Here is a 57,671-nt window from a genome sequence, read left to right as displayed (position 1 = left end):
ACGACACCGTCGAATACACCAAACAGCGCCAGCAGTTCGGCGTCGCGATCAGCAGTTTCCAAGCGCTGCAACACCGCATGGTCGATATGCTGATCGAACTCGAGCAAAGTGTCGCCGCCGCCTATCTGGCGGCCTACTCCCTCGAAGCCGAACCCGCCGAACGGGCCCGCGCCATTTCCGCGGCCAAGGTTACGATCGGCCGCGCCACCCGTTTCATCGGCCAGAATTCGGTGCAATTGCACGGCGCCATGGGCATGACCGAGGAATTGGCCATCGGCCACTATTTCAAACGGCTCACCGCCATCGAATACGAATTCGGCAACAGCTCCGATCACCTCGCCCGCTATATAGCGTTGACGAATTGATCGGCCCGCACCCCACTCACCCTGTGCCCGAGTGGGGTGCGGAAACCCGTGCCGGGCCGTGCGGTGGCTCGACAGAGGGGGATCACCGCGCGGTCCGTGCCGGTGCGTCAGTACTCGAGCTCGGTCCACGGAATGGTGATCGGGAACGGGAAATCGATGTGGATGCCGTCCTCATTCGCTGAGGTCCATTCGCCTGCAATGAGGTAATTTGCGGACCGCAAGGGACGGACGCCAGGCGGAAGTCGTCCGGGTTCGGTCTCCAGCGCATAGGCGCGGACAGTGCTGATTGCGCTCACATTCCGCGCCAAGGTCACCTCCCAGTACCAGGGAATTCCAGCACCCGCGTACCGGGCTTTCTTCGCTTCGATATCGCTCTCGGTGTTGCCCGGTGACAGCACTTCACCGACGAGGAGAGCGTCGGCTGCTCGTACATCCTGAAAAGGCGACTCCAAGCACCGGAAAACCATGAAATCAGGTGTGAGGAAGTCGGACTTCCCGCTGGTGCCGAGGAAAACATTGGTCTCGACATCCACCTGCCAGCACGTTTCCGGCTGTTCTGTCATGCCTTTACGAGCGCATCGCTCGACCGCGTTGCGCATGCGCACCGTGAATCGCTGATGCTCGCTGGGGCCGCGGCGAAGCCACACGACGCGCCCGTCCCATAGCTCGATCTGTTCGGCGATCTCGTCGGGTAGCCGTTCGAGTTCCTCCCACGTCATGAACTCGGGGAGGTCGGGACGCTCGACCTTCGACAGGGACATAGCGCAATGGTATGCCCCGTTGGGTGTGTTATCGACCTGTTATCTGTGTCTACAGGTAGCCGACCGCCGCGTGTCGGACGTGCAGGCTACCGGCGGGTCGCGCGCAGGACGGCAGACTCGACCGGATAGGCCGAGCCCGGCTCGGTTGCCCGGGCGCCGCCGGCGGGGCTGAGGTTCGGCTGGGCGAGGAAACGAGGTTCGGTGCCGCGATGGGGTTGGCCGGCGTGGACGAGGAACGGGTGGCACAGGTACACGTCACCCGCCCGGCCGGTGGCGAAGGCGAGCGGGCGATGCACCGTGGCCGGTTCGGCGCGGCGGGCGAGTTCCCGGGCGTCGAGGCCGGCGTCGCCCGCTGGTTCGAGGATCCGGGCAACGTCCAGGTGGGAACCGGCACGTATCCGGGTGGGGGCGTCGGACTCGCCGGTGTCGGAGAAAAGGAACAGCATCAGCAGGGCGCGGTTCTTCGAATGGATATTGACCCGCCAGCTGAGATAGTCGGTGGGGCTGGATTCCGGGCCCGGAAAACTCGCGTCGACATGCCAGCCGTCGAGTACGGCGGGTTCGTTGCCGGGGAATCGGATCACGAAGCCGCCCAGGCTGGTTCGGGGTGCCCAGCGCTTCGCCCCGACCAGCCGGTCGTAGGCGGCGTGCAATCGCGGTGTATTGGCGGCGGCCACGAAGGGCGGGGAGGCGTAGTCGGGGCGGGTGGCCACCGGGGTGGACCAGGTTTCGGGTTCATCCGGCGAGGCATCCAGATCGCGCCAGATGACGGCGCGGCACTCCTCGGCCAGGGAACGGGGAAACGCCTCGGGTAGGTGCACGAACCCGTTGTCGATGAACGAGGCCACCTGTTCGTCGTCCAGCATGGTCCTATTCGAACCATTACCTCGGTGGCTGCGCCAATGATTTTCCCGGGGCGGTGCGTTGCGCCTATCCGGGCCGGCGGCCGCCCGAGCCATCCCCAGGAATAGCGGCGGTTGTCCACGACTTGGAATCGGATATGACGGACCCACAGTTCGATCCGCGCACCCTGCTCGCCGAAAGCCGGCTGGGCGTGTTGGCCACCATCAAGGCCGACGGTCTACCGCAGCTCTCGCCGGTGACTCCCTTCTACGACCGCGCCGCCGATATCGTGTACGTGTCGATGACCGAAGGGCGGGCCAAAACAGTGAACCTGCGCCGTGATCCGCGCGCGGCGCTGGAGGTGACCCGCGCAGACGGATGGGCCTGGGCGACCGCCGAGGGCACGGTCACGCTCACCGGTCCGGGCACCGATCCGCACGGCCCCGAGGTCGCGGCCCTCGTCGACTACTACCGAGCCGCCGCCGGCGAGCATCCGGACTGGGACGAGTACCGATCGGTCATGGTCTCCGACCGCCGGGTGCTGATGAAGCTCTCGGTCCAGCACGTATATGGAGCAGTCCTGCGCTGAACCCGGAGGGCCATGTCCGGCCGGAAGCCGGGTGCACGAGCTGGGCCGCCGAGGACGTGTCCGCGGCCCGCCGAATAACCGCCGGATCACACCTCGAGGTCTTCTTCGATACCGCGCAGCTTGTGCCGGGCCAGAGCCAGATTCGCACGTCCGCGGTCGAGCGCGAGGTAGAGGAACAAGCCCTTCGACTTCCGGCCGGTCATCGGGCGGATGAGATGGTACTGGGAGCTCAGCGTGATCAGGATGTCCTCGATATCCTCCTGCAAGCCGAGCTGTTCGATGGTCCGCAGTTTCGCGCGGACCACCTCGGTGTTGCCGGCGGCGGCGACGTGGAGGTCGAGGGCTTTCGAGCTGCCGAGCATACCCAGCGCCATACCGCTGTTGTAGTCGACAACGGCCGCACCGACGGCACCGTCGATCGACATCATTTCCTTCAGCGCCAAATCCATATCGGACACAGGTGTTTCCTTTCGAGGGGTTATCCGGGTCTTCCGTTGGTTCTGCCGGGTTCGCGGGCGGCGCCCGCCAGATGTTCGGCGATATTGCGCGCCACCGGACGCGATTCGAGATGCAACCGGCCGATATTCACGTCCGGCTCCGCGAGGACGGTCAGCGACGCCCAGCCGGCCGCGTAGATGACGACGTGCCCGCGCGTCCCGTCCACCACGACCTCCTGGAATCCGCCGCCGTGCGCGACACCCGCCAGCCTGTCCGACAGTGACAGTTGCGCCGCCGCGAGCGCCGCCATTCCGGTGGGTTCGATATGCCCGGGTAGATCGTGGGTGACCAGTAGGCCGTCGCTGGACGCCACCAGCGCCCCGATCAGGCCGGGCACCCGATCCCGGAGCCCCGTGAGCTCCGCCTGTACCGCCGGATTCGGATCGGATTCGGGCATCGGCACCTTCGTCAACCTCCCCATCAGATCGCCGAGCAGTTTCCTGCGCGCCGTCACGCGAGTTCCTCCAGTGCCGAGCGCAACCGCAAGAGCAGTGCCTGATCCACCGGCTCCCAATCGCCGTCATCGGGTACCGGCACGGGCTGCCGCACCCGCCGGCGCAGGACCGGCTCGGCGCCCGGCCGTGGCGCGGCCGGCGGCCGCCGGTCCCCCGGCGGCTGGATCAACCCCGCCGCGGTGAGATCGCGGACCGCCTCCAGGCAGCCGTACGCGGTGCGCCCGAGGTCGCGCGCGATAACGGTGACGCTGCGGCGGGTATCCGCCGCGGCCAGCACCTCGGCTTGACCCCCCGTGAGTACGACCCGGCTCCGGCGTACCCGGCGCACCGGCACCACGGGCGCCCGATCCACCAGCTGCGCCGGCCACGGCCCGGAATCCGGGGCGCCGCGCCGCGCACATTCGCGCACCAGTACCCGCGGCCGGATACGGCAGACCGGGGCCAGCCAATGCGGCGGCGCGGGCCGGAATTCGGGGACGGCCGGGGCGGACAGCAGGAAATAGGCGGCGTCGAAAGCCGAAAGCAGCGCCAAAGTTTCGAGCAAGGGCCGACGCAGGACAGGGTCGGGATCGCCCTCGGCAGCGCGCTGCCAATCCTCGGCGTCGGCGACCCCGGCCGCCGCGGCCAGCCGATCGAGCCCGGTGGTGCGGCGGCATTCGGCGGAGGCGATGGCGCCGTCCGCGAGATGGAAGGCGCCGTCGCCCGTGTGCAGCACGCCGGTGCTTCCCTCGTCTTCCAGACGCCGCAGCTCGTCCGCGAGCTCAGTTCCCATGACCGTCCTCGGCCGGTCTCACCGCATGACGGCCTGAGGTCGATCCCGCTTCCTGGCCGTTTCCGGCCGGTCCGGCTTCCTGGCCGTTTCCGGTCAGGTCCGCGAGGATGCCGCGTAACCGGAACCGGGCCATCGCGAGGTTGCCGGAATCCTCGTCGAACAGCGCGTGCACGAACAGGCGGCCCTCGAAATCGCCGCGGACCAGGTCGATCAGGTGGTATCCCCCGTTGCCGCACACGATGATCTCGGTGATGTCGTCATCGTCCGCACCGGTCGCGAGCGCCGGACAGCCGAGTACGGCGCGCACGACATCGGTTGTGGTGGCCGCGTCCTCGTGCTGGTCGACCAGGTCATGACGCCCGGCCCCGGCGATCGCCAGTCCACTCGCCCCGTCGACCAAGGTCACACTGCGCGCCCCCGGGATGCCCATGATGCGTTCCAGACATCCATCGATACCGATCACTGCGCCTCTAAACCTTGTTCACGACTGTTTCAGATTGAAGAGACACTACACAGACCTTGCGAACTATGTCATGCGGACGCAGTAGTGCGTCTCGGTTGCGCCACCGGTCGCCGGATCAGGCTTGGAAAGGACAGTTCGGGGCGCCAGGAAAGGTAGCGCCCGGCGGCTCCGGGCACTGCGGAATCGGGAAATTCGGCGAACACAGCCGAACTCGAACACCGTGCGGAAATGCTCGTGCCGGCCAATCGCCGATCCGCGCCGCCGGCAGCGGTAGCCCCGGGGTCGGCGAGTTCACTGGTGCTGCCGTGCCGTTCACCCAGCGGGCTTACCGATGATGGGCGGAGTCGGGCGAGGACTCTCGGTCGAGTATCTGAGCGGGCGACTCGGCGCCGGTCATGGATCGGGTTGAGCCGATCGCTCGTCGGCTGCCGCTTCTCGGGATGCCAAGCCGGTGCGAAATAACGTGACCAAGCGGTGCGTATGGTCGGCGTCGGCGCCGACGGCGAGGGCCACGCCGGTGGCCAGTGTCAGCACGTCGGTCGTGGTGATGTCCGGTCGCAGCGCCGCCCGGGCGCGGTCCACCAGAACGTCGGCGGCGGTGGTGATCGAGGTGTGCCATTCCTCGAACAGAGGCGTCCGGCGGTTGCTGGGCTCCTCGGTCGCGGCCAGAGCAAGGGGGCGCTTCGTCGCCAAGTGGACGATGAACTTTTCGAGCCAGGTGAAAAGCGCATCGAGCGGTTGTTCCGCCTTGGCCAGTTCTGCACCATCACGACACAGGTCCGCGATCTCGTCGCTGTAGACGGCGACAAGTAGATCGGCGCGGGTCGGGAAATGGCGGTATAGCGTGGCGTTTCCGACACCGGCGTGGCGCGCGATCTCGTCGAGTGCGACTCCGGGGCCCGCGTCGGTGATGAGCTCCCGAGCAGCCTGGAGCAGGCGGGCCATACTGCGGGAGGCGTCGGATCGAGGGCTGCGGTTGCTATTCGGGGGCATCCCCGTTTACGGTACCGGTAGATAAAATGGGGACTTCCCCGTTTCGACGGCTGGAGGATATGAGCCATGCTGACCGCCGAGGACCGGTTCGCCATCACGGAACTGATCAACTCACACGGGCATCTGACCGACCGGGGCGACTTCGCAGGGATGTGGGCTTTGTTCACCGAGGATGTCGTCTACGACGTGAGCGCCTTGGGCGGCGGTGTCCTGGTGGGACCGGAGTCGATCCGAGAGGCTGCCCTTTCGTTGGGCGAGGCGAATCCCGTAGCCCATCACGTCACGAACATCGTGTTCACCGAAGCGTACGAGGGAAGAGCGCGCACGGAATCCAAGGGTCTCGGAATCATGACGGACGGGTCTGTCGGCAGCGTCACATACCAAGACACCTTCGAACGGACCGCAGCGGGCTGGCGAATCACGCACCGGATCGTTCGTCCGCGCCGCGTGCCACTGCGTCCATGATCGCCACAGCACGCCTATCTCGGCGGCACGAGTCCATCCAGACGGGCCGATAGCCGCATGCCGGCGCGGATCCGGAATGAGCGACGGATCCGGCGCTGAAAGCGCCGGATCCGTCGCCGTGTTCTGTTGTGTTCTGCGGTCAGCCCTTGCGGCCGGGTGCCTTCGCGCCCGACTTGAAGCCGAGAGCGCCCGGTTTGGCGGCCGGTGGGGTCGCGCTGGACCCGTTACCCGCTGTTCCGTTGCCGGATTCGGAGGTTTCGGCTGCCGCTTCCGCGGTGGACTCGGCCGGAGCCGATTCCACGGTTTCGGCTGCAGGAGCCTTGGCGCCGGGCGCTTTCGGACCCGGGCGCTTGAAGCCGGACTTCATCGCCAGACCCTTGGCCGGTTTCGAGGGCTTGCTCTCGGCCGGTGCCGCCGTGGTGGACTGCTCGGTCTCCGTGGTTTCGGCCGCTGCCGGTGACGCGGATTGCGCGGGGGCGGATTCTGCTGCCGCCGAGTCCGCTGATGGTGCAGCGGTTTTGGCGCCCGGCGCCTTCGGGCCGGGGCGTTTGAAGCCGGATTTCATCGCGAGGCCCTTGGCGGCGACCGTGGGTTTGGTTTCGGTCGCAGCCGAGTTCGCGGTGGCCTCCGCCTCGGTGGTGGACTCAGCCGGTTCCGCCGCGGGCGTTTTTCCGCTGGGTGCCTTGGCTCCGGGTGCCTTGGCGGGGCCCTTCATGGCGAGACCCTTGCCGCCGGGCGCTTTGGCGGCGCCCTTCATACCCAGACCCTTCACCGGCGGAGCCGCTTTGGTTTCACCGGCTTCGGCCGGAGCGGTTTCCGTGGGCGGGGTTTCGGCTTTGGCTCCGGGCGCCTTGGCCGCGCCCTTCATGGCGAGACCCTTGCCGCCGGGTGCCTTGGCGGCGCCCTTCATACCCAGACCCTTGGCAGGCGCGGCCGGAGCCGCTTCACCGGCTTCGGCTTCCGCGGGGGCTTTCGCACCAGGCGCCTTCGCGGCGCCCTTCATACCGAGACCCTTGCCGGGTGCCTTCGCCGGGCCCTTCATTGCCAGGCCGCCACCCTTCGGGGCGGCCTTTTCGGCAGCCGGAGCCGCGGCTTCGGCGACCGGTTCGGGCTCGGGTTCCGGTTCGGCCTTGGGTTCCTGGATGACCGTGAGATTGGCGGTCAGCTGCTGCGGCTGCTGCCGCTCGACGGATTCGAGCATGAGCTGCGCGACGTCGACGACCTCGACGCCCTCGCCCTGACCCGACTCCTGGCGTGCGGTGACACCGTCGGTGAGCATGACCCGGCAGAACGGGCAGCCGGTCGCGATCTTCGCGGGGGAGGTGGTGAGCGCCTCGTCCACGCGGTCGATATTGATGCGCTTGCCCAGCTGCTCTTCCATCCACATCCGGGCACCACCGGCACCACAGCACATGGACCGCTCGCCGTGGCGGGGCATTTCCACCAGGTTCGAACCCGACGCCGCCATCAACTCACGCGGCGCGTCGTAGACCTTGTTGTGCCGGCCCAGGTAGCAGGGATCGTGGTAGGTGACGTTCTGCGATACCGGGCTCACCGGAACGAGCTGCTTACCGCGTACCAGCCGGTTCAGCAGCTGGGTGTGGTGCACGACCTCGTACGTGCCGCCGACCTGCGGGTACTCGTTGTTGAGCGCGTTGAAGCAGTGCGCGCAGGTGACGACGATCTTCTTCTTTTTCTGCTCCACACCGTCGAACACCGAGTTCAGCAGTTCGATGTTCTGCATGGCGAGCTGCTGGAACAGGAATTCGTTACCCGCGCGCCGGGCCGAATCGCCGGTGCAGGTTTCTTCCTGACCCAGCACCATGAACTTCACACCGGCGGTCGCGAGGAGTTCTGCGACGGCCTTGGTGGTCTTCTTGGCGCGGTCCTCGTAGGCGCCGGCGCAGCCGACCCAGAACAGGTATTCGTACCCGTCGAAGCTGTCGGCGTCCTTACCGAATACCGGGATATCGAAATCGAGTTCGTTGATCCAGTTGAGCCGGTCCTTGGCGTTCTGGCCCCACGGGTTGCCCTTGTTCTCCAGGTTCTTGAACAGACCCGCGAGCTCGGACGGGAACTCCGATTCGATCAGCACCTGGTAGCGGCGCATATCGATGATGTGGTCGACATGCTCGATATCCACCGGGCACTGCTCCACGCAGGCACCGCAAGTGGTGCACGACCACAGCACCTCGGGGTCGATGATGCCGCGAACATCCTCGGCCCCCACCAGCGGACGCTCGGCCTCGGCGCGCGCGGCCTCGGAGATCTTGGCCAGCGCGGCCTCGTCCGGTTTACCGTCGGCGTCGACCAGGCCGACCTCGTCGCCGCCCATATCCGTGCGGCCACCGGCCAGCAGGTACGGCGCCTTGGCGTAACCGTGGTCGCGCAGCGACATGATCAGCAGCTTGGGAGAGAGCGGCTTTCCGGTGTTCCAGGCCGGGCACTGTGACTGGCAGCGACCGCATTCGGTGCAGGTGGTGAAGTCCAGCCAGCCCTTCCAGGAGAAGTCCTCGATCCGGCCGGCCCCGAGGGTGTCGGTGTCGGGGTCGACGTTCTCCATGTCCAGGGCGCGGCCCTTCGACATCATCGGCTTGGCGGCACCGAGGGCGACGCCGCCGTCGTCCTCACGCTTGAAGTAGATGTTCGGGAAGGCCGACAGCCGGTGCCACGCCACACCCCAGGTGATGTTGCGGCCGACCATGTACAGCCAGATCATGCCGGACATCAGCTTGACGAAGGCGAAGATCGAGATCAGCGTGACGTCGGCCGGGATCACCTTGGCGATCTGCCCGGTGATCGGGTCGGTCCAGCTGGAGTGGCCGTGCAGCGACAGCACGCCCGCCTTCACCAGCACCATGCCGAGCCCCTCGGCGAGTACGACCCATTCGACGAAGTAGGCGGGGCCGAACTTCGATCCGCTGAACCGGGAGAGGCGGTCGGGCACCCGCGGGTGATTCAGCTGGCGGATGATCATCAGCGCCACGATGCCGACGACGGTGCCGACGCCGAGGATCTCGTCGCCGAGGTGGAACCACCAGGTTTCCCCGATCAGCGGCCAGGACCAGGTGGGCTTGAAGGTCTGCCCATAGGCCATGAACCAGAACTGTGCTCCCGCGATGAAGCCGACCATGACCAGCCAGTGCGCCCAGCCGACGGTACGGAATTTGTTCATCCGGGTGTGCGCGATGAACTCCACGAGCATCTGCTTGAAGCGCGGAAAGAACGGCCGCCACCGGTCCGGCGCGGACTGGCCGACCATGATGGTCCGCACGATGCTTCCGGCGCCGCCGAGAAACGACACCCAACACAGCAGGCTGAGCGCCGCTCCCAAGGTGCCCAGCGTCACTGTCAGGGCATTCATGTCGCGACCTTTCTTTCGAGGCAACACGAGGTGCGAGGAACGATGAGTAACCTCGTCCGGCTCGTATCGTAACCGCCAGTAAGTTACTCGTCAGTAACTATTGGTGTCCAGTGTACGATCGCCGATGCACCGGAGCGGTATCTACCTGGGCTTTCCCGTGCAGATCACGGCGTGATCAATGTCACCTTATTCAGTTGGCTGGCCATAACTGTTCCTGCTGATGAACACCGTAAAGGGCCCCTTGTCCGCGGCTGCGATAAGGCCAGGCTTACCCGTCGGTTTCTCACGTTTGGGACACGAATCTCGCCTTTCGCCAACGCATTCGACTACGCTCAGCCCGATCTATCAGGAAGCGTGACTTCTCATAACGCTCGGGGAGGAAAACGGGTCCGATCTACATCGGCCCTCTCGCGGAGAGATGTCACGCCGCACACCCGATTGGAATTGGATGAAACTCGCTAGATCCACTGTGGTCGCAACACTGGCCGCCAGTTCGCTCGCCGTGGGCTTCGGTACGGCCCACGCCGACCCGGCACCCGCTGCCCCGACTGCGATCAATTACTCCGTCCAGATGGTGGAGAAAACAGTCGTCACGACGCTGCAGGGCGGCACCTTCGCTATCGCGGAGGAAGAGGTGCAACCCATCTCGGCCGAGCCGGGCGCGGCCCCCGAAAAAGAACAGTTTGTCCAGGTCAAGGACAAGAGTGGTGCGGTCGTCATCTCCTGGCCCGTCAACCTGGGCGTGGAAGGCGGCACCGAGATTCCGGTGAAGCCGGTGCTGAAGAACGACGACACGGTCCTGGAGCTGACTCCGGAGAAGACCGATATCCAGACCCAGCAGCCGATGCAGGCGGTGAACCTGACCGCCAAGCCCATCGCTTCGCCGGCGGAGAACCAGATGGCGATGAATGAATTCGCCACCCAGTTCTCCATCGCGACCGCGGTCGGTGGCTTCGTGGGCACTGCCGCGGGTGTGGTCGTCGGCGGTCTCCTCGGCTGCATCCTCGGCCTGCCGCTGCTGGCCATCGGCTGCATTCCGGCTGCCATCGCCGGCGCCGGTATCGGCGGCATTCTCGGCACCATCGCGCTGGGCGGTCCGGCACTCGGTATTGCGGCCATGGACCTGGTCCAGACCCTGCAGGCCGACCCGGGACAGAGCAAGTGGGCCAACGGTGGCAAACCGCCGGGACAGCCCTGATACGTAATCCACTCACAAGCGAGGGGCCGGCAGCACGTGCTGCCGGCCCCTCGCTTGTTTTGTCTCCGGTGCCGTGGGCCCGTACCCGGCGGCTCGGTGCGGCGAACCGGCACCGAGCGTGACCGGCGCGCAGCCCAGAGCGGCTGGGTCCGGTGCCGACCCACGCAGGCCGCACCTTCGCCGGCTCAGGCGGCGACCACCCAGTTGGGTACCCCGGACATACGATGAGGCCGACAGCATCTCTGCTGCCGGCCTCATCGTGCTCTGCCAGGTGCTGAACTCGGCGGAGTTCTAGCTGGTGCGGATACGCAGACCCGGGTTGTCGGAGAGCACCACGCTCACCGGCTGGGCGAACAACTGCGGGGCGTTACCCGTGAGCACGCCCAGGATGTTCGGGATTTCGCAGATCGGGTAGTCGGCGACCGAGGAGGCGCTGGAGATACCCAGGGCGAGCCGTCCGGTGACGATCGGGCCGCCGCTGTCACCCGGCAGGGCACAGATATTGGCGGAGAAGCTCTGGGTGAGCTGACGATCGCCGACCTGGACTGTCTGATCGACGGCGTTCACCACACCGCAGCTGAAACCGGTCCGCGAACCCGACTTGCAGACGGGCGCGCCGACGACCGGGGTGGCCACTCCTTCGATCGGCACCGGCGCGGCCCCGGGGACCTTGACCTGATTGTTCTCGAAGCGGCCCGCGGCGCCGTCCGCGATACCGAGGATGGAGTAGTCCTGGTTACCGAGCACCGACTTCTGGAAGGTGGCGATCTGCGGGCCCACGCGGTTACCGCCGAGCGATTCGTGCACCGTGGCGGCGCCGACATTGTCCAGATCCGGGTTGCAGTGTCCGGCAGTGATGTTCACGGTGTTGCCGGCGGGGCCGACACCGTTGAACCCGAAGGAGCAGCGCAGGGAGCCGTCACCGGCGACCGAGGCGAACCCGTCGCCGCCACCGATCGGTGCCGCGGCGCTGCCTTCGGCGATATCCGCGGCCGGCAGCGTCTCCGCCGCCACCGGCGGCGCCATAACGATGACCCGGGCCGGATCGACGAAGTTCGGCATCGGCAGACCGGCCTGGTCGACGCGCACGGCGATGCTGTTGTTGACCGTATCGATCACGACACCGCGCACGAGCGCGGAGACGGCGGGCGGCTGGCCGTCGAGCCAGCGTTCGAAGGCGCTCTTCTCACCGCGCAGGGTCTGTTCGCTCTTGGCGACGTTGCGCACGACGAATCCGGTCGACTCCGCGGTTCCGCGCGCTTCCTCGGCGCCGGGCCCGGGAGCCAGGGCGACCACGCCCTGGCCGTGTTCGTCGAGCCACGCGCCCGCGAACACCTGCGGGAACTGCCGCTGCGCGGTGGTGGCGAAGGCGGCCACCTGCTGCGCCGTATCGGCGCGCTGCAGGTACTCCTCGGGGGAGATGTGCAGATCGCGGTTCAGCGCCGCGACGAGGTCGGCGGGCAGGCCGAGACCGGGGTCGGGGACGGCGGAGGAGACCGCGGTGGGGCCGAACAACAGCACCGCTGCCGAGGCGGCCACCGCGGCCCGGTAGGTGCGGCTTCTGGACGGCGCCGTTCGCCGTTTACCTATGCGTGGCATGAGCATGCAGAGACTATATCGGTCTCATCCGGCGTTCGGCCTGGTTCGTACGCTGACACCGCTACCGAGGCCGCCACCGGAGGTCGCATCGATATCGGCGAGGATCGCGCGGATCGGAATGCCCAGGGTGGCGGTGCCGCCGTATTGGGCCAGCGCGATGTTGGCCTCGCCGCAGTCCGGGGCGTCGGCGGCATTGGAACCGCTGGTGATGCCGAGGGCCAGGGTGCCGGTGACGATGGCGCCGCCGCTGTCACCGCCCAGGGTGCAGGCGGTGCTGGCGAAACCCCGGATTGTCTTGGCCGCGCCCTCGGTGGTGAACAGCTGGGTCTCCACCCGGTCGGCGACGACGAAGCCGCAGGTGAAGGTGGACGACTGGCCGGACTTGCAGACCGGCGCGCCGACCACGGGATCGGCGGTTCCGGTGACATTCAGGGTGGTGCCGTTGGCGCCGCGCACGGACGGCTGATCCATTCCCGAGCTCACCGCGCGTTCGTTCAGCTGGATCACCGAGTAGTCGAGGTTGCTCGCGCCGCCCAGTTCCGATTTCACGAATGTGCCGAGCTGCGGGCTCGCCGGGATATTCCGGACATTCGGTCCGTACACGGCGGCGCGTTCATCGCCTTTGTCGAGATTCGGATTGCAGTGCCCGGCACTGATATTCAGTGCGTTCCCGGCGGAGTCGACACTGTTGAAGCCGAACGAGCAGACATCGACGCTGCGCAGTTCGGCATCATCGAGCGGGCCGGGAGCACTGATATAGGTGTCGCCACCCATGGGGTGGCGTTCCACCGGGCCGCCGGCCTCCGGGCCGAGGACGACTTTGATGTTGGCGATCAGGGTCGGCAGATTGAGCACATGCGCCAGCGGCGTATTCGCGACATTCACCACCAGCTGGCTGTTGAGGAAGTCGATGGCGATCGAATTGATCACCTGCGAGATATCCCGGGGCTGTCCGGCGACCCATTGATTCAGTTGTGTCAGCGAGGTTTCCAGTGCGGCGGCCGAAACCGGCGCCAGCCGGGTGTGGTACCCATCGGCGCTGGCCACCTTGGCGGCATCCGGCGAGGTTACGGCGACGATCGGATTACCGTCGGGGGTCATCCACGCACCGGCGAAAACGTCGGGACGCTGGGCGCGGAATTCGGCCGCATAATCCTGCAGCTGCTGGGCGCGGGCCGACCGGTCCAGATATTCGGTCGGGGTCATATGCAGATCGCGGGACAACGCCTGTACGAATTCGGCCGGCAGGTCCTCGGCTCTGAGCTGTTCCGGAGCGGGTGCCGCGGTCGCCGGGACCGCACCGAACAGAGGAGTCAGGAGAACGGCAGAGCTGAGGATGGCAGCTTTGACCGCGGCGCGACGCGCCACCGACTTGCGCATGGAGTCCCTTCGTAGGCACTGTGTGCCGATAATCCGTGGCCACGGGATTGAATCCGTTGGCGCACAGGTTTGGTCGAGCTGACCGGGCTGCCGGGGTGGCCGGGAAAACACCGGTCAGGCGAACACTCTAAGGCACAAAGCGCTATCTGGCTTCCTCTTGACGGCCTTCTTTGGAACCGGTGTCGGGAAGGTCCGGATCTTCGGTACGGAACGGCATGGGGAACGGAAAGAACTCGAACCCGGGCCGCGCCCGAGTTGTCGTGGTTTCGCTGGTGGTGGGCTCGGTGAGCGTCGGACCGGTCGGTTCGGTGCTGGTCGGAACCGAACTCGTGGGCGGCACCGATTGCGTCGTCGTGGTCACCGGGGCCGGGGTGGCGACGGGGGGCGCCGGCGCAGGGGTCGGCTCGGGCTCGTAGGTCGGCTCGGGTTCGTACGTCGGTTCGGGCTCGTAGGTCGGCTCGGCGGGGGGCGCGACCGGCTGCGGCAGCACGGGCGGTGGCGCAGGAGGGGTCTCGGTGACCGTGGTGGCCGCCGGTGCCGGGCCGGGTTCGGCGGCGCCCGGGCGCAGGAAAGCGGTGACCCCCAGTGCGCCGATCAGGAGACCCACTAGTGCGGCCGCCGCTACCAGCACGACCGTGCGCCGGGAGACCTTCGGCTCGGCCGGAGCGGTGGGGCGGGGGGTTCCGCGCGGTGGCGTCGTGGTGGATTCCCGGGCGGGCGGGCCGGCATCCGGGACGCCCGGGTCGGCTGCCGGTAGCACGCCGGCCGCCGAGCTGATCCCCAATCCGGCGGCGAGTACACCCAGGCTGGGTCCGCCGTAAGTGGCCTCGGGGTCCGCGGCTGCCGGATCCACCTCGGAGTACGTGTCGGCGGGGGTAACCACGGGATACGTCGCGGCGGGGGTCACCGCGGAGTACGCCTTGGCCGGGGTGTCGCCCGCGCCGAGTTTCGGCATGACGACCGTGTCGAGGAAGGAATTCTCGGCGGTGGTGGGGTCGGGCGGGGTCGCGCCGGCCGGGGTCTCCAGTACCACGGCCAGGGCGGCGCGGCCGGCGCTCTCGGCGAAATACCGGCCGATGTCCTCCGCGCTGTGGCCGCCGCGTGGCGGCAGTTCGTTCTCGCCGATGAGGGCAACGGATTTGAGACCCAGATAGTCGAGTGCGCCGCGTAGTGCGAAGACCTGCGCGGCGGGCCAGTCGCCCGGATGGGTGGCGTAGAACTCGGCGGGGCCGTTGAGGTATTCGGCGGTCAGGTTGATCAGGCAGAACATCGCGGTGGCGAGCAGGTCTTCACCGCGATAGGCCTCACCGTCGTCCACCGACACCCCGGCCGGATCGCCTACGGCCGAAACGAAACCGGTGATCGTGTGGGTGTATCCGGGTGGGGCCGACAGTCCGCCGAGCGCCGCGTCGCCGTCTTCGGACATATGCAGAATCGGCTCGCGGATGACGAAATGCGGGTCCCCGTCATCGCTGACGATCGCCGCGGTGCACGCATCCTCGGCGATGTGCAGGCCCACCCCAGTGGCCATCCTCGGATCCTCGCTTCGACTACCTCATCCACGCTACGGGTTCGCTCATGACCGCATCCGGCGCGGCGCGCACGGTGACCACGGGCGGAGCATTGACAATAGCTCCGATCGAGGGTCGATGTGGATCCGGGCGCGGCCGGATGGCGGGTCCCGGGCGCGGCACGGCCGGGTCGCGATTGCGCACCGCCCGGGGTTTCCCGAGGTGGGTGCGGTGAAGAGTGGTTCCGGGTAGCGGCGTGCGGGTGGGAATAGATCGCCGGGCCCGGGGGTTGAGCTGATCGGCAATGTTGAGTGGGTCCGACTCAAGTTTGACTTGACGGTCCGCGCGGAGACGGGCAGGATTGAGCCGACCACGCTCAGCATTGCTGGGACCGTGCTCTACGCAGTGCCTGGGGCTGGTCCGGGCGCCGGTCGGCGCCGTGTTCTCGTCGCGCTTCCGGCGCGGGGGGTCCGGTGCGCCTTCGGCGCAGAGGGGTCCGGTGCGCCTCCGGCGCAGTGGGCAACAGCCCGTACAGACACAAGCAGTCGAAAATGAGGAGGAACACAAATGGCTCGTGCGGTCGGAATCGACCTCGGGACCACGAACTCGGTCGTCGCCGTTCTCGAAGGTGGTGAGCCGGTCGTCGTCGCCAACTCCGAGGGTTCGCGCACTACGCCCTCTATCGTCGCGTTCGCGAAGAACGGCGAGGTTCTCGTGGGCCAGCCCGCCAAGAACCAGGCCGTCACCAACGTCGACCGTACGATCCGCTCGGTCAAACGCCATATCGGCACCGACTGGACCGTGGAGATCGACAGCAAGAAGTACACCTCGCAGGAGATCAGCGCGCGCACGCTGATGAAGCTGAAGCGCGACGCCGAGTCCTACCTGGGTGAGGAGATCACCGACGCGGTAATCACCGTCCCGGCGTACTTCGAGGACGCCCAGCGGCAGGCCACCAAGGAAGCCGGCCAGATCGCCGGCCTCAATGTGCTGCGTATCGTCAACGAGCCCACCGCCGCGGCCCTGGCCTACGGCCTGGACAAGGGCGACAAGGAACAGACCATCCTGGTCTTCGACCTCGGTGGCGGCACCTTCGACGTCTCGCTGCTGGAAATCGGCGAGGGCGTCGTCGAGGTCCGCGCCACCTCCGGTGACAACCACCTCGGTGGTGACGACTGGGACGAGCGGGTCGTTTCCTGGCTGGTCGACAAGTTCAAGGCCAGCTCGGGCATCGACCTGACCAAGGACAAGATGGCCATGCAGCGGCTGCGTGAGGCCGCCGAGAAGGCCAAGATCGAGCTGAGCTCCTCGCAGAGCACCTCGATCAACCTGCCCTACATCACCGTCGACGCGGAGAAGAACCCGCTGTTCCTCGACGAGCAGCTGACCCGCGCCGAGTTCCAGAAGATCACCTCGGACCTGCTCGACCGCACTCGTGCGCCGTTCCAGTCCGTGGTCAAGGACGCCGGGATCAAGGTCGCCGATATCGACCATGTCGTGCTCGTCGGTGGCTCCACCCGCATGCCCGCGGTCTCCGAACTGGTCAAGGAACTGACCGGTGGCAAGGAGCCCAACAAGGGCGTGAACCCGGACGAGGTCGTCGCCGTCGGCGCCGCCCTGCAGGCCGGTGTGCTCAAGGGTGAGGTCAAGGACGTCCTGCTGCTCGATGTGACCCCGCTGTCGCTGGGTATCGAGACCAAGGGTGGCGTGATGACCAACCTCATCGAGCGCAACACCACCATTCCGACCAAGCGTTCGGAAACCTTCACCACGGCCAATGACAACCAGCCGTCGGTGCAGATCCAGGTGTTCCAGGGTGAGCGCGAGATCGCCGCGCACAACAAACTGCTCGGCTCCTTCGAGCTGACCGGTATCCCGCCGGCCCCGCGCGGTGTGCCGCAGATCGAGGTCACCTTCGATATCGACGCCAACGGCATCGTGCACGTGACCGCGAAGGACAAGGGCACCGGTAAAGAGAACACGATCAAGATCCAGGACGGCTCCGGCCTGTCCAAGGAAGAGATCGACCGGATGGTCAAGGACGCCGAGGCGCATGCCGCCGAGGACAAGGCGCGTCGCGAGGAGGCGGAGACCCGCAACCAGGCCGAATCGCTGGTCCATCAGACCGAGAAGTTCATCGCCGATAACGAGGACAAGGTCCCGGCGGACGTGAAGTCCAAGGTCGAGGCCGCCATCGCGGAGGCCAACGAGGCGCTGAAGGGCACCGATACCGCCGCGGTGAAGGCCGCGGTGGAGAAGCTGGCCACCGAATCGCAGGCGCTGGGTCAGGCGATCTACGAGTCGTCTCAGGCGTCCGAGGGCGCGGCCGGCGGTGACGGCGCCGCGGGCGCCGGGGCAGCCGGTGACGACCAAGTGGTCGACGCCGAGGTCGTGGACGAGCCGGTCGACACGGAGAAGAAGTGACGAACGCAGCCGACAATTCCGAGGAACCGATCAGCTTCGTCGACAAACGCAAGATCGATCCGGAGACCGGTGAGGTTCGCGAACCCGCCGGGGCGGCCGATGAGACCGCCCCGGCCGGGGTCGAGGAGGCCGGTGAGGCGATCGCCCCGCAGGCTCCGCAGTCCGGTCAGGACGGTGACGGCATCGACGTGGCGGCCGCGGAAACCGCGGCCACGCCCGATGCGGCGGCCGAACTCGCCGAGCGCACCGCCGATCTGCAACGACTGACGGCGGAGTACACCAACTACCGCCGCCGGGTCGAACGCGATCGCAAGACCGCCATCGACACCGCGAAGGCCGGAGTGGTCACCGAACTCCTGGGCGTGCTCGACGACCTGGACCGTGCCAAAGCGCACGGTGATCTGGAATCCGGGCCGTTGCGCTCGGTGGCCGACAAGCTGATCGAGGCATTGCGCAAACAGGGGCTCGACGAATTCGGGTCCGAGGGCGAACCTTTCGACCCGAATCTGCACGAGGCCGTTCAGCACGAAGGTTCCGGGCACGATCCGGTGATCGGTGTGGTGATGCGCAAGGGGTACCGGTTCGGTGAGCGGGTGCTGCGGCACGCGCTGGTCGGGGTGACCGACGGCGTAGGCGATATCGGAGCGGGTCCGGATGCCGCTGCCGCGGCGGAACCCGCCGCAGCGGAGGCATCGGATGCGGATGCCGGATCGAAAAATTAGCGATTCCACCGCGCGGCGTCGCGAAACGAATTCCACAGCGCGGCGTCGCGGAACAACGCGGAAAGGAGGAGATGCCCGGTGAGCCAGCGGGAGTGGATCGAAAAGGACTTCTACAAGGAACTGGGTGTCTCCTCCGACGCCTCCACCGAAGAGATCAAGAAGGCGTATCGCAAACTCGCCCGTGATCTGCACCCGGACGCCAATCCGGGTGACCCCAAGGCCGAGGAACGGTTCAAGGCCGTGAGCGAGGCCCATACCGTGCTGTCGGATTCGGCCAAACGTGCCGAATACGACGAGACCCGCCGCCTTTTCGCCGGCGGCGGGTACGGCCGGGGTGGCGGTTTCTCGCCCGGTGCCGGCGGTGGTTTCACCCAGAGTTTCGACCTGGGCGATATCTTCGGCCAGGCGGGTGCGGCCGACGGTGGTCTGGGCGATCTGTTCGGGGGCCTGTTCAACCGGGGCGGTGGCGGCGGTACCCGCACCAGCCGGCCCCGCCGAGGCTCGGACGTGGAGGCGGAAACGACTCTCGGGTTCCGGGAGGCGGCCCGCGGTGTGACGGTGCCGCTGCACCTGACCAGCCCGTCGCCGTGCACCACCTGCCACGGCAGCGGCGCGAAACCGGGCACCAGCCCGCGGGTGTGCCCGATCTGCAACGGCAGCGGGGTGGTGAGCCGGAATCAGGGCGCGTTCGGATTCAGTGAGCCGTGCGACGACTGCCGGGGCACCGGTTCGATCATCGACGATCCGTGCGTGGACTGCCACGGCAGCGGTATCCAGAATCGCACCCGCACCATCAATGTCCGGATCCCGCCCGGGATCGCCGACGGACAGCGGATCCGGCTGGCCGGTCAGGGCGAGGCCGGGCTGCGCGGGGCGCCCTCGGGTGACCTGTTCGTCACGGTGCGGGTCAGCCAGGACAAGGTCTTCGGCCGGACCGGCGACGACCTCACCCTGGCACTCCCCGTCAGTTACAGTGAACTGGTGCTCGGCACGACCGTATCGGTGCCCACCCTGGAGGGCCGGGTCGGCGTGAAGGTGCCACCGGGTACCGCGGACGGGCGCACCCTCCGGGTGCGTGGTCGTGGGGTTCCCAAACGTGGTGGCGGAGCCGGTGATCTGCTGGTCACCGTGAAGGTCGCCGTGCCGCCGAAGCTGGACGACGATGCCGTGGCCGCGATGCGCGCGCTACAGGAGGCGGAGAAGGCCAGCGGCTTCGATCCGAGAGCTGGATGGGCAGGTGCGTGATGTCCAACGATCCGAAACGGGTGTCGCCCGAGAGTAGCTCGGCGCGTCCGGCGGCCCGAGCGATGGGCCCGGAGGCGGCAGCGCAGCGTAACCACGGAGGGCCCCGGGAGGGCCGCCAATCGAGCACAGAATACTTTGTGATCTCGGTGGCCGCCCAGTTGGCAGGTATGCATGCGCAGACCCTGCGCACCTACGACCGGCTGGGATTGGTGACACCGCAGCGCACGTCGGGTGGCGGTCGGCGCTATTCGGAACGGGACGTGGAGCTGCTGCGTGAGGTGCAGCGGCTCTCCCAGGACGAAGGCGTCAACCTGGCCGGGATCAAACGGATCATCGAACTCACCAACCAGGTGACCGAACTCCAGCAGCGGGTCGTGGAACTGGCCGCGGAGCTGGAACGGGAACGGTCCCGGCCGGACTACCGGCCGGAACTGATCCCCCCGCAACGCAATACCGCCCTGGTCGTCTGGCAGCCCCGCAACCGTCGCCGCTGAGCGAGATATCCGGCGCCGAGTTCGGCGAGGCCCTAGGAGGTGTTGGCCCGGCCCTGTTTCCAGACCCTCGAAGCACCTGTGCCGCCGGCGCGAGTCCCGAGGGCTGAAAGTAGGCCCCAAGGGGCCGGAATCCGCGACACCGAAGCCGCGGCGAGTCGATAGATTCAAGCGCCTTCGAACTGGATCCGTTCCGGCGGAGTTCCCGCGTCGAGCAGACGTTCGACTGTGGACCTGGTCATCGCCGGTGACCCGCATACCAGCACCTGGTGCCGGTTGAAGGAGCCGTAGGACCCGACCACTTCGGCGAGGGTGCCCTGGATCAGGTCATCCTCGTCGAAAGCTATGTTCACCCGGTGGCTTTCGTGCCATTCGTCCGGCCAGGAAGGGTCGTCGAGGCGTTCCACGACCGGGACGACCGTGAGCCACGGCAGGTCGGCCGCCAGCAGGACCAGCATGTCGGCGGCGTACAGGTCCCGGGGCGAGAATCCCCCGAAGAAAAGGTAGGTGGCCGGCGGACATTCGTGGCGCGCGAGTTCGAGGATCTGGGACCGCAGCGGCGCGAGTCCGGTACCGCCCGCGATCATCACCACCTCGTCACCGTTGGGGTCCACATCGAACATTCCCTGTGGCGCAGCCAGTTTCCATTGATCCCCGACCGAGGTATCGGCCACGATCCCGCCGCTGCACCAGCCGCCGGCCACGGTGCGGATATGGAATTCGAGTTTCCCGTCCAGTGAGGGCGGGAGGGCGGGAGAGAAACGGCGCCGCATTCCCGGGAACTGCGGAACCTCCACCTCCACCGACTGTCCCGCAGTGAACGGTACGTATTCGCCGATCAGCCGGACCACCGCCAGATCGTGGCGCAACCGGTGGTGCTCGACCACGTCCGCACGCCACTGCGCGGAACGGTCCGGGTGCACGCGGGGATCCCTGTTCAACAGCACTCCTTCGGAGCAGATCGATGCGGTCGGCGGAGGCCGGAGTGCAGGCGGAGGTATCGCATCAAGAGCACTCCTTCGGGGCATGTTCATACGGTCGTCGGAGACCGCCGAGGCGGAGGTGCCGCATCAGACCGGATCAGTGCTGATGATCTCCTCCGGGGTACCGACCGCGAGCAGCGCGCGCCGGGTGTCGGCGATCATCTTCGCCGAGCCGGCGATCTGGATCTGCCGATCCTCCCACGCGCCGAAACTGGCCACGACGGCGCCGAGATTGCCCACCAGGCGCCGATGCATGCCGTAGGGCGCGTCCTCGGTGGGATGCGGATACCACCAGGGGTTGGTCTTGTGCTCGCAGACCGGGACGATAGTGAGCCACGGGTTGCTCTGCGAGAGCTGCCACATGTTCTCCACGTCGTACAGATCGCAGGGATAGACCCCGCCGATGAAGAAGTGCACCCGCGGGTTGATTCCACGCCGGCCCATTTCGATCAGCTGGGCGCGCAGCGGTGCGATACCGGTGCCCGAGCCGATCATCAGCACATCGCGGCCGCTGTCCGGATCGACCTGCAGGCCGCCGAGCGGACCGCCGATGAGCCAGCGGTCGCCGACCTTGGTTTCGTTGACGATCGAGGGGCTCACCCAGCCGCTACGGACCTTGCGGACATGGAATTCGATCTCGCCGTAGGGGTTGGACGGGATGGCCGGGGAGAGGTACCGCCACATCCGGGGCCGCTGCGGGACCGATACCGGGACATACTGGCCCGCGACGTAGGGGATCGGGTCATCGGACTGCAAACGGACGATCGCGAGGTCGTCGAGGACGTGCCGGTGCCCGACAACGGTCGCTTCCCAATAGGGCGGGGAATCGTCGGAATTGGCGCCTATCGCCATGGCGGCGGAGATGAGCAGGCAGACATCGCGCCATCCTTCGGCGAGTTCTCTGGTCCAGTTCGGACCGTTGTAGGTCTGGAAGGCGGCGTACAGCGCGGGACCGGCCTGGTCGTAGTGCGCGGCCTCGACCCCGTATTTGCGATGGTCGCGCGCGAGTTGCTCGAGAAACTTCTGTGCGCGGTCCCAGTCCTCGAGGTGGTCGAGCATGTACTGGATTGCGGTGGCCAGCCGTTTCGGCTGCATATCCATGGCCGGTGGGAACAACTCCCGCAGCCGCGGATTCACGCCGAACAGGTGACCATAAAATGCGCTGACCAACCGCTCGATTCCCTGCGGTGTGTCCAGCACCGACTGGAAATTGGCGCGGACCAGCGCTGCCGAACGCGCATCCACGGCGTGGAGCTTCCTTTCCCTGATGTCTGCCCGAAGGGACGTAGCCGTTACCGGCCGTCCTTCATCCGACCAGTATCCCCGAAAATTGTGATGATGGTGTATGTGAAATACGAATACGGGGTTTGACCGATCTTGTTCGCGGGTACCGCGGCGGCGGCATCGGCCGGGAGCCAGCACTTTTCCGGCAACCTCGAGCGGAGGACGTCGACCAGAAAAATCTCAAACTTGAGCGGAACAGACTCAACCTTTCGAACGTTGAACCGAGCAGAACGGCACGAGTCCCCGGAACGGGTGCGGTTGCCGGAGGAGATATCGACTAGCAGGAAGGTGCTTCGTGGACTCGTTCAACCCCACCACCAAAACCCAGGCCGCCCTGACCGCCGCATTGCAGGCAGCGTCGGCGGCCGGTAACCCGGAGATCCGGCCGGCTCATCTGCTGGTGGCGCTACTGGACCAGACCGACGGGATCGCCGGGCCGCTGCTGAAAGCGGTCGGCACCGATCCGGCTACGGTGCGCCGCGAAGCCCAGGACATTGTCGACCGGCTGCCGCGAGCCACCGGCGCCACCACCGCTCCACAACTCGGCCGGGAGGCGCTGGCCGCGATCACCTCGGCCCAGCAGTTGGCCACCGAACTCGGCGACGAATACGTCTCCACCGAACATGTGATGGTCGGGCTGGCCGGCGGCGACAGCGATGTGACCATGCTGCTCGAGAAGTACGGCGCCACCGCGGCGGCACTGCGGGAGGCCTTCACCGCGGTCCGGGGCAACACCCGGGTCAGCAGTCCGGACCCCGAGGGCAGCTATCAGGCGCTGGAGAAGTACTCCACCGACCTGACCGACGCCGCGCGCTCCGGCAAACTCGATCCGGTGATCGGCCGCGATACCGAGATCCGGCGGGTGGTGCAGGTGCTGTCACGGCGCACCAAGAACAACCCGGTGCTCATCGGTGAACCGGGCGTCGGCAAAACCGCCATCGTGGAGGGCCTGGCCCAGCGCATTATCGCCGGTGACGTGCCGGAATCGCTGCGCGGCAAGTCCGTGGTCTCCCTCGATCTGGGCGCGATGGTCGCGGGCGCGAAATACCGCGGTGAATTCGAAGAGCGGCTCAAGGCGGTACTCGAGGAGATCAAGTCGAGCGCGGGACAGATCATCACCTTCATCGACGAACTGCATACGATCGTCGGCGCCGGTGCGACCGGCGAATCGGCGATGGACGCCGGGAACATGATCAAGCCGATGCTGGCTCGTGGTGAACTGCGGCTCGTCGGCGCCACCACGCTGGAGGAGTACCGGCAGCACATCGAGAAGGATGCGGCGCTGGAACGCCGGTTCCAACAGGTGCTGGTCGGCGAACCCACGGTGGGTGACACCGTGGGCATTCTGCGCGGGATCAAGGAACGCTACGAGGTACACCACGGTGTGCGGATCACCGATTCCGCTCTGGTCGCCGCGGCCACCCTGTCCGACCGCTACATCACTTCCCGGTTCCTGCCGGACAAGGCGATCGACCTCGTCGACGAATCGGCCTCGCGGCTGCGGATGGAGATCGACTCGCGGCCGGTCGAGATCGACGAAGTGGAACGCGCGGTGCGCCGGCTCGAGATCGAAGAAGTCGCGCTGGCCAAAGAAACCGACGAGGCGTCCAAACAGCGGCTGGAGAAACTGCGCGGCGAACTCGCCGACGACCGGGAGAAGCTCAACCAGCTCACCACCCGCTGGCAGAACGAGAAAACGGCGATCGACCAGGTCCGGGTGCTGAAGGAACAGCTCGAAGGGTTGCGCGGCGAATCCGAACGCGCGGAACGCGACGGTGATCTGGGTAAGGCGGCCGAGCTCCGGTACGGCCGGATCCCGACTCTGGAGAAGGAGCTCGCCGAAGCCGAAGAGGCGTCCGGGGCGGCATCCGACGGTGAGGTGATGCTCAAGGAAGAGGTCGGGCCGGACGATATCGCCGAGGTGATCTCGGCGTGGACCGGTATTCCGGTCGGGCGGCTGCTGGAAGGGGAAACCGAGAAACTGCTGCGGATGGAGTCCGAACTCGGGCGCCGGGTGGTCGGGCAGACCGATGCGGTGCAGGCTGTCTCCGACGCGGTGCGGCGTGCCCGTGCCGGAGTCGCGGATCCGAACCGGCCCACCGGATCGTTCCTGTTCGTCGGACCCACCGGTGTGGGTAAGACCGAGCTGGCCAAAGCCCTCGCCGACTTCCTGTTCGACGACGAACGCGCCATGGTCCGCATCGATATGAGCGAGTACAGCGAGAAGCACGCTGTCGCCCGGCTGGTCGGCGCCCCGCCCGGATACGTCGGGTACGACCAGGGCGGCCAGCTCACCGAGGCCGTGCGGCGCCGGCCGTACACGGTGGTGCTGTTCGACGAGATCGAGAAAGCGCACCCGGATGTCTTCGACATCCTGCTCGCGGTACTCGACGAGGGCCGCCTGACCGATGGTCAAGGTCGTACGGTCGATTTCCGCAATACGATCCTGATCCTCACCTCGAACCTCGGTGCCGGCGGCGACCGGGAATTCGTGATGAATGCCGTGCGCTCGGCGTTCAAACCGGAATTCCTCAACCGCCTCGACGATGTGGTGATGTTCCGGACGCTGGACGAGGACCAGCTGGCCTACGTCGTGGATATCCAGCTCGATCAGCTGCAGCGGCGGCTCGCGCAGCGGCGGCTCACCCTCGATGTGAGCGATTCGGCGCGGTTCTGGCTGGGCGTGCGCGGATACGACCCGGTGTACGGTGCGCGTCCGCTGCGCCGGCTCATCCAGCAGTCGATCGGCGACACCCTCGCCAAGGAACTGCTGGCCGGCAAGATCACCGACGGCGACACCGTCGCGGTGGGAGTGAGCCCGGACGGTGACGGGCTCATCGTGGGACGGAGCCTGCGCGAGGCCGCGGACGCGGACGGGCAGGTGTCGTAGGACCCCGGCCGTTCCGGTGCGCCACCAGGGATGCCGGAATCGGTCCCGGGCGAGTGACCGCGCCCGGGACCGGGCCCGTCCGGCTGCTGTTGCGGGCGGTCGGACGGCATATTGACGCGCATGGCCGCAGCGGAGGCGGAGCTACGCTTAGTCTGGGTGGTATGACCAACCCGAACGATCCCTGGGCAAGGCGGCCGGACGATGATCCGACCCAGCGCCTGGGTCAGCCGGGAGAATCGGCGACCGAGAAACTGCCCGGCGGCGATGTGCCGGGGTATGTGGAGCCGACGACGGCCTACCCGGGTACCGATCCCTTCGGCGGGTGGGGGGCCGGTCCGAACCCCACCCGGGAGATGCCGACGTACGACAGTTACGCCTACGGCGGCCAGGGCGGACCGCCCGGGCCGGGCCCGCAGGATCCGTACGGTCCGGCCGGTGGTCCGCTTCCGGGCCCGCCAGGGGAACCGCCGCGGCGGCTGTCGAACAAGACCGGTATCTGGCTGGGGGTCGGGCTGGCCGCCATCGTGCTGATCGCCCTGGCCGCCGTGGGGGCCGGAATGATGTTCGGCGGCGGCGACTCGCAGAACACCGCGAGCGACAGCACGACCACCCGCCCCCTCGGGCGCGGGATTCCCGCGCAACCCGAGGAATCGGCCCCGCCGCTGCCGAGTCTCCCGGAGATGCCCGATTCGGGCGACCCCGGCGATCCGGGCGCGGGCGGCACCACCATGGGCACCATCAGCTCGAATACCGGTGGGACACTGACCCTCAGCACCCTCACCGGAGACGAGGTCACGGTGCATACCACCCCGTCCACCCAGGTGATCTCGCTGGCCGGGGCCACGGTCGACGCCCTGCCCGCCGGGGACCTGGTGATCGTGCAGGGGCAGCCGAGCCCGGACGGATCCATTCAGGCGGAGGTCATCATCAGCACCGCCCTCGACGGGGGCGGTCGATGAGAAATCCGCGGCGCGCAGTGTGGGTGCCCGGCATTACGCCGGGCGGGTCGATAGGCTAGGCGACGATGACGGCAATGTGGTTCGGGCTGGCGGCAATCACCCTCGCGGGTGCGATAGTGCTGCTCTACTTCGACCGGCGCCAGCGGCAGCGGACCGGTCACGCGCGCCAGGTGTGGGCGAAAGCCCAGGGATACACCTATGTGTCGGTGGAACCGGCGCTCGCTTCGACTTGGCGGCGCGGTGCGCTGGCCAAGCTCGGGTACCTCACCGCGGTCGATGTGGTCACCGGTATCCGCAAGGGCGAGAAGTTCGTCCTGCTGGATCTGGAGGATTCCGCGACCCTGGTCGCGGTGCGCCGCCAGATCGGTTCGGATATCGACGTCGATATGCGGGTCAAGACCATGAATCCGCCCAAGGACGCCGATCTGGAACTACTCGGCGCGATCGGCGACCGGGTCGTGTTCGCCACCAACCCGGAGATCGCGCGGCATGCCGTCGATCAGCGGATGGTCGCGTTCATCGAATCCCTCTCCGATACGGTGCAGATGCTGTGGAGCGAGGGCAACTGGACTCTCGGCATGCTGCCCGTCGGCACGGCCGCCAAGGATTGGGAGACCGGTATCGACGCGGTGCTGCGGTTGTCCGGGCTGCTGCATGTGCTGCCGCCGGTCACCGAAACCCGCAACGACGACCACGATCCCGCGGGAGTGCATCCGCGCGCGCGGATCCGTCCGGAATACGACGACGATCCGGACGGGCCGGACGACGGCTACGACGATTTCGACGACTCCGACGACGACCGGGCCGGCGGCTATGGTCACCCGGGGCCGAACGTCCGCTACCGCGATACGCCGGACGAACCCGAGCGCGGGGCCGATCCGGGCGACGATATGCCACCGCGCCGGCCGAGCCTGGCCGTGGTGCCCGACGCGCGGCCGGTGAATCGCTCCCCGCGCCCCGAACCCGCGGGTGCCCGTTCGGCCGGGGCCGGGGAAACGGACCGTAATACCGGTGCCGGCGCGGACCGCCGTGAATCCACCGCCGACGACGAGCACGCCCCACGGCTGCCCGGAGGGCCTTTCCACCCCGGCTTCCGGCCCTATCAGGGCCCGGTCCCGCAGTAGGTCCGCGGACTCGGTCCGACCTGCGGTAACCGCCGCCGCGGCGCCCCCGTATCCTGCTCGGAGGGCGCCGCAGCATGCGCCGGAACCTACTTGCCGCGACTCGCCTAGACGGGCGGAAGGACACCGATGATCGACCAGGCAGCGACCGACCGGGATACCTTGGCCGGGCTGGTGCGCGATTTAGCCGTCGTGCACGGCCAGGTGACACTGTCCTCGGGCAATGAGGCCGACTACTACGTCGACCTGAGGCGCGCGACCCTGCATCATCGGGCCGGCCCGCTGATCGGGAAACTGCTGCGGGAACTGGTCGCGGATTGGGAATTCGACGCGGTCGGCGGGCTCACCATGGGCGCCGATCCGGTCGCCCTGGCTGTGATGCACGCGCCGGGCCGCCCGATCGACGCGTTCGTGGTGCGCAAGGCCGCGAAAACCCACGGGATGCAACGGCAGATCGAAGGCCCCGATGTGGTGGGCAAACGGGTACTCGTCGTCGAGGACACCACCACCACCGGCAACTCCCCGCTGACCGCGGTACGCGCACTGCGCGACGTGGGCGCGACGGTGGTCGGGGTGGCCACCGTGGTCGACCGGGAAACCGGAGCGGATCGCGTGATCGCCGACGAAGGACTGCCGTATCGCTCCATACTCGGTCTGAAGGATCTGGCGCTGAGCTGAACGACGACGGGCTGTTCAACCGTCTCTTGTGCTCCGTTAGCCTGGGAATCCGTCAGAACTGTGAGTGAAGGGTCGTGAGCGTTGTGGTGAACATTGCCGGTAAGAAGGGGCACGACAACGTCGCGATGCTCGGAATCGGTGCCTACCGGCCGCAGCGCGTGGTCAGCAACGACGAGGTGTGCCAGGTACTGGACTCGTCGGACGAGTGGATCTTCGAACGCAGCGGTATCCGTAACCGGCGCTGGATCAGCGGTGACGAATCACTGCGCTCGATCTCGGTGGCCGCCGGTGGGCGGGCGATCCGCAACAGCGGTGTGGACCCGTCGCGGATCGGTGCGCTCATCCTGGCCACCTCCAGCTGGCCGATGCTGACCCCGCACGGCGCTCCGATCGTTGCCAGCGATCTCGGGATGAACGGTATCCCCGCCTTCGATCTGACCTCGGGCTGTGGTGGATTCGGCTACGGCCTCGGTGTCGCCGCCGATATGATCCGGGCGGGCTCCGCCGAATACGTGCTGCTCATCGGTGCCGAGACGATGACCATCGGGATCGACCCCACCGATCGGGGTACGGCGTTCATCTTCGGCGACGGCGCCGGCGCGGTGGTGCTCGGACCGAGCGAGGACAACGGTATCTCGCCGACGGTCTGGGGTAGCGACGGCGAGAACGCCTCGGCGATCAAACAGGACATCGACTTCGTCGAGTACATGCAGCGCGCACAGGACCTGCAGGGCACCGATCCCGCGGTGGAGCCGGTGGGCCGGATGGCGTTGCGGATGGAGGGGCCCCGGGTTTTCCGCTGGGCCGCTGTCACACTGCCGCGGGCGCTGTCCACGGCGCTGGATATGGCCGGGGTGTCGAAGGACGATATCGAGGTTTTCATCCCGCATCAGGCCAATGCCCGGATCAACGAGTTGATGAAGAAGAATCTCGGTCTTGCCGACGATATTCCGATGGCGGGCGATATCGAGAACACCGGAAATACGTCCGCGGCATCGATTCCGCTGGCCATGGAGGAAATGCTGGCGACCGGTAAGGCCAAGGGTGGCCAGCTGGCACTGCTGCTCGGATTCGGCGCGGGTCTCAGCTACGCGGGCCAGGTCGTGACGCTGCCGCCCGCGCCCGCCGAGGCGAGCCTGTAGCGATGCGGCCTTTTCGCGCGGGCTTCCTGGCCGCGACCGCGGTCACCGTGCTGGGTGCGCTGACCGGCCGGCAGCGACTGCAATGGGTGGCGAAACCGCTGATGATGCCGTTGCTAGCGGCGGATATCGCCACCAGCACAGCGGATATCGCACCACGGGACCGGACGTTGCTGCTGGGCTCGCTGGGTGCCGCCACCGTCGGTGATGTGCTGCTGATCGAGCCCGACGACGATCGCCGGCTCGTCGCGGGCGCCTCTTCGTTCGCGGTGATGCAGACCGGGTACGCGGCGTTGTGGTGGCGCCAGGGGGCGCGTCCGCACGCGAGCGTCGCTGTTCCGCGAGTGCTGGCTTGGGCGGGGGCCGCGGCGTTGCTGCGGGCGAAGGCGCCCGCGCTCGCTGTGCCGTTGAGCGCCTACGGCGCGACGCTGGGCAGCGCGGCCGTACTCGCCTCGGATCCGGCGCTGGCCCCGGACGCGGACAACGTTGCGGGACTCAATGTTCCGAACGCGGATCCGCGCAGCCGAATCGGTGTGGGCGCGCTGTTGTTCACGATTTCGGACGGACTCATTGTGGTGCGGCGGTTGTTCGCCCGCGGGCAGCGGTCGCGGCGGGTGGTCGAGGCGATCATCCTGGCAACCTACGGTGGGGCACAGTTCCTGCTCGCCGATCCGGCAGCGCACACCCGAGATCGAGCGGCGCGCCTCCGAGAGTGCTGAGCGCGCGTTTTCGAAAGTGCTGAGCGGCGCGTTTCCCGGGCTTTTGAGCGGTGTGTTGTCGAGGGGTGCTGAGGCGGGTGTGGCCACGAAGGTGAGGCAACCCGGCACGGTCCGAGGGCGTCGGAGGTCGTGCCCGCCTCCGGCATCAGTTCGGCGCAGCCCGGTTTTCCGTTCGTGTGGATTCGCCTGCGCCGCTACTATCCACGCATGAGCTACCCGCCGCCGGCGTACGGATATCCCGGATACGGTCCGCCGCCACCGGATCACCCGCAGACGACCACGGTGCTGATCCTCGGCATCATCGGGCTGGTGTTCTGCCAGTTCTGCGCGCCGTTCGCGTGGGTCATGGGCAAGAAGGCGCTCAACGAAATCGATGCCTCCGGTGGCGCTATCGGCGGTCGCGGCAATGTGCAGGTCGGCTACGTGCTCGGCATCATCGGCTCGGTGGTGCTGATCGTGGGTCTTCTCGCGGCCATCGCGTACGTCGTTCTCGCCATCGTCATCATCGGATCGGCGTCCACTGCCTGACACCCGTCGGCCCCGGGCCGCGAGTGACCGGGACCGCTCGCGATCACCAGGCCGTGGTCAGATCCGCGTGTTGCCGGATCCAGGTGTGCATGGCGATCCCCGCCGCCACCCCGGCATTGATACTGCGGGTGGAACCGAATTGGGCGATGGAGACCGTGAGCACCGCGGCGTCGCGGGCACCGTCGCTCACGCCGGGACCCTCCTGGCCGAACAGCAGCAGGCAGTTCCGCGGCAGTCGTACCGTTTCCAGCGGTACCGAGCCCGGGACGTTGTCCACCGCGACCACGCTCAGGTCCTCGGCGGTGGTGAATTCCAGAAGCGCCTCGATATCGGGGTGATGGGTGATGTGCTGGTAGCGATCGGTGACCATCGCGCCGCGCCGGTTCCAGCGGCGGCGGCCGACGATATGGACCGCGCCGGCGGCGAACGCGTTGGCGGTGCGGACCACGGTGCCGATGTTCGCGTCGTGCCCGAAGTTCTCGATCGCGATGTGGAAGGGATGGCGGCGCCGGTCGATATCGGCGACGATGGCTTCCCGGTTCCAGTAGCGGTACGCGTCCACCACATTGCGGCGGTCGCCCTCCGCGAGCAGGACCGGGTCGAGCCGGTCGTCCTCCGGCGGCGGCCCGGTGTGTTCCATGGCCCACGGACCGACGCCGTGCGGATGGTCGCCCCACTCCGTAGGCCCCGGTTCGTCGGCGGCGTTCCCGCTGTCCATGTCGTGGTCGTACCGCGCGCTCGGCTCCGCTGCCGGTGTGACCGCCGCGGTCATCCCGGAGACCCACTCCGGACGCCGGGCGGGGTCGGAGCCGGCGGAGGGCGCTGCGTTCGTCACGGCACGATCGTAGTGCGGTCCTGTGGCGGGGTTTCCGTTCGGTCCGGTCCGCTCGAAAGTGCCTGTGCCGATTCGGATTACTGCCGGGCCCGGAATTCGCTGTGCGGGCACGCGCGGAGCGGCCGTGTTTTGTTAAGCGGGGTTGACATAGCAATCCGACATTGCTCCCCGCTCTGTCCGGCGGTGATTCGCTCCGGATCCGACAGAAGTGGCGGCAAATCGAACGGTTCCGCCTCGACTCGGTAACAATTGAGCGGCGGGAATTCCTATTTTCCTGGCAATATGGGTTCATGACCTCGCCCAGCGACGATCTCGACGTTCCCCGGCGCGCGGCCGGGCAACAGCGCGGGCCGCTGGGTGTCCCCGCAGAACTGTGGTCGGACCGCGCGGATATGGCCGAGGCCGCCATTCTGTCCCGGCATCTGAAACCGCTGTGGCTGCTCCCCGGCACCGCGCTCGGCGTGGTCGGCTGGCCCTCGACCCGGCGCGAACATTTCTTCCTGACCTGGCACTACTGGTGGCAGGCCCATCTCATCGACTGTGCCGTCGACGCCGCCAACCGCGTGCCGACCATAGAACGCCGCAAACGGATCGCCGCTTTGGTTCGCACGCATCGAATGCGCAATATCTCCGGTTGGACCAACCGCTACTACGACGATATGGCCTGGCTCGCCATCGCCCTGGAGCGAGCCGCCCGGGTACAGGACAACGACGAAGCACGGGGCGGGCTCGGGCCGCTGGAGCAGAAACTCTACGGTGCGTGGAATCCGCCGGTCGGCGGCGGGATCCCGTGGCGGGTCGGTGCGGATTTCTACAACACCCCCGCCAACGGCCCCGCCGGGATCGCGCTCTCGCGGCTCGGCCGCTACGAGCGGGCCGCCGAGATGGCGGACTGGATCGATGCGACTCTTCGCGATCCGGAAACCGGCCTGATCTTCGACGGTATCCACTTACCGTCCGGCACGCTGGAACGCCCGATCTACAGCTACTGCCAGGGTGTTGTCCTCGGTTTGGAGACCGAGCTCGCGGTACACACCGGCGATCCGGTTCATCTCGACCGGGTGCATCACCTCTTGGACGCCGTCGAGGACAACCTCACCACCGACGGGGTCGTCCGCGGCGGCTCCGGCGGCGACGGCGGGCTGTTCAACGGCATTCTCATCCGCTATCTCGCACTGGTCGCGCTCATGCTGCCCGGATCGGAACACGAACAGCTCGCCGACCGGCGGATCGCGGCCCGGATCGTCAAGGAATCCGCGATGGCGGCATGGGCGAACCGGCTCGACGTGGAGGGCGAACCGCTGTTCGGTCATGACTGGACGCGTTCGGCCCAGCTGCCGGGTGGTACCGCGGGCGCCGGGGGGCGCAACTCGAACGGTGCGGTGACTTCCTCGCGGGTGCCCGAACGCGATCTATCGGTACAGCTCGCGGGCTGGATGCTCATGGAAGCCGCTCATACGGTCACCGCGGCCGGACTGTAGGTCGCGCCGCGCGCGATCGCCGTCCTGCTGCCCCGGCTCGCGGCCCGTGTTTCCCAGGCTCGGCAGCGGTGTGGTGTCGGCGGAATCCAGCTCGAAATCCTCTTCCGGTTGGGCCATCTCGTGCCGGTACTGCCGGATGCCGATCACGGTGCCCACCACGAGGCAGATAACCAGGGAGATGATCACTATGGGCATCAGCCAGGAGATCTGCTGGATGAAACTCCCGGCGTAGTAGCCCATCAACAACAGCACCGGGGCCCAGATGATCGCACCGACGGTACTGGCGATCGTGTACCGCCGATGGTCCATTTCGGCGGCGCCCGCCACCATCGGGCACAGGGTGCGCACCCAGGGGATCCACCGGGCGATCAGCACCGCGACGAAGCCGTGCCGGCGCAACAGTTCGGCCACCCGGGTCAGATTCTGGGTGTTGATATAGCGCCCGTTCTTGCGGGCGACGAGGCGGTGCCCGGTCCGGCGTCCGACGACATAGCCGACCTGGTTTCCGGCGATCGCGGCGAGCATCGCGCCGACCGACAGCAACCACACCTGGGTTTCCCCGGTGGCGTGGGAGGCCATCACAATTCCCGCGGTGAGCAGCATCGAATCGCCGGGCAGGAAGAGGCCGAGGATGAACGCGCATTCCAGGAAGACGAAGGTCAGGACCACTATCCAGACCAGCGCCGGACCGGCGGAGATCAGTGGTTCGAAGCTACCCATCGCGTGGGGCACGGCCGAGAGGGACACCACGGACTACCGTACTGGGGTCTCGTTCGGGGCGGCCGTGACGTTGTTCGGCACCACCGGCAGCGGCATGGTGCTGGTGACCTGTTCCGGCAGATCCACGGCCGGCAGTTCGGCGGTGGAGACCAGCGCGTGCTCGTCGGCGGGGTCGGCCGGGGAGTTGCGGTTCAGCAGCTTCTTGGCCACCGCGCTGATACCCGGCAGGATCGAGACGAACACGATGAGCAGGAAAATCGCCTCGACGTGCTCCCGGATGAAGTCCACGCGGCCGAGGTAGTAACCGAGCACGGTGACCCCGCCGCCCCAGGCGACCGCGCCGACGATATCGAAGGCCACATAGCGCTGATAGCTCATCTTCGACACCCCGGCCAGCACCGGCATGAAGGTTCGGACGATCGGGACGAATCGGGCCAGGATGATCGTTTTGGGGCCGTGTTTCTCGAAGAACTCGTGTGTTTCGGTCACATAGCTCTTCTTGAAGAAGCGGGTGTCCTCTTTTTTGAAGAGCGCGGGTCCGATGGCCCGGCCGATCCAGTAACCGCACTGGTCACCGGCGAAAGCGATGAACGTGACGGCCGGCAGCAGCACCCAGATGGAGACCGGGGGATTCTCCTGGGCGGCCAGCAGACCACCGGTGAACAGCAGCGAATCGCCGGGCAGCAGCGGGAACAGCAGACCCGTCTCGATGAAGACGATCACCAGAATCGCCGGTAGCACCGCGTTCTTCAACCAGGTCTCGGTCAACAGGTGCATCGGGTCGAGCAGTTCGGTCAGAGCCAGATTGCTCGTCACCGCGTCGGTAGCTGCCAGCGCAATCACCCGGCCCACAGTACCGGTTACCGCCGCGCCCGCAGGGTGCGGCGGCGCAAACAATCCCCTTATACCGGATGAATCCCGCCTGCCTTAGGGTATGTGCAGAAACAGACAATCCCCGTCTGCCGCACAACACGGAGGTCTTCACAGTGCCGATCGCGACTCCGGAGGTCTACGCCGAGATGCTCGGCCAGGCCAAGGCGAACTCCTTTGCCTTCCCGGCCATCAACTGCACATCGTCGGAGACGATCAACGCGGCGATCAAGGGTTTCGCCGAGGCCGGCAGTGACGGGATCATCCAGTTCTCCACCGGTGGCGCGGAATTCGGTTCCGGGCAGGGTGTGAAGGATATGGTCACCGGTGCTGTCGCGCTGGCCGAGTTCGCGCATGTCGTGGCCGACAAATACGGCGTCACCATCGCGCTGCACACTGATCACTGCCCCAAGGACAAGCTGGACGGATTCGTCCGCCCGCTGCTGGCCATCTCGCAGGAGCGGGTGGACGCCGGGCGCAACCCGCTGTTCCAGTCGCATATGTGGGACGGTTCGGCGGTCCCGATCGACGAGAATCTGTCGATCGGGCAGGAGCTGCTTGCCGCCGCGGCCGCCGCCAAGATCATCCTCGAGGTCGAGATCGGCGTCGTCGGTGGTGAAGAGGACGGTGTCGAGGCCGAGATCAACGACAAGCTCTACACCTCGCCCGCGGATTTCGAGAAGACCATCGATGCGCTGGGTACCGGTGAGAAGGGCAAGTACCTGCTCGCCGCCACCTTCGGCAATGTGCACGGCGTGTACAAGCCGGGCAATGTGGTGCTCAAGCCCGAGGTGCTGGCCGAGGGGCAGCGGGTGGCCGCGGCCAAGCTGGGCCTGGGCGCCGACGCGCAGCCCTTCGATTTCGTCTTCCACGGTGGTTCGGGCTCGCTGAAATCGGAGATCGACGATTCGCTGCGCTACGGCGTGGTGAAGATGAACGTCGATACCGACACCCAGTACGCCTTCACCCGGCCCATCGCCGCGCACATGTTCAGCAACTACGACGGTGTGCTGAAGATCGACGGCGAGGTCGGCAACAAGAAGACCTACGATCCGCGCAGCTACCTGAAGAAGGCCGAGCTCTCGATGGCGCAGCGGGTGGTGGAGGCGTGCGAGGCGCTGCGGTCCGCGGGCCGCTCGATCAGTGCCTGATCTCGCTACCGTGCCTGCCCCGAGATGACCCTCGATCTCCGTGTGCTGGGGCCCGTACGACTGCTGATCGGCGGTGAGCCGGTCGCGGTCGGCGGGCCCAAACCGCGGGCGCTGCTGGCCGCGCTCGCGGTGAACCGCCGTCGCGCCGTGGCATCGTCGACCCTGGCCGATATGGTCTGGAACGAGGCGCCGCCGGATGCCTACGCCGCCAGCCTCCAGGTGTTCGTCTCCAATATTCGCAAGGCCTTGCGGATTTCGGGGGTGGACCCGGCAAGTGTGCTGCGCACGGAATCCGCCGGGTACCGGCTCGAGATCGCCGACGATGCCTGCGATCTCGGCCGGTTCGAGGCCGCCCGCGACGCCGGGAACCGCGCCACGGGCGCCGGGGATCACGCCTCGGCGTCGCGGCTGTTCGGCACGGCGCTGCGCGAATGGAACGGGCGCGCGCTCTCGGATCTGGCCGGTCTGGGATTCGCGGACAGTTTCGCGACCGCGATGGAAGAGGAACGGCTGCTGGCGGTTTCGGCACGGTTCGACGCGGAGATCGCCTGCGGGCGGGCCACCGCGGTGATCGGCGAACTGGTCGCGCTGACCAATGAACATCCGCTGCGGGAACCGCTGTGGGGCCAGCTCATCACCGCGCTGTACCTGTCCGAACGGCACGCCGACGCGCTGGAGGCCTGTCGGCGGGTGCGGACGGTTCTGGCCGAGGAACTCGGGATCGACCCGGGCCCCGCCCTGGTGGAGCTGGAACGCCGGGTGCTGCGCCAGGAGCCGCTGAGTACGGTCGAATTCAAAACCGCCGAGCGGATCGCCGCGGCGATGACCGATACGGTCACCGAAGTGCCCCGCACCCTGCGCAGCGGACAGTTGCGTTTACCGGACGGGCGTCTGGTGCTGGTCGCGCACGGTGGTTTCCGGATCGGCCGGATGACCGACAACGATCTGGTGCTCGACGATCCGAAGGCCAGCCGGTACCACGCCCAGATCAAACTGGGCCGGGCCGGCCTGCTGATCGAGGACCTGGATTCGGCGAACGGGGTCTACGTCAACGAGGAGCCGATCGATTCCGCGCTGCTCGCCGACGGTGACGCGATCCGGATCGGCAACACCGTTCTCGCGTTCCAAGCCGTCCGCTGAACCCGGCAACCGTGCCCGGGCCGTCGCGAATCCGCCGGCCCGGGCAGCAGGGTCCGCCGATCGTCATATTGGCTCGGCCGCTCCGAATTTCTTCGCCCGCCGTGAGCCGGCCCGTCGCCGGTGGTGTTCAGTTACCGGGGCGCGTCGTCCGTCAACCGAGGATGTCGTGGCGGACGATCGTCTGCTCGCGGCCCGGGCCCACACCGATACAGGAGATCCGCGCGCCGGACAGTTCCTCCAGCCGGTGCACATAGGCCTGCGCGTTGGCGGGGAGTTCGTCGAAGGTGCGGGCCCCGGAGATGTCCTCCCACCAGCCCGGCATCTCCTCGTAGACCGGTTTGGCGTGGTGGAACCCGGTCTGGGTGGTCGGCATCTGCTCGACTCGTTCGCCGTCCACCTCGTAGGCCACACAGATCGGTACCCGGTCCAGGCTGGACAGCACATCGAGCTTGGTGAGGAAGTAGTCGGTGATGCCGTTGACCCGGGTGGCGTAGCGGGCGATAACGGCGTCGAACCAGCCGCAGCGCCGGGCGCGGCCGGTGGTCACGCCGACCTCGCCGCCCGCCTTTGCCAGGTAGACGCCCGATTCGTCGAACAGTTCGGTCGGGAAGGGGCCGGAGCCCACCCGGGTGGTGTAGGCCTTCAGGATGCCCAGCACGGTGCCGATCTGGTTGGGGCCGATACCGGCGCCCACCGCGGCACCGCCGGCGGTCGGGTTGGACGAGGTGACGTAGGGGTAGGTGCCGTGGTCGACGTCGAGCAGCGTGCCCTGCGACCCTTCCAGCAGCACGGTTTCGCCGCGTTCGAGCGCCAGGTTCAGTTCCAGGCGGGAATCGCTGATCCGGTGTGCGAACTTCTCCGCCTGCGCCAGTACCTCGTCCACGACCTGCTGCGGCTCCAGGGCCCGGCGGTTGTAGATCTTCACCAGGACTTGGTTCTTGAACTCGAGCGCCGCCTCCACCTTCTGGGTGAGGATCTTCTCGTCCAGAACGTCGGCCACGCGCACCCCGACCCGCGCCACCTTGTCCTGGTAGCAGGGGCCGATACCGCGGCCGGTGGTGCCGATCTTGTTGTTGCCGAGGAACCGTTCGGTGACCTTATCGATGGCCACGTGGTACGGCATGATCAGGTGGGCGTCCGCGGAGAGCAGCAGCCCGGACGTATCGACATCGCGTTCCTCCAGCCCCGCGAGTTCGTCCAGCAGCACGCCGGGATCGACGACGACGCCGTTGCCGATGACGTTGCGGACACCGGGCGTCAGGATGCCCGAGGGGATCAGGTGCAGCGCGAAGTTGTCCCCGTTGGGTAGCACCACGGTATGGCCGGCGTTGTTGCCGCCCTGGTACCGCACTACCCACTGCACCCGGCCGCCGAGTAGATCGGTGGCTTTGCCCTTGCCCTCGTCGCCCCACTGGGCGCCGATGAGGACGATTGCCGGCATGGTCGTGTCTCCTACGGGTCGACGCGCAACACGCACCTCGTGCTGCAGCTACCTGCCGTAATGGGGAGGAAGCCGGGAGCACAGTCTACTCGAGCCGCCGGAGACCGCGGGGTACGGCCGTTGCACCGGGCCCGTTGCGCGGGTCGTCGCGGTGCACCCTCTACACTCGTGGATGACCGGTCCGAGGAGGGTGTTGGGCGTTTGAGTACCCGTGTTCTCCGCTGCGCCGACGCTCCGGTACCCATCGCGCTCGCCGCCCAGCCCACGACACAGACCGAGGCCGTCCCGGATTCCGGTCTGATCGACGAACTGCTGCCGGTACTCGCGGCGGACAGTCTGCCGCGCCTCATCGTGCTCGGGAACGATGCCGCTCTGGCTGCCGTGCTCACCCATCTGATGCGGACCGAGCGGTTGCACGTGGAGGTGGGGTACGTGCCGCCCGACAACACCTATGCGGCGCGGGCGTATCAGCTCGCCACCGGAAACGCCGCGGCCCGTAGCGCGCTCGAGGGGACCGCCCAGGAAGTGCCACTGGTGCGGGACGATACCGGTACGGTCCTGGTGGGTCGGGCCACGATCACCGGAGTGGACGGGGCGCCACTCACCGGTGAGGCCTACGTCGACGACACCCGGTTGTTCTCGGGCGAGGTGCGGGCCATGGCCGTGAGTCCGACTCTCGAGTTGCCGGGGGTCCGGGCGGGTGTGCCCCGCCGATTCCGGCGGCGACGCTGGATCGCCGGTCGGGCCGCCCAGCTCGGTACGCCCGGAGCGGTGGTCGCCCGCGACGGTGTGCAGAGCGATCGGACGGTGCCGCGGTCGAGTTTCTACCGCTACCACGAGCCCTGGTTGCTGGTCCGTTGAGTGTCTCGGCGCTGCGGCGTGGTGCGGTGCGGCCCAGCCCGGTTTTTCTGCTGGTGCTGCTGTTGGCGGTGGCCGGTGGCGCGCTCGCCTGGAATGCCGAGCTGGATTCGGCACAGGCGAAGGCCGGGGTCTTCGTCCTGGTGGTGTTCGGCTGGGTGGTGAGCCTGTGCCTGCACGAATTCTCCCATGCTTATCTGGCGTGGCGGGCCGGTGACCGTGAGGTGGAACTCCGCGGGTACCTGACCCTGAACCCGCTCAAATACAGCCATCCGCTGCTGTCGATCGTGCTGCCGATGGTCTTCATCGCGCTGGGCGGGATCGGGCTGCCCGGCGGCGCCGTCTACATCCACGCCCACCAGGTGCCGCCGCGGACCCAGCGGCTGATCAGCGCCGCCGGTCCCGCGGTGAACGCGCTGTGCGCGGTGGTGCTGCTGTCGATCGTGCGCTTGTTCGGCAGTTCTCAGGAGAACCCGGCGTTCTGGTTCGGGCTGAGTTTCCTGGCTTTCCTGCAGGTAACGGCCACACTGCTGAATCTGCTGCCGATACCCGGCCTCGACGGTTACGGAATCGTGGAACCGTCTCTGAGCTACCAGACCCGCCGCGGATTGGATCAGTTCAAACCGTTCGGCATGCTCATCCTGTTCGCGCTGCTGTTCACCCCCGCGATCAACCAGGTTTTCTTCGACGCCGTCTACGCCCTCTACGACCTGTCCGGGGTGTCGGAACAATGGTCCCGCTACGGCGGATACTTGACCCGCTTCTGGGCATAACCCCGAGCAGTGTCGTGCCCAGCACAGTCTGGGAGATTCCGGCCCGGGCCCCGACCCGAATATGTGCCCAGCGGCGGTGCCGAGCCCAGTGAGGCCCTCGGCGGTCCCATAACCTCGATAGAACCTGACGTGCCCAGCGGCGGTGCCGAGTCTTACGAGGCCCTTGGAGGTTTTGGCCCGGCCCTGCTTTCAGTCCTCGAAGCGCATGCGGCGCAGCCGCGAGTCTCGAGGGCTGAAAGCAGGGCCCAAGGGGGGCCAAAACCCCGCGCGCCGGAGGCGCGCCAAACAACACCGAGAGGGCCCGCCCGGCGCGGCGCCGGCCGGACGGGCCCGGATTCCCCGCTCGGGCCGGCGTCCGGGTATCCGAACGGCGGCGCATATGCTCCGCGCGTCGGCAACGCGGCCCAGGAGTGGGGTCCGACCGAACCGAAATATCGGCTCGGTCATGTTTCACATTAGTTCAGGCCGGACGAACGGGCACGGGTAGCCCACTACTCGAAAGCCCGTCGGCCCACACAGCTTCCCGGGCGTGTCGTCGCGCATCGGGTTCGGTCCCGGTTCCGGCAATCCCGCAGCGAACCGCGAGGGCCCGGTGCGCCCGAGGACGCACCGGGACCGCTCAATTCTGCGGAGTGACATACGGATTGGGGACAGTCGGTGGCAGCAGGGCCAGTGCCGAGATCCGCTGCACCCCGCATACCTGCATGAGGTCTACCAGGGTGGACCGGATCTGCGCGAAAACTACATGCGCCGACAAACCCGCCCCCGCAACCAGCTCCGGCCGCGCCTGTTTGGCCACCGAACGCAGTGCGCGCGCGGCGTCGGCGCGGTCCGGTTGTTCGCCCGGGTCGGCCAGCAGCATCCGCCGGACCACATCCACCGCCGTGGCCAGCCGTTCCATCTCCTCGATGAGCCCCGGCTTGAGGATCTCGTCGTCGCGCACCAGCGTCAGCGAGCGGCGCAGCAGCACACGGGTGTTGCGCACCGCGTTGTCCAGGGGGTCCGCCGCCGCCCGCAATCGTTCGAGCCGGCCGCGGGAATTCCAGTAGAGCGGGGAGATCCGGCTCACCTCGCGACCGCCCTCCAGGGTTTTGCGCAGCGAATCCAGCTGCTGCTGGGTGGCGCGGACCGCGGTGAGCGCTTCGTGGATCTTGCCCGGGTCCTGCTCCAGCAGGCCGTGTGCGCAATCGGTGAGCGATTTCCCGACCACCCCGAGTATTGCCGCGGCCTGCTCCCGGGCCCGCCGCACCGGATGCAAGGGCAGGGCGGCGACCACCACCACACCCACCAGGCCGCCGATGAGGGCGTCGACCATCCGGGACAGACCAGCTCCGGACTCCGGTGGCATGAGCGTGGCCACCAGAACCGCCGAACCGGAGGCCTGGATCCCGATGATGGGGCCGCCGTCGAGGAAGATCGCCAGCGACATGGCCGCCGCCACCACGAGTGCGATCTGCCAGACCCCGGTACCCACCTGGGAGATGAACAGGTCGCCGACGCCGATGCCGACCGCGACCCCCACCACCAGCTCGAGCGACCGGCGCAGCCGCGCACCGAACGCGGTGCCGATGGAAACGACAGCGGCCGTCGGGGCGAAGAACGGCAGCGGATGACCGACCACGTCCTTGGCCAGGAACCAGGCCAAGGCCGCGGCCAGCGAGCATTGGAGAATCGGTAGCGCCGAGAGCCGCAAGCGTGTCCAGGAACGCCGCAGCCGCTCGGTGCCGCGGACCCGGGCCCGCGACAGTCGTGAGTTCGGGTCGGTCACTGCCGCGAAGTCGTTCAGCCCAGACCGAGTTCCGCGGCCGCCCGCGGATCACAATCCTCGAGCAGGTCCAGGCAGCGCGCGTATTCATCGGTTTCGCCGACGCCCTGCGCTGCCTTCGCCAGGACGGCGACACTGCGCAGGAACCCGCGGTTCGGCTCGTGCTCCCACGGCACCGGCCCGAAACCCTTCCAGCCGTTACGGCGCAGCAGGTCGAGTCCGCGGTGGTAGCCGGTGCGGGCGAACGCATAGGCGGCGACGAGATCGTGGTTGACCGGGTCGTCCGCTTCGGCGGCCCGGGCCAGCGCGGCTTCGGCGAGGGCGGCCCAGGCGATCGACGCGGCCGGATTGTCGGCGGCCACCCGCACCGGATCGGTGCCCGCGTCGAGCGCGTCTTCCGCCGCGTGCAGTTCAGGAAGGAGTACGGGTTGCGGTCCGAGCAGATCACCGAACGAGGTCATGCGATTCATTGTGCACGGCTACCGGGAATGCTCGATAGGCTGGCCATCTACGTCACAATATGTACGCCAGCAACGAGGGGTTCAGGTGCCGCACCCGACCGACGACGAGAAACCGACGCACTCCGAATCGGGCCCCGGCTCGCCTGCCGAGGCGCCGGACACGCAGGCCACCGGATCGCAGCTGTCACAGGCAGCCGATGCGGTGACTTCCCGGCTCCGCCGGGCGATCGGTCGCGATACCGGACCTCAGTACAACGGGCCCGCCCCCGGCGAAAGCAACGCCCCGACGGAGGCCATCCCGCGCGCGTCGGCCACGGACAGCTCCGATGACACGGGCGCCGCATCGGCGGAAGGTGACGCCGAGACGGAGGTCATCCGGACTTCCGCCGCGGTGGGTGTGGGTGCTCCGGCGCAGGGCGAGGAGTCCGGTGCTGCCGGTAGTGCACGCGCCGGTGACGCGGATTCTCCGGAAAACGAGCCCGCGACCGACTCGGCGAGCGGTGCTGCCGGGACCGGCGAGACGACCGAGCAGGTAAGCGTTGCGGCGGCCGGTGCAGGGGCGGCAGACGAGGCCGATGCCGGGCCGTCGTCCGGCGATGCCGCGGGATCCGGCGGAGACAAGCCGGCCGATGCCGAAGGCGCCAGCGCCTCGGATGAAGCGACGACGACAACTTCCGAACCGGACGCACATTCCGCGCAGGATTCCGATACCGCTGGGGAACAGACCCCCGCCGATGGCACCGCCGCGGACAGCGTGCAGACGGAAACCGGCACGACGGCTGAATCCGAGAGCAGTGCGTCCGAGCCTGAGCCTGTCTCCGCTGATCGGGAATCCGCGGCAGCGCAACCCGGCTCCGAGGCGAAGCCTGCTGCCGGCGAACCGGCGGAATTCGCCGCCGAGAGTGCTGATGCTCGTGTGGCGAGCGGTGAGCGGGCCGAAGGGTCTACCGGCGGCGCGGACGCCACCCGGGATCCCGGGCGAACCGATACGCAAGCTGCGGCCGAGAGGGCTGGTGACCAGGCTGAAGAGTCTTTCCAGGAGCCCGCTGGGACAGCGGATGCGGTCGGAGCCGGGAAGGTAGAACCGGCCGGGGAATCCGCTGATACCGGCGCAGCAGGGACACCCGGATCCGGCGCTGACTCGGTCGAGGGCAAGGCCACCGACAGTGTGGGTGACGGCGAGGCCGGCGGAGGAGAAGACCCGGCATCTGCGGGCAGCGGTGGGACAGACGCTGCCGGACCGAACGGTGCCGAAGACGGCGCGGGGAAGTCGTCCGGTGATGATTCCGAAGCTGCCGAGACCACTGCCGCCGTCCCTGAATCCGAAGCAGCAGGCGATGCGGATGCCGCCGGAGACGAGGACACCGGTCCAGCCGCCACCGGCGCAACGGTTACAGGCAGCACGGCGGTAGACACTGCGGAAGCAGCCCGGGGAGACGAAGGCACGGGCAAATCCGCCGCCGAAGATGAAGCCGTCGCCGAAACCGAGGTTGCTGGGGCCGAAGCCACTCCCGAAACTGAAGCTGTCGCCGCGGCCGGAACCGAGGCCGCTGTCGAAACTGAAGCCGCTGGCGAAACCGAAGCTGCCGACGGTGCCGAAGCCGCTGCCGGGACCGCGGACGATGGCAGTGCTGCGGCAGTAGACGCGGAAGCCGGCGACGGGAAAATCGGCGATGAGCAGGATTCCGCCGAACCGGAGCAGGGGCCGGAAGGCGGCGAGGCGCGGACTGTCGTGATCCCGCGGCAGCCGCGACCCGATGAGGCGCGGACCGTCGCCATGCCGGCGCAGAAGAAGCCGGATCCCGATGCCACCGCGCGCATCGATATGAACCAGGTGCGCAAGGCGGGCCGGCCGGGGCAGGCGCCCGGTGGTCCGCAGGGGCCCGTCAGGACCGATCGGGTGGGCCCGGGCGCGCCGGCGCTGTCGAAACCGCCGGCCACCCCGCGTCCGCAGCCGGGACCGAAGCGGCCGGGGCCGCAGGCGCCGGGCCGGCCGGATCAACCCGCGCCGCAGCGTCCCGGTGGTCCGCCGCCCGCGCAGCGGCAGTCCGGCCGTCCGCAGCCTGCCGCACAGCGCACAGGCGGAGCACCGTCACCGGCCGACCTGAAACCGACGGTGGCCGAGCAGCGGGTCGCGCAGGCGCCGCAGTACTCCGCGCCGCCGCAGATAGCGCAGCCGCAGCGGGTGGCCCCGGCCGCTGCCCCGGCGACGTCCGGTACGAACAAGAAATGGCTGGTCGCCGGTGGGGCCGCCGTGGCGCTCGTGATCGCGTTGATCGCGATCCTGGTGGGTGCCGGGGGCGAGGACGATTCCCCGCAGGGCCGAATCCGCGCGGCCATCGGCGACTACACCGGTGCGCTGGAAGGTGGAGACCTGCCCGCCCTGCGTGAAGCCACCTGCGGTGCCCTGCACGACTACTACCAGGGTTTGTCCGAGGAACAGTTCGCCGGCGTGCACCAGCAGGCGGTGAACGAAGGCACTATTCCGGAGGTCACCAGCGTCGACGCGGTCAAGATCACCGACCGGACGGCGCTCGCCCAGGTCACCGTGCAGTCCACCGCGGATCCGGAGGAGACCGCTCGCACCTTCGATCTGCAGGAGACCGAAAGCGGTTGGAAGGTCTGCGATCCGCCGCAGTAACCCGGCAATACACCGGGAATGAAGGTCTTTCACTTTCGCCGGGCACGAGCGAGGATTAGGAGTACCTCTCAGCACCAAGGATTCCATGATGAATGCCCGAAGAACCCTGGCCCACCTGGTGATCGCCGGGTGTACGCTGACCGTGCTCGCCGCCGCCCCGGCGGCCGCCGATACCCAGAGCTCGTCGAACACGATCGACGACTCGCATCCGCTGCCCGCCGATCGGGCGCAACCCGAGGCCGAAGACGACGAGCACCCCTACTACATCAACTGCGATCACGCGCGGCGCGAATCCGATACCCCGCTGTGGGGTGGCCAGCCCGGCTACTCGTACCAGCTCGACGAAGACGGCGACGGGCTGGCCTGTGAAGTGGGCGAGGGCTGAACAGGTTTACCGGGCGGATCGCGCAGTGCCGGTGCCGCCGTGGGTAGTTCGTCGTACCGACCGGTAATGCGGGCTTTACAGTAGAGCTATGGCGCGGAACTGGCCGATGATCGAACGGGCGAACGAGTTCGAGGCGATTCGCGCGACACTCATCGGCCCCGATCATGTCGGCGCCGTACTCATCGGGGAGCCCGGTGTCGGGAAGACCACGCTGGCCCGGCGGGCCGCCACCGGTGGCGGAACCATCCGCTGGGTCGCGGGAACCGAATCGGCGCGCAGTATTCCGCTCGGTGTGTTCGCGCATATGGTCGGCGTGTACACCGCACACGATCCGGTGACCTTCATGGCCGCGGCGCGGGAGGCCCTGCTCGCCGAGGGGCCGGCGATCATCGGTGTCGACGACGCCCATCTGCTGGACCAGCTGTCCGCGACACTGCTGTTGCAGTTGGCGATCGACAAGGCGGCACGGATCGTCGCCACCGTGCGGGACGGCGTTCCGGTGCCGGACGCGGTGACCACGCTGTGGAAGGACGGCCATCTGCTGCGGGTTCATCTTCCGCCGTTCACGCAGCAGCAGAGCGTATCGCTGGTGGAGTCCATGCTGGGTGGCCAGCTGGAGGGGTTCACCGCAAACCTCATGTGGGAGTCGTCGGGCGGTAATGCGCTGTTCCTGCGGCATCTGGTGGAGGGTGCGCTGGAAGCGGGGACGCTGCGGCAGGTGAACGGGGTGTGGCAGCTGCGCGGCCGGGCGGCGGTCACGTCGGAACTGGCCGCGCTGCTGGAGGATCGGGTCGAGCAGTTGCCCGAATCCGTTCTGCGGGTCCTGGAATTGCTCACTTTCTGTGAGCCCGTCGCGCTCGAAGTGATGTCCGAGCTCGCCGGTGAGGAGGCAGTGGAGGCGGCGGAGAACGGGGGCGTGATCCGGGTGACGGAGGACGGTCCGGATCTGGTTGTCCGCTACAACCATCCGCTGTTCGGCGAGGTCATCCGGCGCCGGCTCGGTATCGCGACCTCGCGCCGATTACGCGGCCGGCTCTACTCCGCGCTGAAACAGCGCCGCATCAATTCCGCCGCGGACCGGATCCGTCTCGCCGAACTTGCCTTGGACAGCGATAAATCGGCCGATCTGGAACTTTTCGAAGCCGCCGCCGAGGATGCGATCGGGCTGGCGAATCTGCCACTGGGGGAGCGGTTCGCGCGGGCGGCGGTGGAACGCCGCGGCGGGGTGGAGTCGGCGGATCTGCTGGCGCGCGCACTGCTGTGGCAGGGGCACCGCATCGAAGCCGAACGCACGCTGGCCAGCTTCGCGGCCGACGAACTCAACGAGGTCCAGCTGGCCCGCTGGGGCAGTACCCGCGTATCGAATCTGCTGTGGGCCATGGGTGACGCCGACCGTGCCGACGAGGTGCTGGCGATGGTCCGGTCGCGGATCACACATCCGAAAATCGCGCTGATCACGACCGGGCTCGCCGCGGCGTGCGCGGTGAACGAGAACCGTCTCGGTGACGCGCTGCGCGAATCCGACGAGGTGATGCGGGCCGCGGACGCTCCGCCGTGGGCGGTGTGGTGGGCGGCTTTCGGCGGCGGGCTCGCGGCGGCTCTGATGGGCCGGGCGCAGGACGCGCGGGTCTACGCGGACCGCGGCCGGGCGGTGGAACCACATATCGACGGCCTGAACCGGTTCATGTCGACCCATGCCGAGGTCCTGGCTCTCGTGCTGACCGGTGATCTGACCGCTGCCGCTCACCGCGCTACCGAGTACTTCGGATATTCCGCGCCCGGCCAATACCTGGCGTGGGGGATGTCCAAAATCCTGCAGGGCACCGTCGAGGTGGCGGGCGGCCGATTCGGCGCCGGTATCGAGAATTTGGAGCAGGCGCTGGCCGCGCTCACTGCCGAGGGTGCCGCTGCCTGGATGTTTCCTGCCCGGATCCGGCTGGCCGAAGCCTATGCCGCGCTCGGCCGTCCCGCCGAAGCCGCCGAATCGATTACCGAAGCCGATGCGCGCGGCGGCCGGCACAGTGCGGTCTACGAACCGCAACTGGAGATCGCCCGGGCCTGCCTGGCGGCCGCGGAGGGCACGGTGAGTACCGCCGTCGAACGGGCGTTACGCGCCGCGGACGCCGCCGCGCGGGCGGATCAGCACGCGATCGAGGCGCTGGCCCTGCACACCGCGGCCCGGTTCGGGGCGGGGTCGGTGGCGCAACGGCTGGCCGATCTGGCCGACCACGTCGACGGTCCGCTGGTCCGGGCCCAGGCTCGGCATGCGATGGCCCTCTCCCGGCGCGACGGTGCCGGCCTGGATGCGGCCGCGGCCGATTTCGAGAGTCTCGGAGCCTGCCTTTCCGCCGCCGACGCCGCGGCTCAGGCCGCCACCGCCCACGACCGGGCGGGGGATCGGCGCCGGCTACTGGAATCGGCGGCCCATGCCAATCGATTGGCGGCGGCGTGCGGCGGTGCGGCGACCCCGGCGCTGCGCGATGCTGCCCAGCCGCTGCCCCTCACTTCCCGGGAGCGGGAGATCGCGAACCTGGTGGCGGCCGGTTTGAGCAACCGGCAGATCGCCGACCGGCTCACTGTCTCGGTCCGGACCGTGGAGGGTCATCTGTACCGGGCCTGCACCAAACTGGATGTCACCGATCGGGAATCTCTCGCCGCGCTGTTGCGCGGGGAATCGGCCGACTGACGTCCGCACCCGGCGTCCGGCATCGATGGCGCGAGGGTGCCCGCTGTCGTTCTCGAGCCGACCGGTACCGCGGTACTTCCGGTATCGGTTACGCTGGCCGCTCGTCGAGCCCCTCGGGGATTGTGGAGGTGCGCATGATTTCGAGATCCGCTGTCCGATTCGCCGCCACCGTATCGTTGTGTGCCGCTACCGCGCTGATCTCCGGTTGCGGTGCGGATTCCGCTGGTCACGCGGTTTCGGCGGCATCGGTGGTCGCGCCGGTCGCGACCGAGACCCCGCAGGAACGCAACCTCCGGATCCGCGACGAACTGGCCGCGCTCGGCTGCGATACCAACTCCTGTATCCAGACCTATTTCGCGTGTGAGGACGGTCTGCTGTCGGGCGACCCCTGCGAGTTCTACCGGCAACACCCACTGAAGTAGCACCGCCCGGCCGGCACACTGCAACCCGGCGGGCGAGCCGTTATCAGTCCAGTTATCCAACTGGACTGATATATCGGGTGTGGCGTGCGGCCGATGAGCGACTCCGCTTCGGCCTGCCGCGCTCGGCAGGTACTCCGCGGCCGGGGCCATGCCGAACCGAACCTGCCCGGCGACGCCGTCGAACGGCTCAGATGCCGCGCGACCGCGCCGCGTCCAGGTCGCGGAAGCCGCGTTCGATGTCGTATCGCGAGACGGAATCGTCGAGGATCGAGCCGAGTGGCCGGTACCGTTCCAGCAGTTCGGGTAGCAGCGATTCGGTGACCAGGTATCGGTAGGCGAAGAAGCAGAACGTGCCCACTCCCACGAGCGCCACAAAGAATGTCATGGTTCCAGCATGGCGCTACTGGACTTGCCGATAAAGAGCCAATCGGTCAATACTGGACTTATGTCGACACGAGTGATCGGTGCCGCGGGTTTGGCTCGCGATCTGGGGCAGTGGCGCGGGCCGGATCCCGCCGCTGCGGAGGGCGGCGCCCGGCGCTCCGGCCGCCCCGCCTATCTGGCCCTTGCCGAGGGGATCCGGCTGCTCATCCACGACGGCCGCGCGCCGCTCGGTATCGCCCTGCCCAGCGAACGCGATCTGGCCGCCACGCTCGGCGTCAGCCGTACCACGGTGACCTCGACCTACGCACTGCTGCGCGAACACGGCTACCTCATCACCCGGCAGGGCTCGCGCTCCACCGTCGCGCTCCCACCGGCCATCGCGCACGACGGGGGCCGGGCCGCCCGCGGGATCCTGGCCACCATGTCCACCGGCGCCCAGCCCGCCGTGGACCTGACCTATGCCGCGATGACCGCGCCTCCCGAGATGGAAGACGCTTATTCGGTTGCCCTGCAAGGTATTCCGTCGTATCTGAGCACCCACGGCATGGATCCGGTCGGCATCCTGCCCCTGCGTGAAGCGCTCGCCCGCCGCTTCACCGAACGTGGCCTGCCGACCCGCGCGGATCAGATCCTGGTGACCCTCGGCGCCCAGCACGGCCTGCGCCTGCTGCTGAACGTCCTGGCTCCCGCCGCGGCCCGGGTCCTCATCGATCATCCGACCTACCCCAACGCGATCGAGGCGATCCGCGATGTCGGCGCCCGCCCGGTGCCCGTCCCGCTGCGGCTGGAGGATCCGGGCGCTGCCTGGGATCTCGACGGTCTGCGCAGCGCCGCCCGGCAGACCGCGGCGACCCTCGCCTATCTGGTGCCCGATCACAACAACCCGACCGGTTTCCTGATGGACGAGCCGGCCCGCGCCGAGCTGGCCGCCATCGCCCGGGAAACCCGGATGACGCTGATCATCGACGAATCCATGGCGGACCTTTCGCTCACCGACGCGAGACCGGTCGCGCCGGTTGCCGCGTTCGCGAAGGGCTCCGAGGTGATCACCATCGGTTCGGCATCCAAATCGTTCTGGGGTGGTCTGCGCGTCGGCTGGATCCGGACCTCCGAATCGTTGATCACCCGGCTGCTCACCAGCCGCGCCACGGTCGATCTGGGCACGCCGGTGATGGATCAGCTGGCGGCGGTTCATCTGCTGGAGCGCGCCGAACCGATCCTCGCGCATCGCCGCAAACTCCTGGGTGATCAGCGTGCGGCGTTACTGGCGGCGATGGCCGAGGAGCTGCCCGACTGGCAGGTACTGCCCGGTGTGGGCGGCATGTCGGTGTGGGCCCAGCTGCCCGCCCCGGTCTCGACCGCGCTGGCCGCCACGGCTCCCAATCACGGCGTCCTGCTCGCCGCGGGCCCGCGGTTCGGGGTGCAGGGCGCCTTCGAGCGTTTTCTGCGTCTGCCCTATACGAACGCCGAACCCGAGCTGCGCCGGGCCGTCACGGCCATCGCGACCGCCTACGCCGGTCTCGGACCCCAGGCCGGCGAGCCGATGCAACCTCTCACCTGCTACTGAACGCGGTCCGGTTCAATCGTTTCCGGTCACCGCCACGGCGGCGCGGGCAATGGCGAGTTCCTCGTTGGTGGGGACCACGAGCACCTGGACCTCCGCCCCGGCGGGGGAGATCCGGCGAGCGCCGCGGTCGGCCGCGGTATTGAGTTCCGGGTCGACGGCGATCCCGAACCGGTGCAGTCCGGCCAGGGCGTCCGCGCGGACCTCGGCGTTGTTCTCGCCCACGCCCGCCGTGAAGGTGATCGCGTCGACGCCACCCAATTCGATCAGGTAGGCGCCGAGGTAGTGGCGGAGCCGGTGCACGTAGACGTCATAGGCCGAGCGTGCCGCCGGATCGCCGGATTCGATCCGGCGGCGCAGCTCCCGGAAGTCGTTGACACCGGCCATCCCGCGCAATCCGGAACCCCGGTTGAGGAGCCGGTCGATCCCGTCGATGTCCAGATGCGCGGTCCGCATGAGATGCAAGATGATGCCGGGATCCAGATCACCGGAGCGGGTGCCCATGACCAGTCCCTCCAGCGGTGTCAGACCCATGCTGGTGTCCACCGGGCTTCCGCCGCGCAGCGCCGATACCGAGGCGCCGTTGCCCAGATGGAAGACGATCTGGTTCAGCGATCCGGGCGCGCGGCCGAGGAATTCGGCGACGCGACCGGAGACGTATTCGTGCGAGGTCCCGTGGAACCCGTAGCGGCGGATACCGTGCGCTTCGGCGATCTGCCGGTCGATCGCGTAGGTCTTCGCGGCCTCCGGCAGACCGTGGAAGAACGCGGTATCGAACACCGCGACCTGCGGGACATCCGGCAGCAGGGTGCGCACCGCCTCGATCCCGCGGATATTGGCCGGATTGTGCAGCGGTGCGAGCGTCGACAATTCGGTGATGGTGCGCAGTACCCGGTCGTCGATGCGGGTGGGCCGGTAGAAGACCTCGCCGCCGTGGACGACACGGTGCCCCACGGCAGTGATCCCCGCAGTGGTCAGATCCTGGCCGGTGTCGGCGAATTTCGCGAAGGCCAGGCGTAATCCCGCGGTGTGATCCGGGATATCCACCTGATCGGTGACGGTGTGCTCGCCCGCCGTGTGCTCGATCGCGCCGCCGCCCTCACCGATACGCTCCACCAGACCCGATGCGGCGACCTTGCCGGAATCCGGGTCCAGTAGCTGATATTTGATCGAGGACGATCCGGAATTGACCACCAGTACCCGTGCCGGTTCCACCGCAGTCTCCTGTTCGCCGATCCGCGTCACTGCTGCTGCGCCTGAATGGCGGTGATGGCCACCGTGTTCACGATATCGGTGACCAGCGCGCCCCGGGACAGGTCGTTCACCGGTTTACGCAAACCCTGTAGGACCGGCCCGATCGCGACCGCCCCCGCGCTGCGCTGCACTGCCTTGTAGGTGTTGTTGCCGGTATTGAGGTCGGGGAAGATGAAAACCGTGGCCCGCCCGGCCACTTCGGAGCCGGGAAGTTTGGCGTCGGCGACCGTCGGTTCGATGGCGGCGTCGTACTGGATCGGGCCCTCCACCAGAAGTTCCGGCGCCCGCTCGCGGACCAGCCCGGTCGCCACCCGCACCTTGTCCACATCCGCACCGCTCCCGGATTCACCGGTCGAGTAGGAGAGCATGGCCACGCGGGCATCGATCCCGAACCGCGCCGCGGTGGCGGCCGAGGACACGGCGATATCGGCGAGCTGCTCAGAGGTCGGATCCGGGACCACCGCGCAGTCACCGTAGGCGAGCACCCGGTCGGCCAGGCACATGAGGAATACGCTCGACACCGTCGACACGCCCGGCACCGTTTTGACGATCTCGAACGAGGGCCGGATGGTGTGCGCGGTGGTGTGCGCGGCGCCGGACACCATCCCGTCGGCCAGTCCGCGATGCACCATCATCGTGCCGAAATACGAGATATCGGTGACCGTTTCGCGGGCCCGCTCCAGCCGCATCCCTTTGTGCTTGCGCAGTTCGGCGTATTCGCGGGCGAAATCATCGAGATAGTCGGAGGTTCGCGGGTCGAGCACCTGCGCCGCGGAGATATCCACCCCGAGTTCGGCGGCCCGCGCCCGGACGGCGGTCTCGTCCCCGAGGATGATCAGATCGGCGACCTTGCGCTGCAGGACCCGCCCGGCCGCGCGCAGCACCCGGTCGTCGTCGCCCTCGGGCAGGACGATCGTCTTGCGGTCGGCCCGCGCGCGTTCGATGAGCTGATATTCGAACATCTGCGGGGTCACCACGCTGGTGAGCGGCACCTCGAGCCGGCGCAGGAACGCCGCGGCGTCCACGTGGGTTTCCATCAGGGCCAGTGCGGTGTCGACCTTGCGCGGGTTGTCGGCCGACATCCGGCCCCGGGTGCGGTGTGCGACACCGGCGGTGTCGTAGGTGCCCAGACCGGTGGTCAGGATGGGTAATCGCGGTTTCAGCCCGGTGATCAAACGGGCGACGGCGGGATGTGGAAGCAGCCCGCCGTTCATGACGATCCCGGCCAGCGACGGGAAACTCTCCGCCTCGTGGGCGTTCACCACGCTCAACAGCACATCGGAGCGGTCACCCGGCGCGATGACGACGGCGCCGTCGAACAGGCGCTCCAGGATGTGTTCGGCGGTCATCCCGCCCACCATCACCCCCAGGGCCTCGCGGTCGAGCAGTTCCGGGTCGCCGCTGTAGATCTCGCCGTCCAGCGCGTCCCGCAGTTCGGCCATGGTGGGGGCCATCAGGAGGGGCACCTCGGGCAGGCTCCAGCACGGCACGCCGAAGGCGGCGAGCTGTTTACGTACGGACTCCAGTTCGCCGGGCGCACAACGATTGGCGACGATCGCCGCGAGCTGCGCGTGCTCACTGGACAATTCGGCGACGCACAGATCCACCAGTTGCTCGACCTCGGCCGGCGACCGCTGCGACCCCCGCACCACCAGCAGCACCGGCGCCCCCAGGTTCACCGCGATCCGCGCGTTGAACCGGAGCTCGCTCGGGCTGGCCACATCCGTGTAATCACTGCCCACGATCACCACGGCATCGCAGGCCGCGGCCACTTCGTGGTACCGCATCACGATTTCGGAGATCGCGGCATCCGGGTCGGCGTGCACCTGCTCGTAGCTGACGCCCACGGCCTGCTGGTATTCGATATCGACGGTGCTGTGCTCGAGCAGCAGCTCGAGGATGTAATCGGGTTCGGTCGCCGACCGCGTGATAGGCCGGAACACCCCCACCCGCGCGGTGGTCGCGCACAGCATCTGCAGCACTCCGAGCGCCACGGTCGATTTACCGGTATCGCCCTCCGGCGACGCGATGTACACACTGGACGCAGCAACCTCGGCCATGGGACAGAGCCTAACGGTGTTCCCCGCGCCGCCCACGGCGGCGCGGGGCGAACCTGCGCTACCCGAGCTTGTGCAGGCGCGGCGCCAGGTCGCGCTGGAACAGGTCCAGGAACCGCCGCTGGTCGTGACCGGGTGCGTGGAACACCAGGTGGTTCAGGCCCGCGTCCACATACGGCTTGATCAGCTCGACCGCCTGGTCCGGGTCGCTGGCGACGATCCAGCGTTTGGCGATCTGTTCGATCGGCAGCGCGTCGGCCGCTTCCTCCATCTCGATCGGGTCGGTGATGCTGTGCTTCTGTTCCGCCGTCAGCGACAGCGGTGCCCAGAAGCGGGTGTTCTCCAGCGCCAGGTCCGGGTCGGTGTCGTAGGAGATCTTGATTTCGATCATCCGGTCGATCGTCGAGACCTCCCGGTCGACCTTCGCCGCGCCCTCGGCGACCGCCGGCATCAGTTTCTCGGTATAGAGGTCCATGCCTTTGCCGGAGGTGCAGATGAAACCGTCGCCCGCACGCCCCGCGTACCGGGCCACCACCGGCCCGCCGGCCGCGACGTACACCGGGATACCGCCCTCGGGGACGTCGTAGATCGACGCGCCCACCGTCCGGTAGTAGGTGCCGTCGAAATCGGTGCGCGCACCCGTCCACAGGGCCCGCATGAGGTCCACCGATTCCCGCAGGCGGGCGAACCGTTCCTTGAACTCCGGCCATTCCCCGGCGTATCCGGTGGCGATCTCGTTCAGCGCCTCACCGGTACCCACGCCCAGCATCACCCGGCCCGGATACAGGCAGCCCATGGTCGCGAAAGCCTGCGCGATCACGGCCGGGTTGTATCGGAAGGTCGGGGTGAGCACCGAGGTGCCGAGCATGATCCGTTCGGTGCGTTCACCTGCGGCGGCCATCCAGGCCAGCGAGAACGGCGCATGGCCGCCCTTGTGCCGCCACGGCTGGAAATGATCGCTGACCGTGGCGCTGTCGAGGCCGTGTTCCTCGGCCAGCACCGCCAGTTCCACCAGTTCACGGGGTCCGAATTGTTCGGCCGACGCCTTGTACCCGAGCTTGAGCTCACCCATGTTGCGCCACTCCTGTCGCCTTGTGATCGGACAGTTTCCGGTCCGGCTTCGACCATAACCAGCACGCTGAACAGCCGTGCCCGGTGGTCCGGATCACCGGGCACACGCCGTGAGTTCCGGGCGCGGCATACCCACCACCGACGGAGTGAAGCGCAGAATTGACGGGTGAGTACAGATGACCCGATCCTGTCCTACCTCACCGATATGGACGGTGTGCTGGTATCCGAGGACCATATGGTGCCCGGTGCGGATGAATTCCTGGCCGAACTGCGGTCCGAGGAGATCCCCTTCCTGGTTCTGACCAACAATTCCATCCGCACCCCACGCGACCTGCAGGCCCGGCTCCGGCAGACGGGGCTGGACATCCCGGAACAGTCGATCTGGACCTCGGCCCTGGCCACCGCGAGTTTCCTGAATGAGCAGCGGCCGGGCGGGACGGCGTACGTGGTCGGTGAGTCCGGCCTCACCACCGCTTTGCACGAGATCGGCTACGTGCTGACCGAGGTCGACCCCGATTACGTGGTGCTGGGCGAGACCCGCACCTACTCGTTCGAGGCGATCACCACCGCGATCCGGCTGGTCGAACGAGGCGCCCGTTTCATAGCCACCAACCCAGACCCGACCGGCCCGTCCCGCGACGGTGTACTGCCCGCGACCGGTTCGGTAGCGGCCCTGATCACCCGCGCGACCGGCCGCGACCCGTACTACATCGGCAAACCGAACCCGTTGATGATGCGCTCGGCACTGCGCCGGATCGACGCCCATTCGCAGACCAGCGTGATGATCGGCGACCGGATGGACACCGACGTCATCTCGGGGATGGAGGCCGGAATGCGCACCATCCTGGTGACCACCGGGATCTCGACGAAGATGTCGGTCGAACACTTCCCCTACCGGCCGACCACGGTGCTCAACTCGGTCGCCGAACTGGTGGGGCGGGTACGCACTCCGTTCACCTGACGATCAGGGGCCCGTGATGCATCGGCCGGATCGGAAAATTCGGACTCAACGGACGAGCTCCAGTTCGGACCGACTCGGTATCGGCATCGATCCTGCCGGTGCAGTCGCCCGATGCCATAACGAAACCGGTGCCGCGGGCGCTCATTCACGACGGTGAACTCGGTCAGCCCAATGCTCGGTCGAGATCGCCGAGGAGATCTTCGATATCTTCCAGGCCGATCGAGATTCGCACCACCGCGTCCGACAATCCGATCGAGGCCCGGCCTTCCGGACCCATTGCCCGATGCGTGGTGGTCGCGGGATGAGTGATGAGGGATTTGGCGTCGCCGAGATTGTTGGAAATATCGATGATCCGCAATCCATTGAGCATCTCGAAAGCTCGGGCCTTGGCCGCTTCGGCGGATGCTTTCAGTTCGAAGGTCACCACCGTCCCGCCGCCGCTCATCTGGTCCGCGGCCAGCTTGTATTGCGGGTGGGATTCCAGGAACGGGTAGCGCACCCAGCTCACCGCCGGGTGTTCGTCCAGATACCGCGCGATGCGCAGCGCGGACTCGGTCGACTGCCGGACCCGCAGCGGCATGGTTTCCAAGCCCTTGAGCAGCGTCCACGCATTGAACGGGCTCAGTGCCGGACCGGTGTGCCGCATGAGGGTTTTGACCGGACCCTCGATGTACTCCTCCGACCCGAGGATCGCCCCGCCGAGCACCCGGCCCTGGCCGTCGATGTGCTTGGTGCCGGAGTACACGATCACATCCGCGCCGAGTTCGAACCCGCGTTGCAGCAGCGGCGTGGCGAATACGTTGTCCAGCACCACCTTCGCGCCCGCGGCGTGCGCGAGTTCACAGACCTTGCGCACGTCGACCAGGGTCTGCATCGGGTTGGCCGGGGTTTCGAAGAACACCGCGGCGGTGGGTTCGGCCAGCGCCGCTTCCCACTGGTCGAGATCTTCACCGTCGACGAAAACCGTCTCGATACCCCAGCGCGGCAGGATTTCGTTGCACACCACGAAACACGATCCGAACAGGCTGCGTGCGGCGACCAGCCGGTCACCCGCCTTCAGGAGCGCGCCGAGCGCGACGAACACTGCGGACATACCGCTGGCGGTCGCGAAACACGCTTCGGCACCGTCGAGCAGCCGCATCCGTTCCTGGAACATGGCCACCGTCGGGTTCCCGTAGCGGGAGTACACGTAATGCGGGGACTCGCCGGTGAACGCCGCCTCGGCGGCTTCGGCGCTGGCGTAGACGAAGCCCGAGTTCAGGTACAGCGCTTCGGAGGTCTCCTCGAAGCCGGACCGGCTCAGGCCGCCGCGCACACCCAGCGTGGCCGGGCCGACACCCTCGGGCAGCGCGCGTTCGAACGCACCACCGCTGATCACGACTGCCGCCAGGGCAGTCCGTGGGCCCGCCAGCCGGCGCCGCCGCGGTGCCCGAACTCGTCGAGGTGGCCTTCGAATCCTTCGGAGATGTTGTATGCGGGCGCGATACCGGCGCCGGTCGCCGCGTCGGCGGCATGCGCCGAACGCTGACCCGAGCGGCACAGGAAGAGCACCGGGGCGTCGGCCGGCCGGTCGCCCAGCGCCGAGCGCAACTGATCGAGGAATTCCGTGTTGCGCGCCCCGGTGGCATCGACCCACTCCACCAGCAGTGTCGGCTTGGCGATGGGGCTCGTGTCGGGAACGCCGACGAACTTCCATTCGGCTTCGGTGCGCACGTCCACGAGGACGGCGTCCGGATTCTCGGCCAGCAGTTCCCAGGCCTGCTGTGGACCGATATCACCTGCATAACTCATACGTGGTACCTCCTGCGAATCCGCACTTGCCGCATCCGTTCGATGCGTGCCAGGTCGTCACCCGGAGCACCCCACCGCGGAGGAGGGTTGCCGACCAGCGAGCCGGGGCTTGGCGCTGGCACTCATGACCTAAGCAATGAGATTGCCCGGCCTGAGCGGACCCTGTCAAACCCCGGTTGACACCCGGCGGGAAATCATTCGATCGGCTGGTTGCACACCCGCCACTCGCCGTCGGTGTGGAACAGCCACCAGGTCGAGGTTGCTTCCGCGTCCTCCACCCGGCTGGTCACTTCGATGGTCGCGTTGTCGCCGTTGACTTGGACCGGGCCGAATTTCGTGATCTCGACGTCTTTTCCGGTCTCGCCGGGCATGAGCCGTCCGGCCAGCGGTGAGCGGGCGGGAACGAATCCCGGGCAGACCGCTTCGCGCGGCGGTTCCGGACCGTAGCGGCTGCTCACTTGGGCGAAGTCGCGGACCGCGCCCGCGATCCGGTCGGAATCTGTGACATTTTTCTCAACGGG

51 protein-coding genes, 1 pseudogene and 1 riboswitch (2 of these 53 only partly in view) are annotated in these 57,671 nt (G+C 67.7%); of the genes and pseudogenes, 26 read left to right on the top strand and 26 right to left on the bottom strand.

All coding sequences use genetic code 11. The features are described 5' to 3' along the window. Window positions 1-365, top strand: partial view of an acyl-CoA dehydrogenase family protein gene (locus tag ACIA75_RS02455; protein ID WP_397099074.1) — the 3' end only. It extends 778 nt beyond the left edge of the window; the window shows 365 of its 1,143 coding nt (coding positions 779-1,143); the start codon falls outside the window, past its left edge; it ends in the stop codon at window positions 363-365. Window positions 366-472: 107 nt separating this feature from the next. Here the strand turns inward: ACIA75_RS02455 and ACIA75_RS02450 are convergent, their stop codons facing one another. Then, complete coding sequence (locus ACIA75_RS02450) at window positions 473-1,126, bottom strand: Uma2 family endonuclease (protein ID WP_397099072.1); 654 nt, start codon at window positions 1,124-1,126, stop codon at window positions 473-475. A gap of 86 nt (window positions 1,127-1,212) precedes the next feature. Further along, complete coding sequence (locus ACIA75_RS02445) at window positions 1,213-1,992, bottom strand: phytanoyl-CoA dioxygenase family protein (RefSeq protein WP_397099070.1); 780 nt, start codon at window positions 1,990-1,992, stop codon at window positions 1,213-1,215. Window positions 1,993-2,126: 134 nt separating this feature from the next. Between ACIA75_RS02445 and ACIA75_RS02440 the strand changes: the two genes are divergently transcribed. Then, window positions 2,127-2,558 (top strand): PPOX class F420-dependent oxidoreductase, encoded by a 432-nt coding sequence (locus ACIA75_RS02440; protein WP_397099068.1) that lies wholly within the window; start codon window positions 2,127-2,129, stop codon window positions 2,556-2,558. 86 nt (window positions 2,559-2,644) lie between these two features. On the opposite strand, the gene ACIA75_RS02435 is transcribed toward ACIA75_RS02440, so the two are convergent. From ACIA75_RS02435 to ACIA75_RS02415, 5 genes are all read right to left on the bottom strand, one after another. Continuing rightward, on the bottom strand, window positions 2,645-3,016 hold the full coding sequence (locus ACIA75_RS02435; protein WP_397099066.1) for a hypothetical protein: 372 nt from the start codon (window positions 3,014-3,016) through the stop codon (window positions 2,645-2,647). Between the two features lie 20 nt (window positions 3,017-3,036). Beyond that, on the bottom strand, window positions 3,037-3,510 hold the full coding sequence (locus ACIA75_RS02430) for a roadblock/LC7 domain-containing protein (RefSeq protein WP_397099064.1): 474 nt from the start codon (window positions 3,508-3,510) through the stop codon (window positions 3,037-3,039). Continuing rightward, the gene (locus ACIA75_RS02425) at window positions 3,507-4,283 is read right to left on the bottom strand and encodes a hypothetical protein (protein ID WP_397099062.1); all 777 of its coding nucleotides are present in this window, start codon (window positions 4,281-4,283) and stop codon (window positions 3,507-3,509) included. The genes ACIA75_RS02430 and ACIA75_RS02425 overlap by 4 nt, the downstream gene beginning before the upstream one ends. Next, window positions 4,273-4,746: a hypothetical protein gene (locus ACIA75_RS02420; RefSeq protein ID WP_397099060.1), complete on the bottom strand. Its 474-nt coding sequence runs from the start codon at window positions 4,744-4,746 to the stop codon at window positions 4,273-4,275. The genes ACIA75_RS02425 and ACIA75_RS02420 overlap by 11 nt, the downstream gene beginning before the upstream one ends. 393 nt (window positions 4,747-5,139) lie before the next feature. After that, window positions 5,140-5,691, bottom strand: coding sequence for a TetR/AcrR family transcriptional regulator (locus tag ACIA75_RS02415; RefSeq protein ID WP_397099058.1), 552 nt, complete (start codon window positions 5,689-5,691; stop codon window positions 5,140-5,142). A gap of 114 nt (window positions 5,692-5,805) precedes the next feature. Between ACIA75_RS02415 and ACIA75_RS02410 the strand changes: the two genes are divergently transcribed. Continuing rightward, window positions 5,806-6,204: a nuclear transport factor 2 family protein gene (locus ACIA75_RS02410; RefSeq protein ID WP_397099056.1), complete on the top strand. Its 399-nt coding sequence runs from the start codon at window positions 5,806-5,808 to the stop codon at window positions 6,202-6,204. Window positions 6,205-6,343: 139 nt separating this feature from the next. On the opposite strand, the gene ACIA75_RS02405 is transcribed toward ACIA75_RS02410, so the two are convergent. Then, window positions 6,344-9,568, bottom strand: a complete 3,225-nt coding sequence (locus tag ACIA75_RS02405; RefSeq protein ID WP_397099054.1) for a heterodisulfide reductase-related iron-sulfur binding cluster — start codon at window positions 9,566-9,568, stop codon at window positions 6,344-6,346. Window positions 9,569-9,986: 418 nt separating this feature from the next. Here ACIA75_RS02405 and ACIA75_RS02400 point away from each other — a divergent pair, with 418 nt between their 5' ends. Further along, window positions 9,987-10,766, top strand: a complete 780-nt coding sequence (locus ACIA75_RS02400) for a hypothetical protein (protein WP_397099052.1) — start codon at window positions 9,987-9,989, stop codon at window positions 10,764-10,766. Between the two features lie 291 nt (window positions 10,767-11,057). Here ACIA75_RS02400 and ACIA75_RS02395 read toward each other — a convergent pair whose 3' ends face one another. The 3 genes from ACIA75_RS02395 to ACIA75_RS02385 form a co-directional block, all read right to left on the bottom strand. Next, complete coding sequence (locus ACIA75_RS02395) at window positions 11,058-12,365, bottom strand: S1 family peptidase (RefSeq protein ID WP_397100859.1); 1,308 nt, start codon at window positions 12,363-12,365, stop codon at window positions 11,058-11,060. A gap of 24 nt (window positions 12,366-12,389) precedes the next feature. Beyond that, complete coding sequence (locus tag ACIA75_RS02390) at window positions 12,390-13,745, bottom strand: S1 family peptidase (protein WP_397099050.1); 1,356 nt, start codon at window positions 13,743-13,745, stop codon at window positions 12,390-12,392. A gap of 142 nt (window positions 13,746-13,887) precedes the next feature. After that, on the bottom strand, window positions 13,888-15,276 hold the full coding sequence (locus ACIA75_RS02385) for a hypothetical protein (RefSeq protein WP_397099048.1): 1,389 nt from the start codon (window positions 15,274-15,276) through the stop codon (window positions 13,888-13,890). Between the two features lie 547 nt (window positions 15,277-15,823). Here ACIA75_RS02385 and dnaK point away from each other — a divergent pair. From dnaK to ACIA75_RS02365, 4 genes are all read left to right on the top strand, one after another. Continuing rightward, entirely contained in the window at window positions 15,824-17,680 is a 1,857-nt protein-coding gene (dnaK, locus tag ACIA75_RS02380; protein WP_397099046.1) for a molecular chaperone DnaK, read from the top strand. Beyond that, window positions 17,677-18,402 (top strand): nucleotide exchange factor GrpE, encoded by a 726-nt coding sequence (gene grpE / locus ACIA75_RS02375; RefSeq protein ID WP_397099044.1) that lies wholly within the window; start codon window positions 17,677-17,679, stop codon window positions 18,400-18,402. Before dnaK ends, grpE begins: the two co-directional genes overlap by 4 nt. 78 nt (window positions 18,403-18,480) lie before the next feature. After that, window positions 18,481-19,647 carry a molecular chaperone DnaJ gene (gene dnaJ, locus ACIA75_RS02370; protein ID WP_397099042.1) on the top strand — a complete coding sequence of 389 codons (1,167 nt, stop codon included), beginning with the start codon at window positions 18,481-18,483 and terminating at the stop codon, window positions 19,645-19,647. A 62-nt stretch (window positions 19,648-19,709) separates the two neighbouring features. Beyond that, window positions 19,710-20,141: a heat shock protein transcriptional repressor HspR gene (locus tag ACIA75_RS02365; protein WP_397100857.1), complete on the top strand. Its 432-nt coding sequence runs from the start codon at window positions 19,710-19,712 to the stop codon at window positions 20,139-20,141. A gap of 164 nt (window positions 20,142-20,305) precedes the next feature. Here ACIA75_RS02365 and ACIA75_RS02360 read toward each other — a convergent pair whose 3' ends face one another. Together ACIA75_RS02360 and ACIA75_RS02355 are read right to left on the bottom strand one after the other, a co-directional pair. Then, the gene (locus ACIA75_RS02360; RefSeq protein WP_397099040.1) at window positions 20,306-21,079 is read right to left on the bottom strand and encodes an FAD-binding oxidoreductase; all 774 of its coding nucleotides are present in this window, start codon (window positions 21,077-21,079) and stop codon (window positions 20,306-20,308) included. 129 nt (window positions 21,080-21,208) lie between these two features. Next, on the bottom strand, window positions 21,209-22,366 hold the full coding sequence (locus ACIA75_RS02355) for an FAD-binding oxidoreductase (RefSeq protein WP_397099037.1): 1,158 nt from the start codon (window positions 22,364-22,366) through the stop codon (window positions 21,209-21,211). Window positions 22,367-22,700: 334 nt separating this feature from the next. On the opposite strand from ACIA75_RS02355, the gene clpB reads away from it, so the two are divergent. From clpB to ACIA75_RS02320, 7 genes are all read left to right on the top strand, one after another. Continuing rightward, complete coding sequence (gene clpB, locus ACIA75_RS02350) at window positions 22,701-25,295, top strand: ATP-dependent chaperone ClpB (protein ID WP_397099035.1); 2,595 nt, start codon at window positions 22,701-22,703, stop codon at window positions 25,293-25,295. 161 nt (window positions 25,296-25,456) lie between these two features. After that, a complete protein-coding gene (locus tag ACIA75_RS02345; protein ID WP_397099034.1) occupies window positions 25,457-26,254 on the top strand; it encodes a DUF5666 domain-containing protein in 798 nt (265 codons plus the stop codon). 65 nt (window positions 26,255-26,319) lie between these two features. After that, window positions 26,320-27,378, top strand: coding sequence for a hypothetical protein (locus ACIA75_RS02340; RefSeq protein WP_397099032.1), 1,059 nt, complete (start codon window positions 26,320-26,322; stop codon window positions 27,376-27,378). Between the two features lie 126 nt (window positions 27,379-27,504). Next, entirely contained in the window at window positions 27,505-28,053 is a 549-nt protein-coding gene (gene pyrE / locus ACIA75_RS02335; RefSeq protein WP_397099029.1) for an orotate phosphoribosyltransferase, read from the top strand. Window positions 28,054-28,136: 83 nt separating this feature from the next. After that, entirely contained in the window at window positions 28,137-29,195 is a 1,059-nt protein-coding gene (locus tag ACIA75_RS02330) for a beta-ketoacyl-ACP synthase 3 (RefSeq protein WP_397100855.1), read from the top strand. 2 nt (window positions 29,196-29,197) lie between these two features. Next, window positions 29,198-29,911 (top strand): lysoplasmalogenase family protein, encoded by a 714-nt coding sequence (locus ACIA75_RS02325; protein ID WP_397099027.1) that lies wholly within the window; start codon window positions 29,198-29,200, stop codon window positions 29,909-29,911. Between the two features lie 207 nt (window positions 29,912-30,118). Next, complete coding sequence (locus ACIA75_RS02320) at window positions 30,119-30,439, top strand: DUF4190 domain-containing protein (RefSeq protein WP_397099025.1); 321 nt, start codon at window positions 30,119-30,121, stop codon at window positions 30,437-30,439. A 43-nt stretch (window positions 30,440-30,482) separates the two neighbouring features. Here ACIA75_RS02320 and ACIA75_RS02315 read toward each other — a convergent pair whose 3' ends face one another. Next, entirely contained in the window at window positions 30,483-31,157 is a 675-nt protein-coding gene (locus ACIA75_RS02315; RefSeq protein WP_397100853.1) for a TrmH family RNA methyltransferase, read from the bottom strand. Window positions 31,158-31,666: 509 nt separating this feature from the next. Between ACIA75_RS02315 and ACIA75_RS02310 the strand changes: the two genes are divergently transcribed. Further along, window positions 31,667-32,755, top strand: a complete 1,089-nt coding sequence (locus tag ACIA75_RS02310; RefSeq protein WP_397100851.1) for a glycoside hydrolase family 76 protein — start codon at window positions 31,667-31,669, stop codon at window positions 32,753-32,755. An 84-nt stretch (window positions 32,756-32,839) separates the two neighbouring features. Here the strand turns inward: ACIA75_RS02310 and ACIA75_RS02305 are convergent. Together ACIA75_RS02305 and ACIA75_RS02300 are read right to left on the bottom strand one after the other, a co-directional pair. Further along, window positions 32,840-33,475: pseudogene (locus tag ACIA75_RS02305) on the bottom strand (DedA family protein); the annotation flags it as partial. A gap of 33 nt (window positions 33,476-33,508) precedes the next feature. After that, entirely contained in the window at window positions 33,509-34,252 is a 744-nt protein-coding gene (locus ACIA75_RS02300; RefSeq protein ID WP_397100849.1) for a DedA family protein, read from the bottom strand. A 209-nt stretch (window positions 34,253-34,461) separates the two neighbouring features. On the opposite strand from ACIA75_RS02300, the gene fbaA reads away from it, so the two are divergent. Then, complete coding sequence (fbaA, locus tag ACIA75_RS02295) at window positions 34,462-35,496, top strand: class II fructose-bisphosphate aldolase (protein WP_397099023.1); 1,035 nt, start codon at window positions 34,462-34,464, stop codon at window positions 35,494-35,496. A 24-nt stretch (window positions 35,497-35,520) separates the two neighbouring features. Next, window positions 35,521-36,636: a BTAD domain-containing putative transcriptional regulator gene (locus tag ACIA75_RS02290; RefSeq protein WP_397099021.1), complete on the top strand. Its 1,116-nt coding sequence runs from the start codon at window positions 35,521-35,523 to the stop codon at window positions 36,634-36,636. A gap of 151 nt (window positions 36,637-36,787) precedes the next feature. On the opposite strand, the gene ACIA75_RS02285 is transcribed toward ACIA75_RS02290, so the two are convergent. Next, complete coding sequence (locus ACIA75_RS02285) at window positions 36,788-38,077, bottom strand: adenylosuccinate synthase (protein WP_397099019.1); 1,290 nt, start codon at window positions 38,075-38,077, stop codon at window positions 36,788-36,790. Between the two features lie 201 nt (window positions 38,078-38,278). Here ACIA75_RS02285 and ACIA75_RS02280 point away from each other — a divergent pair, with 201 nt between their 5' ends. Both ACIA75_RS02280 and ACIA75_RS02275 read left to right on the top strand, forming a co-directional pair. Beyond that, on the top strand, window positions 38,279-38,938 hold the full coding sequence (locus ACIA75_RS02280; RefSeq protein ID WP_397099017.1) for a hypothetical protein: 660 nt from the start codon (window positions 38,279-38,281) through the stop codon (window positions 38,936-38,938). Next, window positions 38,935-39,708: a site-2 protease family protein gene (locus ACIA75_RS02275; RefSeq protein ID WP_397099015.1), complete on the top strand. Its 774-nt coding sequence runs from the start codon at window positions 38,935-38,937 to the stop codon at window positions 39,706-39,708. Before ACIA75_RS02280 ends, ACIA75_RS02275 begins: the two co-directional genes overlap by 4 nt. Window positions 39,709-40,327: 619 nt before the next feature. On the opposite strand, the gene ACIA75_RS02270 is transcribed toward ACIA75_RS02275, so the two are convergent. Then, window positions 40,328-41,476: an aromatic acid exporter family protein gene (locus ACIA75_RS02270; protein ID WP_397099013.1), complete on the bottom strand. Its 1,149-nt coding sequence runs from the start codon at window positions 41,474-41,476 to the stop codon at window positions 40,328-40,330. Window positions 41,477-41,490: 14 nt separating this feature from the next. Continuing rightward, the gene (locus ACIA75_RS02265; protein ID WP_397099011.1) at window positions 41,491-41,943 is read right to left on the bottom strand and encodes a DUF3151 domain-containing protein; all 453 of its coding nucleotides are present in this window, start codon (window positions 41,941-41,943) and stop codon (window positions 41,491-41,493) included. 76 nt (window positions 41,944-42,019) lie between these two features. Here ACIA75_RS02265 and ACIA75_RS02260 point away from each other — a divergent pair, with 76 nt between their 5' ends. The 4 genes from ACIA75_RS02260 (at window position 42,020) to ACIA75_RS02245 (ending at window position 48,068) form a co-directional block, all read left to right on the top strand. Then, complete coding sequence (locus tag ACIA75_RS02260) at window positions 42,020-44,575, top strand: hypothetical protein (RefSeq protein WP_397099009.1); 2,556 nt, start codon at window positions 42,020-42,022, stop codon at window positions 44,573-44,575. 88 nt (window positions 44,576-44,663) lie between these two features. Continuing rightward, window positions 44,664-44,960: an excalibur calcium-binding domain-containing protein gene (locus ACIA75_RS02255; RefSeq protein WP_397099007.1), complete on the top strand. Its 297-nt coding sequence runs from the start codon at window positions 44,664-44,666 to the stop codon at window positions 44,958-44,960. Window positions 44,961-45,048: 88 nt separating this feature from the next. Continuing rightward, window positions 45,049-47,646, top strand: coding sequence for a LuxR C-terminal-related transcriptional regulator (locus ACIA75_RS02250; protein WP_397099005.1), 2,598 nt, complete (start codon window positions 45,049-45,051; stop codon window positions 47,644-47,646). Window positions 47,647-47,780: 134 nt separating this feature from the next. Next, a complete protein-coding gene (locus ACIA75_RS02245; protein WP_397099003.1) occupies window positions 47,781-48,068 on the top strand; it encodes a hypothetical protein in 288 nt (95 codons plus the stop codon). 187 nt (window positions 48,069-48,255) lie between these two features. Here ACIA75_RS02245 and ACIA75_RS02240 read toward each other — a convergent pair whose 3' ends face one another. Beyond that, window positions 48,256-48,453, bottom strand: a complete 198-nt coding sequence (locus ACIA75_RS02240; protein WP_397099001.1) for a hypothetical protein — start codon at window positions 48,451-48,453, stop codon at window positions 48,256-48,258. A 60-nt stretch (window positions 48,454-48,513) separates the two neighbouring features. On the opposite strand from ACIA75_RS02240, the gene ACIA75_RS02235 reads away from it, so the two are divergent. Continuing rightward, window positions 48,514-50,019: a PLP-dependent aminotransferase family protein gene (locus tag ACIA75_RS02235; RefSeq protein WP_397098999.1), complete on the top strand. Its 1,506-nt coding sequence runs from the start codon at window positions 48,514-48,516 to the stop codon at window positions 50,017-50,019. Window positions 50,020-50,031: 12 nt separating this feature from the next. Here ACIA75_RS02235 and ACIA75_RS02230 read toward each other — a convergent pair whose 3' ends face one another. From ACIA75_RS02230 to fgd, 3 genes are read right to left on the bottom strand one after another with little or no spacing between them, the layout of a single operon-like run. Next, window positions 50,032-51,231, bottom strand: coding sequence for an acetate kinase (locus tag ACIA75_RS02230; RefSeq protein WP_397098997.1), 1,200 nt, complete (start codon window positions 51,229-51,231; stop codon window positions 50,032-50,034). A gap of 26 nt (window positions 51,232-51,257) precedes the next feature. Continuing rightward, window positions 51,258-53,330 (bottom strand): phosphate acetyltransferase, encoded by a 2,073-nt coding sequence (gene pta, locus ACIA75_RS02225; protein WP_397098995.1) that lies wholly within the window; start codon window positions 53,328-53,330, stop codon window positions 51,258-51,260. Window positions 53,331-53,388: 58 nt separating this feature from the next. Then, a complete protein-coding gene (gene fgd / locus ACIA75_RS02220) occupies window positions 53,389-54,399 on the bottom strand; it encodes a glucose-6-phosphate dehydrogenase (coenzyme-F420) (RefSeq protein ID WP_397098992.1) in 1,011 nt (336 codons plus the stop codon). A 204-nt stretch (window positions 54,400-54,603) separates the two neighbouring features. Between fgd and ACIA75_RS02215 the strand changes: the two genes are divergently transcribed. Then, window positions 54,604-55,359 (top strand): HAD-IIA family hydrolase, encoded by a 756-nt coding sequence (locus tag ACIA75_RS02215; protein ID WP_397100847.1) that lies wholly within the window; start codon window positions 54,604-54,606, stop codon window positions 55,357-55,359. Between the two features lie 163 nt (window positions 55,360-55,522). Here the strand turns inward: ACIA75_RS02215 and ACIA75_RS02210 are convergent, their stop codons facing one another. From ACIA75_RS02210 to ACIA75_RS02200, 3 genes are all read right to left on the bottom strand, one after another. Next, a complete protein-coding gene (locus tag ACIA75_RS02210; RefSeq protein ID WP_397098990.1) occupies window positions 55,523-56,737 on the bottom strand; it encodes an O-succinylhomoserine sulfhydrylase in 1,215 nt (404 codons plus the stop codon). Then, complete coding sequence (locus ACIA75_RS02205) at window positions 56,734-57,150, bottom strand: rhodanese-like domain-containing protein (RefSeq protein ID WP_397098988.1); 417 nt, start codon at window positions 57,148-57,150, stop codon at window positions 56,734-56,736. The genes ACIA75_RS02210 and ACIA75_RS02205 overlap by 4 nt, the downstream gene beginning before the upstream one ends. Window positions 57,151-57,167: 17 nt before the next feature. Beyond that, window positions 57,168-57,280, bottom strand: a riboswitch (SAM riboswitch). A 64-nt stretch (window positions 57,281-57,344) separates the two neighbouring features. Then, on the bottom strand, window positions 57,345-57,671 hold the 3' portion of the coding sequence (locus ACIA75_RS02200; RefSeq protein WP_397098986.1) for a hypothetical protein. It continues 144 nt past the right edge of the window; the window shows 327 of its 471 coding nt (coding positions 145-471); the start codon falls outside the window, past its right edge; the stop codon is at window positions 57,345-57,347.

Origin of the sequence: Nocardia sp. NPDC051750 (assembly GCF_044453135.1) — a bacterium.
Taxonomy (GTDB): Bacteria; Actinomycetota; Actinomycetes; order Mycobacteriales; family Mycobacteriaceae; genus Nocardia.
The sequence above is the reverse complement of the archived record's forward strand: the minus strand, read 5'-3'. Positions and strand labels throughout refer to the sequence as shown.

Excerpts from the sequence above, each read along its gene's own strand:
- ACIA75_RS02215 (WP_397100847.1), top strand. The coding sequence starts at position 54,604 with ATGGACGGTGTGCTGGTATCCGAGGACCATATGGTGCCCGGTGCGGAT.
- ACIA75_RS02315 (WP_397100853.1), bottom strand. The coding sequence starts at position 31,157 with ATGGACAGCGGGAACGCCGCCGACGAACCGGGGCCTACGGAGTGGGGC.
- ACIA75_RS02415 (WP_397099058.1), bottom strand. The coding sequence starts at position 5,691 with ATGGCCCGCCTGCTCCAGGCTGCTCGGGAGCTCATCACCGACGCGGGC.
- ACIA75_RS02320 (WP_397099025.1), top strand. The coding sequence starts at position 30,119 with ATGAGCTACCCGCCGCCGGCGTACGGATATCCCGGATACGGTCCGCCG.
- ACIA75_RS02290 (WP_397099021.1), top strand. The coding sequence starts at position 35,521 with ATGACCCTCGATCTCCGTGTGCTGGGGCCCGTACGACTGCTGATCGGC.
- ACIA75_RS02395 (WP_397100859.1), bottom strand. The coding sequence starts at position 12,365 with ATGCCACGCATAGGTAAACGGCGAACGGCGCCGTCCAGAAGCCGCACC.
- ACIA75_RS02300 (WP_397100849.1), bottom strand. The coding sequence starts at position 34,252 with ATGCACCTGTTGACCGAGACCTGGTTGAAGAACGCGGTGCTACCGGCG.
- ACIA75_RS02255 (WP_397099007.1), top strand. The coding sequence starts at position 44,664 with ATGAATGCCCGAAGAACCCTGGCCCACCTGGTGATCGCCGGGTGTACG.
- ACIA75_RS02245 (WP_397099003.1), top strand. The coding sequence starts at position 47,781 with ATGATTTCGAGATCCGCTGTCCGATTCGCCGCCACCGTATCGTTGTGT.
- pyrE (WP_397099029.1), top strand. The coding sequence starts at position 27,505 with ATGATCGACCAGGCAGCGACCGACCGGGATACCTTGGCCGGGCTGGTG.
- ACIA75_RS02450 (WP_397099072.1), bottom strand. The coding sequence starts at position 1,126 with ATGTCCCTGTCGAAGGTCGAGCGTCCCGACCTCCCCGAGTTCATGACG.
- ACIA75_RS02405 (WP_397099054.1), bottom strand. The coding sequence starts at position 9,568 with ATGAATGCCCTGACAGTGACGCTGGGCACCTTGGGAGCGGCGCTCAGC.
- ACIA75_RS02365 (WP_397100857.1), top strand. The coding sequence starts at position 19,710 with ATGGGCCCGGAGGCGGCAGCGCAGCGTAACCACGGAGGGCCCCGGGAG.
- ACIA75_RS02440 (WP_397099068.1), top strand. The coding sequence starts at position 2,127 with ATGACGGACCCACAGTTCGATCCGCGCACCCTGCTCGCCGAAAGCCGG.
- fgd (WP_397098992.1), bottom strand. The coding sequence starts at position 54,399 with ATGGGTGAGCTCAAGCTCGGGTACAAGGCGTCGGCCGAACAATTCGGA.
- ACIA75_RS02425 (WP_397099062.1), bottom strand. The coding sequence starts at position 4,283 with ATGGGAACTGAGCTCGCGGACGAGCTGCGGCGTCTGGAAGACGAGGGA.
- ACIA75_RS02400 (WP_397099052.1), top strand. The coding sequence starts at position 9,987 with ATGTCACGCCGCACACCCGATTGGAATTGGATGAAACTCGCTAGATCC.
- ACIA75_RS02445 (WP_397099070.1), bottom strand. The coding sequence starts at position 1,992 with ATGCTGGACGACGAACAGGTGGCCTCGTTCATCGACAACGGGTTCGTG.
- ACIA75_RS02325 (WP_397099027.1), top strand. The coding sequence starts at position 29,198 with ATGCGGCCTTTTCGCGCGGGCTTCCTGGCCGCGACCGCGGTCACCGTG.
- ACIA75_RS02410 (WP_397099056.1), top strand. The coding sequence starts at position 5,806 with ATGCTGACCGCCGAGGACCGGTTCGCCATCACGGAACTGATCAACTCA.
- ACIA75_RS02250 (WP_397099005.1), top strand. The coding sequence starts at position 45,049 with ATGGCGCGGAACTGGCCGATGATCGAACGGGCGAACGAGTTCGAGGCG.
- ACIA75_RS02235 (WP_397098999.1), top strand. The coding sequence starts at position 48,514 with ATGTCGACACGAGTGATCGGTGCCGCGGGTTTGGCTCGCGATCTGGGG.
- pta (WP_397098995.1), bottom strand. The coding sequence starts at position 53,330 with ATGGCCGAGGTTGCTGCGTCCAGTGTGTACATCGCGTCGCCGGAGGGC.
- dnaK (WP_397099046.1), top strand. The coding sequence starts at position 15,824 with ATGGCTCGTGCGGTCGGAATCGACCTCGGGACCACGAACTCGGTCGTC.
- ACIA75_RS02345 (WP_397099034.1), top strand. The coding sequence starts at position 25,457 with ATGACCAACCCGAACGATCCCTGGGCAAGGCGGCCGGACGATGATCCG.
- ACIA75_RS02310 (WP_397100851.1), top strand. The coding sequence starts at position 31,667 with ATGGCCGAGGCCGCCATTCTGTCCCGGCATCTGAAACCGCTGTGGCTG.
- ACIA75_RS02390 (WP_397099050.1), bottom strand. The coding sequence starts at position 13,745 with ATGCGCAAGTCGGTGGCGCGTCGCGCCGCGGTCAAAGCTGCCATCCTC.
- ACIA75_RS02340 (WP_397099032.1), top strand. The coding sequence starts at position 26,320 with ATGACGGCAATGTGGTTCGGGCTGGCGGCAATCACCCTCGCGGGTGCG.
- ACIA75_RS02240 (WP_397099001.1), bottom strand. The coding sequence starts at position 48,453 with ATGACATTCTTTGTGGCGCTCGTGGGAGTGGGCACGTTCTGCTTCTTC.
- ACIA75_RS02205 (WP_397098988.1), bottom strand. The coding sequence starts at position 57,150 with ATGAGTTATGCAGGTGATATCGGTCCACAGCAGGCCTGGGAACTGCTG.
- ACIA75_RS02385 (WP_397099048.1), bottom strand. The coding sequence starts at position 15,276 with ATGGCCACTGGGGTGGGCCTGCACATCGCCGAGGATGCGTGCACCGCG.
- ACIA75_RS02285 (WP_397099019.1), bottom strand. The coding sequence starts at position 38,077 with ATGCCGGCAATCGTCCTCATCGGCGCCCAGTGGGGCGACGAGGGCAAG.
- ACIA75_RS02265 (WP_397099011.1), bottom strand. The coding sequence starts at position 41,943 with ATGAATCGCATGACCTCGTTCGGTGATCTGCTCGGACCGCAACCCGTA.